The sequence below is a fragment of the Microbulbifer maximicatervae (SeqCode) genome, from assembly GCF_056231245.1.
Genome location: NZ_CP174334.1, coordinates 3,764,396 through 3,821,480, shown reverse-complemented (window position 1 = coordinate 3,821,480; position 57,085 = coordinate 3,764,396). Strand labels below are relative to the sequence as shown.

Genomic DNA, 57,085 nt, shown 5'->3' with positions numbered 1-57,085 from the left:
ATAGATTATGGTTGTAGGCGACTATAAATGCGATCCCACCAAGGACAACAAAGCTGGCAAAATATTTTAGAAATTTTATCAATGAGAATCTCCCTTATAATTATAACGCCCGACCACCGAGCAAATTTTGATAGCGATTTGTGTGTAATTTCGCTTAAAAAGTGACAGCTAAAATTTATCCCGTGCAGCCACCTGGTACGCCCAGCATGAGCGTGGATTAAGTGGGGTGAAAGTCCCATGTAGGAGGATCACCATTTAGTGGGTTCCATTAAATGCTAACTACTAGCGAATGGCAACTGCAACACCGCGAGGTCTTATGGGGAAGAGGTCACTAGCAAAACTACCAGCTGACAAATAGAAACATCCTAAAAGGCTTAGCTTGGAGGCGAGGTGGCCAAGGATACCGAAGCCGGGTGATCTAACAGGTAGAATTAATGATGCAGTTGTGGAGTGAAAGATCACGCTCCTATCTGGGGGGATCTGTTTCACTTGCTGCTGCGAAGCTGTCTGCCCAACCCGTTAGCTGACATCACGGGAATAGAGAATAAGTGGCGAACACAGCAGAGCCTCGGTCAGTAATGGCCAAAGTGATTAAACAGAGGTCAGCCGACGGCATAGTAGCTAAGTGCCTAGATTAATACCTTGGATACGGTCAAAGCCTCAATCCTAAATCCTCGCTCTAAAAGACAGGGCTAGCCTACCGATACGTTTTCAGTTGGATAAAGTTGAGGTACCGCACTGCCATGATACTCAACTCAATTGAAGAGCTGTTTGAGACTATCGTTCGCCCGTACAGATAGGGAGCCGCCCATTGCGGACCCGAACGATGGGTGGTGTGGGGGCCGGTAACTAGAAGCTACCGGATTTAGATCAATTAACCTTGATGAGCCCACCAAAACACCCCTTTGGCCCACCAACACCATAGGTATACTCGTATATTTCACCTGCTTTGACGGTTAGCTCAAAATCATTTTCATTGCCAGCGCACGACATAGTAATTGTATGTTTGCCTGGGCTGACTGCTACAGGGCCATTTTTTGTATTTGCAGGTAGGCCATCAATGGCAGTCAAAGAAACCGTTGAGCCGCCGCTTGTTATTGACCAAATATTGGTTGAGCCTGCCCTAATAAATGCTGATTTCTCTAGATCTTCCTTTGGGATAGAAGCTGCGCAACCAGCTAGAAAAAATACCAGTGACAATGCTATTAAAATGCATCTCATTTTTTTCTCCTTAGAATTTGCGCCCTGTTGCACTTTCGGGGGTTAGATTGCAGCTGCATGTTATGGCTGGAGCTTACCCTGTCGTTGAAGCCAGAGTGCCCGCTCCTGATGTTTTGATAATCTTGGCCTTGTAATTGTTATAACTATAAACATGTTCATTAGACCGATGAAAAAAGTAAATGGATTTCCTGTTACCAGTAGCAACAACGGTCCAAGTAGAAATATTAATCCAGCAGGAATAAGCCTAAGCTTAATACTATGGGCGCTAATTGCCAGCTTAACAAAACCTCCGAGGACTACTCCTGGAATAACCCATCCTAAAACAGAAACAAATAACTCCGGCGCAGCATAAAAGACTGCTAATGTTGGAAAAATTCCAATCAGTGTGGCTATCAACATGCCCCACAGGCTTTCTCGTTTATTCAAGTTTCGTAATATCTCTTTTTCTTCTTGATATTTTTCTATTGTCATCTCTTACTCGATTACCAACTTAACCATAGTGCGTCAATAACCCACAGCTGAAACGTAGCGAAGCGGATTGTAAGCTGTTGGCCGCTTAAAGTGCGAAGTTAACTGACTTAGTGCACCCAGCGTAGGCGTGAACTAATGGGGTGAAAGTCCTCTGTAGGAAGGTCACCGTTTAATGGGCGCCATTAAATGCTAACTACCAGCGATTGGCAACTGCAATACTGCGAGGTCTTGTGGGGAGGAAAAACTACGAGCTGTCTAACAACCTCCTGTAAGGCTTAGTCTGGAGGTGAGGTAGACAAGGAGCCGAAACTGGGTGATCTAACGGGTAGAATCAATGATGCAGTTGTGTAACGAAAGTCCGCGTTCCTATCTGGGAAGATCTGTTCAACTTGCCGCTATGAAGTTGTCAGCGTGGCCGGTGACTCAGAAGTAGCGCATTGCCATGATACTTAGCTCAAATGAAGAGCTGCTAGACACTATCGTTGGGTAGAGATTCATTATGAATAGGGAGCCACCCATTGAGGACCTGCACGATGGGTGGCGTGGGGACCGGTAGCTAGAAACTACCGGCTACCCGATTTATGCTGTTAACTATCTTACAGCAACTTTACATTGTTGGCGCACGGTCCTTTTTGCCCTTGCCCCACAACATATTCTACTTTTTGCCCTTCATCCAGAGATTTGAAACCACTCATTTGAATTTCAGAATGGTGAACAAATAGATCTTTGCTTCCATCATCTGGAGTAATAAAACCAAAACCTTTGTCACCATTGAACCACTTTACTGTACCTGTACTCATACTAAATATGACTCTTCTTGGGTGATTGCTATTACCTATTTTCGTTATCACCATCACAAAAAAGGTTTCTTAACCATATTTACACATACGCCCAGCACATGGGAGGCCGAAACAGAGCGAAGCGGCGTGTAGGCCGTCCTGCCCATTTTTTTGCTGGGCTTACGTGCTGCTGCTTGGTGCTCCCCGTATGGGTGGGAACTAACGGTGCCCATTAGATGCTAACTGCTATTGAATGGCAACTACAATACCGCGAGGCCTTGTGGGGAGGAAGCCGCTAGTAAAACTACGAGCTGACGAACAGAAACATCTTATAAGGCTTAGTCCGTAGGCGAGGTGGATAAGGATGCCGAAGCTGGGTGATCTAACGGGTAGAGTCAATGATGCAGTTGTGTAGTGAAAGCTTAAGTTCTTATCTGGGGAGATCTGTTTAGCTGGCTGCTGTGAAGCTGTCAGTATAGCTGCTGAGTCATAAGTAGGCCTAAGCCGCTAACCACCGTCGTGGGGATAGAAAAAAGTGGTGGGACATGGCGACGCCTCGGTCACTAATGGTCGAGGTGATTAAAAAGAAGTCAGCCGACGGCATAGTAACCTAATGCCAGGATTAATACCTTGGGCAGGGTGAAGGCTTAAATCTAAATCCATGAGTTAAATGGCAGAGCTAACCTACCGACATGTTTCCAGTCGAATAAAGTTGAGGTAGCGCACTTCAATGATACTCAACTGAAATGAAGAGCTGATCGAGACCATCGTTGGCTCGTACGGATAGGGAGTCGCCCTTTACAGGCTCGCACGATTGGTGGTGTGGGGCCGGTAGCTAGAAGCTACCGGCTATCCGATTTAAGTTTTGGCTAGTTTTGAACATAGAACCTCGACCACACCAGCTGCATTAAAGTTTAATTTATAGTGAATCCAATTTTCACCTTCCCAGGCTTCACCCAGCTTAAGATGTTCTTTTACCCACTCAGAATCATGTACGGTGTGACAAGAATCAAAGCGCTCAGACTCAGAAATCTCGTATTCTGCATTTTGAAATTTAAACCCTAGCGTATTCTCGCACTTGATAGTGATGTGGTTTTTTTGCCAATCATTAAATTCCAATAGGAGGTCAGTACCATCAAACTTGAAGGTGATATCTTCGGCGTCTGCAACAGAAAAACCTAGATCTATGATTTCAATACTCTGACTCATAACTTCTTTGGAAACTTAACGCCTTGCCAAGCGGCGGCCCCGTAGGGTCGTCGCGTTTGGGAAACTTTTTATGTATTGTATTATCTGCATTGTAGGCACAATTTCAATTTTTATTGAAATCAATGTTTACCCTTAATCTTGGTAACTATCTCATTAATTAATTCAGCAGGTAATAACGATTTAGATAAGTACTGCTGCCCCCCAGATTTAGCCACCAACATAAGCCCTAAATCGGTTTCAATAATACGCTCGATATCTGCCCACGACAGAGCTGTTATCGTATAAGGATTCTGTGTCTGGATTCCATCCTTATCTATGGTTAATTTCACTTCACTACCGGCACTTTTCCCAAGCATCTGTCGTGCTAACCACCAAGCTCGTCGATATCGAATGTGAATCAGTTCCAGCACACCTAATGCAATTAACGTACAACTTGCGATCTTAGGTTGCTCAGTAAATAACAGTAATCCCACACCAGAAGATAATAATAATGTAGGAAAAAGATAATTGGGCTTGACATTTTTCCCATAGTGTAGAGACTGATCATAGCATTCGGCAAGGTAATCTCTAGATAAGGTAAATTGAGTATTAAAAGGCTGCATAAAAACAACTTATTGTGTCTGGTAAATTTGTCGTAGCGCTACAGTGAGTGCCAGGGTGATTCTTTAAGCTAATGTCAATTACGCCACATCTATCAATAAGCTCTCGACTTAGCCCCACATAACACCTTTAGCAACGGCAAATTACGGAATCGAAGGCCTAGTAATTTGTCCGCTTTCTTAAATTTGGCACACCCAGCATGGGCGTGGACTAATGGAGTGAAAGTCCCGCGTAGGAAGATCACCATTTAATGGGCGCCATTAAATGCTAAGTAGTAGTGAATGGCAACTGCAATACCGCGAGGTCTTGTGAGGAGGAGGCCGCTAGCAAAGACGAACAGATATGTCTTATATGATTTGGCCTAGAGGCGAGGTGGTCAAGGGCATCGAAGTCGGGTGATCATCCGGATAGAGTCAATGGTGCAGTTGTGTAGTGAAAGTTCTCGTTCTTATCTGGGGAGATCTGTTTAGCATGCTACTGTGAAGCTGTCAGGGTGGCCGCTGACTCAGAAGTAGCATACTGCCATGACACTCAGCTCAAATGAAGAACTGCTCGACACTATCGTTGGATAGAGATTTATTACGGATAGGGAACCGCCCATTACGGACTCGTATGGAGTGTGATGTGGGGGCCGGTAGTTAGATACTACCGGCCCCCGGATTTAAATGTTTTACTGAATACAACCACTTTCCGCATTTATTGCATATTCGAGCAGTCTACTATTTTTAACTCTTGCATCCTTTATAAATTTTTTCACTATTTTGGGGGCATCTTTGTAGTAAAGCTCTAGATGACCCAATCCATGAAGACCACTTTCGATACATGCAAGGTTATCTAGCGATAAAGCATATTCCATGACCTCAGCAACAGCTGAATATAGAGCATCTGAATCAGGAAGTTCCTCACAATAGCTAAGGGGGGTTGTATCCCAAAGAATATAGCAAAAATTATTGAGTGGATTTCCTACCTCAGAAAGGTGTCCGAGAGAATCTCGGCACCGAAAATTTAAACACTTTGAATACAAGTGCTTTAACGAGTGTATAGCTTGTAGTCGCTTTTCTAAAGAAGATGGACCATCTCTTAAATAGAAAGATAGATCGGAGAAGGTATTGTTAAAAATGTACTCTAATCCTAACGCTAATTGCCAGTCGCTGTACTGTGCTAAATCACTGTCATAATTATCAAACATGCGAATAATATAAGAAACCAATGACTCTCCGGAGATGTCAGGTTCATCCAAATCAATATCCCATCTCCACTCACCAAGAGATTCATTCCTGTTGAATAGGAACTCTAAGAATTCATTGTAAGTCGACTCACTCATATCATTTAACGTTCGTATTTGCAGCGGGTGAAGCGTAGCGTAAGCTGTCCGACCGCGATAGCGGCGAACCAAATGTACCCAGCATGGGCGTGGACTATTGGGGTGAGAGTCCCCTGTAGGGAGATCACCTTTTAATGGGCTCCATTAAAAGCTAACTACTAGCGAATGGCAACTGCAATACCGTGAGGTTTTGTGGGAAGGAGTCCACTAGTAATGCTACGAGCTGACGGACAGATACATCCTATAAGGCTTAGCCTGGAGGTGAGATGGCGAAGGGCACCGAAGCCATGTGATCTAACGAGTAGAGTCAAGGATGCAGCTGTGTAGTGAAAGTTCACGTTCTTATCTGGGGGGATTTGTTTAGCTTGCTGCTGTGAAGCTGTCAGCGTGGTAGCTGACTTATAAATAGGCCCAACTCGTTAGACACCATCGCGGGAAAGAAAAAAGTGATGGAACACAGCAGCACCTCGATCAGCAATGATCTAGGTGATTAAACAGAAGTCAACCGATGGCATAGTAACCAAATTCCAAGGCAAATACCTTGGACAGGGTAAAGACCTGAACCTAAATCCACGAGTTAAAAGACAGGGCTAGCCTGCCGATAGGTTTCCAGTCGGACAAAGTTGAGGTTGCACGCTGCGACGACACTCAACTCAAATGAAGAACTGCTCGGCTCTATCGTTGGGTAGAGATTCATTGCGAATAGGGAAACGCCCATTGCGGACCCGCACGATGGGTGATGTGGGGGCCGGTAGTTAGAAACTACCGGCAACCCGATTTACACTTTTTATCACTTAAGCTAGTTAAGTTCATATATTGCGGTAATTCTTTGGCCCACTTTAATATATTCCGGTACCGCCATAACTAAGTCCATACCGTAAGAATCTGCGGCCATATCCAATGCATATTCTTGGGGGTTGTACTCTAAGGAAAATATAGCGTACGCCTGACCAAAGTTTTCCTCCGTAGTTATACCGTATACACTTTTCAAATTTCTAGATTGGGCTTGGGCAAGAGCATTAGCTTTTTTCCGAGCTTTTGCACTAAGCTCAGTTATCATTTTCTCCTTGTACTCTTCTTCTTTAGACGTCTCAAAGAATGCATCTATATTTTGAATACCATCTAGCCGGATCAGTTCATTCATAAGGCTGGGATATTTATCGAGGTTCGTTAATCTCAAATTGAATCCTTGCTGTACCTCATAACCCAAAATTTCCAAATTATAAGTTCCGTCTTTTCTAGCTCGCTTTGTGTTTTTGTCAATTTGGGTTGACTCTAAACTTGAAATGAGTATTCCATGCTTTTTAAGAGCCTCCAACATCAGCGCTGAGGATTTTGTTAATTGCTCCATAGCTCTATTAGAGGTTTGTTCATAAGCCAATATACTAAAGCGTACTTTTGCTACATCGGGCTTTACCTTTTGCTCAAGTTTCTCCGTGACAATAACGAACGGAAAGTTAGGTACTGGATTTGCAGTAACTGCAGGGCTGTCCCATATAAATCGGTGTAAAAACGAACAAAATAGACCTAGAATAGCTATCTTTTTTGATAAATAGAGTGTTTTTCAGACAAAATGGATAGCGTTAGCCTTTTACATCACTTTGACGACATGGAAGATCCTCGAGTTGATCGGCACAAGCTGCACGCCCTGCCCGATATTTTACTTATCATGTTTTGCGGTGTTATTTGTGGTGCTGAAAGCTGTAGAGATTTTGTCGATTTCGCAGAATCTAAAATAGATTACCTAAAACGATTCACCCCGCTAAATAGCGGAATACCCTCAAAAAACACTTTTAGCCGTGTTATTTCAAGCTTAGACCCCGAACAATTTAAGCGCTGCTTTCTGCAGTGGGTCCAAGGTATTCAGCAAGAACTCGGTAACGTGATTGCGATCGATGGCAAGACGCTAAGGCGCAGCTTCGATCAGGCCAGTAAACGATCTCCTATACATATGGTGAGTGCTTTTGCGTCCGAGGCGCGACTTGTCCTTGCTCAGCAAAAAGTAGAAGAAAAGTCGAATGAGATTACGGCCATACCGAAGTTACTGGAGGTTCTTGATCTTAATGGTGCGATTATTACGCTTGACGCCATGGGCTGCCAGAAAACGATCACCCAGAAAATTATCGAACGAGGCGGCGATTATGTGATTGCTGTGAAGGGCAATCAGGACAAACTGCACCAGCAAATTACCACGCATTTTAATAATTTGTTCGATATGCAGTACCACAAGCATGTCGATACTGATTGTGTGGAAGAGGTGAGCCGAGGCCGAATAGAATCCAGAAAATGTCTCTCTACTAACAGTATTGATTGGCTCGGAGGTGAAGAGCAATGGCACGGTCTAAGAAGTGTTATCGCAGTCCAGGCGAAGCGAACTGTAGATGGGCGAACTAGTTGCGAAACGCGCTACTATATCAGTAGTTTAGAGCCGTGCTCAGCAGAACTCAATCATATTATTCGCTCTCACTGGGGTGTTGAAAACTCGTTACACTGGATTTTAGATGTGGTTTTTCGTGAGGATGATAGTCGCTTCAGATCAGGAAATGCACCAGAAAACATGGCGATCTTGAGGCATTCGGCACTCAATCAGTTGCAAGCGGCAAAGCCCAGATTTAAAAAAGACATGAGCATTAAAAGGCTTCGAAAAAAGGCTGGCTGGGATAATGAAACCTTGGGCAAGATAATTACAGCCACCATTTAGACTGATTTATATGGGACAGCCCTGGCAGTAACTGCTAGTGACATAGTAAGTGATAAAGCCAAAACAATAAATTTCACGCACGATTCCTTTTTGAGTTTTAACGCCTCAATCACCCGCAGCTGAAACATAGCGAAGCGGAGTATAAGCTGTCGGGCGCCGAAGGCGCGCAGTTAATTGACCTGGTACGCCCAGTATGGGCGTGAACTAATGGGGTGAAAGTCCTCTGTAGGAAGATCACCGTTTAATGGGTTCCATTAAATGCTAACTACTAGTGAATGACAACTGCAATACAGCGAAATCTTTTGGGGAGGAAACTTCTAGCCAAACTACGAGCTGAAGAACTGAAACATCTTATAAGAATTAGTCTGTAGGTGAGGTGGCCAAGGACAGGAAGCCCTGTGATCAAGCGGGTAGAGTCAATGATGCAGTTGTGTAGTGAAAGTTCACGTTCTTATCTGGGGAGATCTGTTTAACTTGCTGCCATGACACTCAACTCAAATAAAGCGCTGCTCGACTCTAGCGTTGGGTAGAGATCCATTGCGGACCTGCACGATGGGGGGGCGGTAGCTAGAAACTGGCGGCTACCTGAGTCAGACATATTTTCCACGTATTTTGATGTTTCTAAGTGTTACTTCCGCCTTCTCAACCACAAACTTGCTTTTATCAGTAAGCATCTTTTTAATTGCATCTATTTCTTCATCCCCAACAAAATCCATAGCGATAAATGAACTTAGGACATTACACCTTACAAATTCATTCTCATCCTCTAACTTGCTAATTAGAATTTTGTTTATCCTAGGATCTGACGGAGATATTTTTGAAAGAGCCATTACGGCCGATTGACGAACCGCCAGGTAAGGGTGATTACAAAGCTCAATTATTCTCTCGGTCGCTTGATTGGATCTAGAGCATAATGCTCCTAAAGCTCCTATTACCCAAAACAGTATTTTTTCATTCTCTGTTTCTAGTGCTGAGGTTAGAGCAACTACGTCTACTTCAGAATCAGTGTTTAGACCGCCGAGAGCAAGCGTAGCTTCCTTCTTTTGCTTTTGGTTACCGCGTGTTAACCAATAAATCCACTGCTCTGTTTGATTCATAATAAATGCCTAATAACTGCCAGCACAGGCTGAAGCATGCAGGTCCAGCCCCTGTAGTTGGTGATGGTGCCTTGCCTTGCCTTGGTACGCCCGGTATGGGCGCTAGTGGGGTGAAAGTCCCCTGTAGGAAAATCACCGTTTAATGGGCGCCATTAAATGCTAACTACTAGCGAATGGCAACTGCAATACCGTGAGGTTTTGTGGGGAGGAAGCAGCTAGCAAAACTACGAGCTGACGAACAGGAATATTCTATAAGGCTTAGCCTGGAGGCGAGGTGGCCAAGGGCACCGAAGCCGGGTGATCTAGCGGGTAGAGTCAATGGTGCAGCTGTGTAGTGAAAGTTCACGTTCTTATCTAGGGAGATCTGTTTAGCTTGCTGCTATGAAGCTGTCAGCGTGGCCGCTGACTCATAAGTAGGCCCACCACTATCGTGGGGGAGACAAAATGGTGGGACACAGCAGCGCCCCGGTCAGCAATGATCCAGGTGATTAAACAGAAGTCAGCCGACGGCATAGTAGCCTAATGCCAAGATGAATACCTTGGACATGGTGAAGGCCTAGACTTGAATCCACGGGTTATAAGGCAGGGCTAGCCTGCCGATATGTTTCCATTCGGATAAAGTTGAGATAGCGCACTGCGATGACACTCAACTCAAGACCTGCTCGACACTATCGTTGGGTAGAGGTTCATTACGGATAGGGAGCTGCCCATTGCGGACTCGCACGAAGGGTGGTGTGGGGGCCGGTTGCTAGAAACTACCGGCTGCCCGATTCAGACATGTATTTGTAATTTACCAGCGCGTTTAGCTTCCCAATAGCCATCTCTTACCGATTTCTGTATATCCTTCCCAAGTGATGCATACCTGAGAATTAAGCCATCACAAACCCATACTCCGGCATATGGTATTAATGCAGTTTCAATTAAAATATAGTCTTCAACAATTTCTTCCAATGGTGAAGTAAGCGCATGGACTTGGTAATACATATTGTTTGAGGTACTTAGCATTACGTACCCCTTCTGATACCTTTTCAAATATACAAACTTATCAAATACGGCCTTCTCTATAGAGGCTATAAATTCATTCCCAACTAGTTTAGAAAATGAATTCTTGTTAAGGCGGAAATCAGAGTATATTTTCTCTCTGAGCTCAGCATACTCACTTGCTCCGTTCGCATTTTCTCCATTATTCAAAAACGCCATTATGGATTTATATTTTTCTAAGAAATCTTCAGCTATATACTTTTCTACAAACATCTCTTAATACTCAAAATGCCTAACGTCACCAACACGGGCCAAAATGAAGCAGCGATGCTGCGGGATGTAGGTCCAGCCAGCTTTGCTGCCGTTCGCGCTTGGCTTTGGTACGCCCAGCATGGGCATGAATTAATGGGGTGAAAGTCCCCTGTAGGAAGATCACTGTTTAATGGGTTCTATTAAATGCTAACTACTAGCGAATGGCAACTGCAATACCGCAAAGTCTTGTGGGGAGGAAGACGCTAGCAAAGCTACGAGCTGACGAACGGGAACATCCTATAAGGCTTAGCCTGGAAGCGAGGTGGCCAAGGACACCGAGCCAGGTGATCTAACGAGTAGAGTCAATGAGGTAGCTGTGTAGTGAAAGTTCATGATCTTATAGGGGAGATCTGTTTAGATTACTACTGTGAAGCTGTCAGCGTGGTCGCTGACTCATAAGTAGGCCTAACCTGCTAGTCACCAGCTTAGGGATAGATCAAAAAATGGTGGAATCCAGCAGCGTTCTCGGGTAGAAATTTATTGCGAATAGGTGGGCCAGCAGGATGGGTGGTATGGGGCCGGTAGCTAGAAACTACCGGCTACTCAATTTATGCCAAGTTATTTCTTGGTAGCCTTTACCCACGATTCGTCACTATTATGAATAAATAGCATACCATAAATTGAATTTTCTGATTTGATTTTGAACCATCCCCTTCCGCTAACCGGGTCATGCTCAGATGATCCCTCCCATGAAAAATCCACTTTAGTTGGGTGTTTTTCGTTGTCATAACGGCAGTCAATAAAACCATTTACTGTGCCAAACACAAACTGTCCTTGACCACCTTTCTCGAAATTGAAATAACCAGGTTCAACAAGATCAATATATTCTTGATCCCATTGTTCCATTTCAATAATCGCCCATTTACCAATAAAATTATTCATATTGGGGATCCTTTTTTTAACGCATAACGCCCCGCACAAGAGTAAACAAATAAGCGCAGCGTTTTGGCTGTCCTAGCGACCAAAGGGAGCGATTGCTGCGGTTTAGTACGCCCAGCGTGGGCGTGAACTAATGAGGTGAAAGTCCCCTGTAGGAAGATCATCGTTTAATGGGTTCCATTAAATGCTAACTATTAGCGAATGGCAACTACAACACAGCGAGGTCTTTTGGGGAGGAAGCCGCTAGCAAACGAGCTGACGAACAGAAACATCCTATAAGGCTTAGACTTGAGACTAGGTGTCCAAGGATACCGAAGCCATGTGATCTAACGGGCAGAGTCAATGATGCAGTTGTGTAGTAAAAGTTCACGTTCCTATCTGGGGGATCTGTTTAGCTTGCTGCTGTGAAGCTGTCAGTGTATCCGCTGACTCATAAGTTGGCCCAACCCGCTATCCACCATCACGGGGATAGAAAAAATGGTGGAACACAGCAGTGGCTCGGTCAGTAATGGCCGAGGTGATTAAGCAGAAGTCAGCCGACGGCATAGTAGTCTAATGAAGATCTGCTCGACACTATCGTTGGTGAGAGATTCATTATCGATAGGGAATCGTCCATTGCGGACCCGTACGATGGTGGTGGGGGCCGGTAGCTAGAAGCTACCGGCTATCCGGTTTAAGATATTTCTCTGACAATTTAAAGCTAGTAACCAGAATATAGTCTTTTAGGTAGACTGCCTGCCCATTTACTATGTGTGGGGCGAAAATACTCCCACTTACATTATATTTTGCCGCTTTAATGAAATCTTTGTTGGGACTGTAATCAACAACCCTGATGTTATTGGGTGCACCAGTTTCATCTATATCCACTTTAAGAATAACCCATCCTTCTTGACCTGCTTCAAGCATACTTTTGGGATATTTTCTCGGGGGGGCATTAACTGGGCTTCCTAATGTCACTTCATTTTTGAATGAAGGGAGATTTTTCACAGGTAGCACTTCGATAGTGGTGCATCCTGTAAAAAATAAGATAAGTATCGAAGTGATAATTCTGATCTTCATATGCTTATTAACGCTATGTTCAGCGACACGATGGTGAGTGACTTGAATGACGTTGCAATGTAATGAAAGCATAATTCAAAGCGTGCAGTATCGTGTCCGATCCCAACATTGTGGTACGCCCAGCATGGGCGTGAGCTAATGGGGTGAAAGTCCCATGTAGGAGGATCACCATTTAATGGGTTCCATTAAATGCTAACTACTAGCGAATGGCAACTGCAACACCGTGAGATCTTGTGGGGAGGATCAGAAGTCGCTAGCAAACTACGAACTGACGAACAGAAACATCCTACAAGGCTTAGCTTGGTGGCGAGGTGGCGAGGTGGCGAGGTGGCTAAGGGCACCTAAGCCGAGTGATCTAGCGGCTAGAGTCAATCATGTAGCTGGGCATGATTCATGGGTGTCCTATTTGTGGCACTACAAGCCAGAATAACTTTGGTAAACCTCATGATCTTTGTAGCCTCCTTGCTCGTTTAAGTTGATATATATTTGAATGGTGCAGTCATAGAGTAGCCAAAGAAATATAGATTCAAATTTACAGTCAGCCTCATTTTCTCGTACGATGGCTTGATACCTAAAATAATGCTTGTCATAAGAGTGCGCAATGTTGGTTGAAGCTAAGTATTCTTCAATTACTTGCTGACTGTCGCCTTGCGAAAGATTTGCAGAAATACTCTTCTGTATTTTTTCGACTGTATTGAGGCTATTACCCCAAGCAGGATTACCAATTATTGCTAGTACTAATATGATAGCTACCTTCATTGCTCTTCCTTGAACGCCGAGTGCCATTTTTACCCGGTAGGCAAAGCACAGCTTTGACTGCCGGAACGTGTGAAATGCCTTGTTATACCTTTTCTAGTTTTAGGTAATGCCGACGAAACCAAAATTTAGGCTCCCTCTGAAAAATGGCCTCCCAAGAGAAAGACCTGAAGCCAAGTTCGCAAATACGTAGCCGCCAGCGCTCATTACTATCAAAGATGCCGAACTCCAAGAGGTCTTCACCTTCGACTGTGAGCTCTTCAATAAATCCGAATCTATCTGGTGTTGAAACACGATCTATGATGCTGCCATTTTTACCAAGCAGGCTATACCAATAACTTACACCATCGTAATAATCATAATTAGAAATCAGCAGAGTAAGATCACCATATGAATATTCATGGCGCAGTTCATCTCCCGGCAACACTAATTTACGTGTACCATCGGAAACCACAATAGAGTATTCTCCATCGGGTTGTTCTTTCCCATTTGCAGGGCTGTAACTGTAAGATTTCTTCAAGACCCTACCTAGCATAACGCCCATAGCTATGAGCAGTTTGTAGTGAGGAACGATCGGATAACTGGCCCGCCAGCCTGCGCATGGTGCGCCCAGCATGGGCGTGAGCTAATGGGGTAAAATCCCCTGTAGGAAGATCACCACTTAATGACTGCATTAAATGCCAACTACCAGAGAATGGCAACTGCAACATCGTGAGGTTTGTGGGACGGTGTTAATCCTGGACACCCACCAAATAGAAAGTATAAACCGCCATCCCTATTGACAAAAGATTGAAATCCCACAAAATGCTGTATGTTTATACAGATAAATGCGCGTGCAGCCGATGACTCTACCGCGAAGCACCCAGATATCTCTTGATGCAACACCGTACTATCACTGTGTCTCCCGCTGTGTACGGCGTGCATTTCTCTGTGGCAGAGATACTGAATCCGGAAAAGATTACGAGCATCGGCGCGAATGGATTGAAAGCCGTATGCATAAGTTAGCCGAGGTGTTTGCGCTAGATATTGCCGCCTATGCAGTAATGAGTAATCACTACCATATAGTGCTCTATATCGACACAAAATCGGCTAACAAGTGGTCTCTTACAGAGGTAATTACTCGCTGGCAAAAGCTATTCAAGGCTTCCAGCTTATCTCAGCGCTATCTTCAGGGCGATACTCTCGATCACGCTGAGGAAGACAGGCTAAAAGAGGTCGTTTCCCTATGGCGGGAGCGTCTAATGGATATCAGCTGGTTTATGCGCTGTTTAAACGAATCTATCGCCCGCCAGGCCAATGCTGAAGACAACTGTACCGGCCGTTTTTGGGAAGGCCGGTTTAAGTCTCAGGCTTTACTGGATGAAAGAGCACTCGCCGCCTGTATGGCCTATGTAGACCTTAACCCCATCCGTGCCAATATTGCCAAGACACCTGAAGAGTCTGATTACACTTCGATTCAACAGCGTATTCGTGCGGCAGTCTCAGGTAAGCAGCCCAAAAATCTCCTTCCGTTTGTCGGCGGTGAGCGTTTGAATATGCCGAAAGGGCTACCTTTCCAGCTGGATCACTATTTGGAGCTAGTGGACTGGAGCGGCCGGCATTTAGACCCCAGAAAACGAGGTTGTATTGCCGAAAACACGCCGCCTATTCTGGAGCGGCTCGGTATTTCACCCAAGTACTGGCTCTATCTCAGCCGGAATTTTGAAAGCCGCCTTAAAGGCTTGGTGGGGTCTGCAGAGGCGGTACAACAAGCTTGTACGCAACTCAATAAACGCTGGGTACACGGTATAAGCGACTGTCGGCGCCTCCTCTCAGCTACACCCTGCTAATCTACCCCGTCCTCAAGTACTCAACAGCACGATTACCGCCCTTTGATCGAAAAACAGCGATCCCAATAGCCTGAAGACCAATTCCAAGTATTTAATCTCCTTTACCTGTAAACCAAAGAGAAAGAGCCGCCAGAGAGGGAGGTAGTTTTATTGCCGGCACCACCTCCCAGTCTTTGGCTGTCCTAGATCTTCTTTCTAACGTCGCCAACACAAACCGAAATGGAGCAGCGAAGCTGCGGAGTGTAGGTCCAGCCAGATTTTTCGGTGATCGTACTTGGCATGGTTATAACTTACCTGACACATACTTTGAACCTAGGTAAAAAAACACTGCACTAAATAATAATGGGACAAATAAACTTAACCAATAATACCCGCCCAACACTACAGACAGAATACCCTCCATTTGAACAGCACCCAGCCTGACGGTAATCAAAGCCAACAACGCTAATGCCGACACCAATGATACTTTAAGCTGAGAGGACGACAAATTTGCCAAGCCTATAAAGATACCAAACAACGCCCCTTTAATAGCAAAACTTGTAGAATCCATAGGCCAGCATCCATATTCTGATTGTTCGCAGGGATGATGAAACATCACATGCGAAGAGCCATAAATCATGTTTCCTACGAAAAAAGCTAACCAAGGAAACAAAATTACAAACAAGTACTTTATGTAGGTCACAGAGCCCTCATGAGTTATAAAGCTACCGAATGTAGGTCCAGCCAGCTTTGCTGGCTATCGTGCTTCGCCTTAGTACCCCCTGCATGAGCGTGGGCTAATGGAGTAAAGCCCCCTGTAGGAGGATCACCATTTAGCTTATTTGCCACAATTTAGAACAAAAAGTCGATGTACTTTCATTCGGCATGATCCATTTTCCGATTCTAATGAAAGATGACAAAAGTGCGATTTATATGTCTGACAGTCTTTTTTCTCCAAATAACAACTAGAAACCAATTCTGTTTCTGCTTGGATAATTTCGTCTTTATTTGCAATCCAAATATTTGTATCTCTAAGTACTGGCGATAAATTTTTACTAAATATGGGAGACCCTGATTCCATACTATCCGGAAAAAATCCGTGTTTTTCTTTATAAGTTAGAACCTGAGCCTTCAATTGAACCAGAGCTTCCATTTTCTGCTCTGATTCGACATTAGAGCACCGCATATCCTCAGTAGCACTCGTTTCAACTCCCAGCGCTAGAAGAATGGATAATAACAATACTTTGTTCATAGAGAAGCTAACGCCAAGTTTTACAGTCCAGCGGAGGCGTAGCTACAGCTAGTAACAACGCCTTGGTACGCCCAGCATGGGCGTGGACTAGTGGGGTGAAAGTCCCCTATAGGAAGACCACCGTTTAATGGGGTACATTAAATTCTAACTACTAGCGAATGGCAACTGCAATACCGTGAGGTCTTGGGGGAGGAAACGGCTAGTAAAGCTATGAGCTGACGGACCGAAACATCCTATAAGGTCAAGCCTTGAGGCGAGGTGGCAAAGGACACCGAGGCCGGGTGATCTAACGAGTAGAGTCAATGATGCAGCTGTGTAGTGAAAGTTCACATTCTTATCTGGGGAGATCTGTTTAGCTTACTGCTGTGAAGTTGTTGGCGTGGCCGCTGACTTAAAAGTAGGCCCAGCCCGCTAGCCACCATCGTAGGGTAGACAAAAATGGTGGGACACAGCAGAGTCTCGGTTAGTAATGGCCAAGAAGATTAAGCAGAAGTCAGCCGACGGCATAGTAGCCAAATGCCTAGATTAATACCTTGGATAGGGTGAAGGCCTGAACCCAAACTCGATGAGTTCAAAGACAGGGCTAGCTTACCGATATGTTTCCAGTTGGATAAAGTTGAGGTGGCGCACTGCCATGACACTCAACTCAAATGAAGAACTGCTCGGCTCTATCGTTGGGTGGAGATTCATTGCGGATAGGGAGCCGCCCATTGCGCACTCGCACGATGGGTTGTGTGGGGGCCGGTAGCTAGAAACTACCGGTTACCCGATTTATATGATTACTCGCAGTAACTTAAGAACTCATCAAGTTGTACTTCATCAAACTCTGGAGCCCCTTGCTTGACTTGCTCTGGAATCATGGAGCTCCACTGTTTCGCTTTTTGTGATACTCGCTCAATGAAGTCTTCATCTTCTTGTACAATCTCGTCTGCATTCTCTAAGGGTAAAGAAAATGCCACTTTTGTACCTTTTTCATCTAATGCGTAGTATTCGTAGCTACACTCATCGTAGCAATTACAACTAGCGTAGACTTCGATACCTTTACCTTGTTTTAGAAGAGCATTAGCAATGTAACTCCATTCACAGCAGGCCTGTCCATATGTTGCGATTAGATAGTCGCCTATTAACTCCGACTTATCGAATCTATAGCTCTCGCGCTTGTATGTTTTTGACTCTACACCAGAGTACGAAAAAAGCTCTTTTAGGACCTCTGTTAAGTCCTCCCCATTTAGCTCTACAAGCTTTACCAAAAGCTCCTTAGGTGCTTTTAATACAAACTTTCCGGCTTCTTCAGACAAAACAATTCCTATTATTAAAATTGATTAATTATAAACCTCAGCAAACATTTCGATACCTTTAAGCAAGCTACTAAACTCTGAATTTAGGTCATCTTCTGTTTGGCTATCCATTTCTGCTTTCACATTATTAAGAGCCCCGGCTAAGCTTTCATTATTAAGCCTTTCTGAGCTCATTTCGATGGTCTCACCATCAATTTTATAATGAAATCCATTTCTCATAAAAATGGAGCCTAGTTCTATTTGTTTTTTTAGAGTATTTTTTGCCTCTGCTAGCTTCTCTTTTAACTCCTCGTAGTTGCCATGAGAGCGATAATACTCAGCTCTTTCTTCAAAAGTCTTAACTGTTATGAATATTCTTAAGGTCGGGGTTGCAACCCTTAACTCCTGCTTTAGTACATCGCGTACTGAAATATCTTTTCCAACCTCTAAGAGTGCTTCACCCCAATCAGCAAGAATCTCCCTTACAAGTTGATCCTTTCTATCAATATCTTTCTTATCCATGATGATTCCTCGTATTCATATAACGCCCGCCAGCACAGGCCGGAGCTTTGAAGCAGCGGCGGTCCAGCCCAGAAGGGGCGATTGTGCCTGGCCTTGGTACGCCCAGCATGGGCGTGAACTAATGGGGTGAAAGTCCTCTGTAGGAAGATCACCATTTAATGGATTCTATTAAATGCTAACTACTGGCGAATGGCAACTTCAACACTGGGAGGTCTTGTGGGGAGGGGGCCGCTAGCAAAATACGAGCTGATGAACAGAAACACCCTAGAAGGCTTAGCTTGGAGGCGAGGTGGCCAAGGTCACCGAGGCTGGGTGATCTAACGGGTAGAGTCAATGATGCAGTTGTGTAGTGATAGTTCACGTTCTTATCTGGGGAGACCTATTTAGCTTGCTGCTGTGAGGCTGCCAGCATGGCCGTTGACTCATAAGTAGGCCCAGCCCGCTAGTCACCGTCGCGGGGATAGATAAAAAAGTGGTGGGACATAGCAGTGCCTCGGTCAGTAATGACGAGGGTGGTTAAACAGAAGTCAGCCGGTGGTGTAGAAGCCTAATACCAAGATTAATACCTTGGACATGGTGAAGGCCTGAAGCCAAAATCCACAAGTGAAACGACAGGGCTAGCTTACCGATATGTTTCCAATCGGATATAAAGTTGAGGTAGAGCACTGCTATGACATTAAACTCAAATGAAGAGCTGCTCGACACTATCGTTGGGTAGAAACTCATTACGGATAGGGAGCCGCCCATTTCGGACTTATACGATGGGTGATGTGGGGGGCGGTAGCTACTACCGGCTACGTGATTTACCGCTGGACAACTTTCCCAACATAACGATACTTTCCGCTAGCTCCTAATCTTTTCTCATTTATTTTAGCTTCCTCTCGGCTTTCAGTAACTGTAAATTTCAAACGGCAACATTCATTAAGGAATGAACACCTACCGACTTCTGTTTTTAAATTATAGCCCCTGTCTGCATAATCATTTGTTATTTTCGAATCGAAGAATAGATGCTTTGCCAATATTGATTGTTTTGATTCTATATCTTTGGAAAGAAAGATTTTTGGACATGATTCATCTGCCCGATGTACAATTTTTAGTGCGCTCTGTTTTGAGCGAGCATGCTGCATCAGTCTTTTCTTAAGGTTTTTAGCGATCCCCACCTTTAACAGAGTGCCTTTAGTTGTGTATATTTCATAATACCCCGGATCAGTTGGCACCTCTTCGTTAATTTGATCAAAGCGGATTTCCATTAATTCTCCGTTTAAGCTGGATAAATGTTCGCAACACACGCGGGTATAGCGCGAGGCGGAGGTTTTGACGTCGGGTGCCTTTACTTGCTACGCCCAGCATTGGCGTGGACTAATGGGATGAAAGCCCTCTGTAGGAAGATCACCATTTAATGGATTCCATTAAATGCTAACTACTGGCGAATGGCAACTGCAATACTGAGAGGTCTTGTGGGGGGGAGCGGCTAGCAAAACTACGCGCTGGAAAATAGAAACATCCTATAAGGCTTAGCCTGGAGGCGAGGTGGCCAGGGACAGCGAAGCCGGGTGGTCTAGCGGCTAGAGTCAATGATTCAGTTGTGTATTGAGAGTTCACGTTCTTATCTGGGGAGATCTGTTTAGCTTGCTGCTGTGAAGCTGTCAGCGTGGTCGCTGATTCAGAAGTAGCGCACTGCCATGACACTCAACTCAAGTGAAGCGCTGCTCGACACTATCGTTGGGCAGAGATTACGGATAGGAACCGCCCATTGCAGATCTGCACAATGGCGGGTGTGGGGGCCGGTGGCTAGAAACCACCGGCTACCCGATTTATATGACTGTAAGCGTCATTTGGTAAAATCTATCATCTTCGTTTTCTATGACAAACCCTAGGCGACCATAAAGTCTATATGCTGGACTACGTTTAAATACTCGTAGATCAATGAACCCTAGATTTTTTTGCCTTGCAAGCTCGGTTACTTTAGAGATAACTAAAGCGCCTAACCCTTTGTTTTGTTGATTAGATACAACTTGAATATCTCGTAGTTGACAGCGATTGTTTTCAAATGAGAGTCTAACAATCCCAAAAACTCCATCATCATTCACTACATCATAATTCTCAAGATTTTCAATTGCACTGCGTACATCTGATAAAGTCCAGTCTACGCCATACATGTCATAGTACTCCTGCATGTTGGCAAGAGTAAGTTTTGCAGATTTATCCAAGTCTTTGGTTTTAATAAATTGTATCATTGGTCAAGTCATAACGTCTCAAACACCGGGCGTCGCGACAGTGGCGTCCGAATGATTTGACTTGTTGGAAGTGAAGTGGTCAGCAATTTGAGCTTCCACTTCTTTTCTACAAATCTCAATTACTTTATCGCCCACCTCGTCATTGAATGAAGATTTAAATATGCATTGAATAAAAACGCCTTTTTCACCAGAACTAAAAGACACATTTTTGGAACGAAGACCTAAAAGATTACTTAAATCTTGATCTTGGAGCTCTACAACTTCTTTTTGAATTTGATGATGTAAATTGCCATTCCAGACAAGGTTTGCTATGACAGGGGCGGCCTTGAGGTTCTCCTCATGATTCTGGCCTCCCTCAACTTGAATAGTATAATTCTTTGAAGTGGATACTTCGCAAGCACCAAGAAAAAGAATGGTTATTAATAAAATGGCCCTCATTTGAAACTCCTTACCTCTAACGCCTAAAGCACCTGTGGCAAAACCAGAGCGAAGCAGCGGTTTTGACATCGGGTGCCTTTACTTGATGAGCCCAACATGGGCGTGAACTAATGGGGTGAAAGTTTCCTGTAGGAAGATCACCATTTAATGGGCTTCATTAAATGCTAACTATTAGCGAATAGCAACTGCAATACCACGAGGCTTTTTGGGGAGAAAGCAGCTAGTAAAGCTATGAGCTGACGGACAGAAACATAATATAAGGCTTAGACTGGAAGCGAGATGTCTAAGGACATCGAAGCCGGGTGGTCTAACGGGTAGAGTCAATGATGCAGTTGTGTAGTGAAAGTTCATGTTCTTATCTGGGGAGATCTGTTTAGCTTGCTGCTGCGAAGCTGTCAGCGTGGCCGCTGACTCATAAGTAGGCCCAGACCACTAGCCACCATCGCAGGGATAGAAAAAAGTGGTGGGGCACGGCAGCGCCCCGGCCAGTAATGACCAAGGTGATTAAACAGAAGTCAGCTGACGGCATAGTAGCCTAATGCCAAGACTAATACCTTGGACAGGGTGAAGGCCTGAACCTAAATCCACGAGTTAAAAGACAGGGCTAGCGTACCGATATGTTTCCAGTCGGATAAAGTTGAGGTGGCGCACTGCCATGACACTCAACTCAAATGAAGAGCTGTTCGACCCTATTGCTAGGGAGAGATTCATAGCGGAAAGGGAACCGCCTATTGCGGACCCACATGATGGGTGATGTGGGGGCCGGTAGCTAGAAACTACCGGCTACCCGATTTATACGCATGTATCATTTTGCTAATACCAAAATTAAGACTACAAAACCTAAACCAACTACCATGACAGCTGCTAAGCCTGAATCTATGGACTTTGCAGTTTCTATTAGTTTGATGACTTGCTCTATCATTTGTCACCTACCACTTTTAATTTTGGCTTACCGCGCATAGTTGGCCTAGTTTTATCCTCTTTTCTACGCTTATCACGTTGAGTGATCATGTCTTTTGAATAGGGCAGTAATACCTCTATGAGAGGTGACAACCGGTATATATTGGTTTTGCTGCCAGTTTTACTTTCCCGCCGCTCAATCCGCTCGATAAACTCCGCTTTTTCCATTTCTTGGATACGCTTCTGTATTGTTCTTGGCGTAACGCCTATACAGTCAGCGATCGTTTGTTTTGCTGGGAACGGGTGATTTCCAGGCTCCCACCAATAGCGAGCTATTTGCAGGATGATATTCAAATCCATTGGAGTGAGTCCCAATGTGGATTGATGTACTAGCAATGCATTTGGGATCAGCGTCCACCCCGCATCTATATTTTCTTTGCCCCACTTTTGCTCGTTAGCTTTAAGCGTTGGCGGTTTTTCTTTTGTGCCCATAAAAAGTCCTCCTATTCAGCATGCCTCTAGTATCTATAGATTCATGGCAATGGCCAAGTATAAGGGGGAGAAATTTTGTTCTAGGGGGCTATTTGTAATATTGGTGTGTGTTACTGTGAGTATGTGTTAATGGTTGTACTTATTTGGGAGAAGCTTGTATCTCCCACCTGGGAGAAAAACATATCTACCGGAGGGAGATTGAAATTTCTCCCGGTCTAGATACTTGGATAGCCTAAACGGCTTTAGTACGCGCCCAATGCCGGAGCCTGGATTTGTGCGATTGTCTTTTCTTCACGAGCTCCAGCGGAGTGTGTTGGAACGCTGCGGCAAAACTACGCCGAGCATGGGTGTGGACTAATGGGGTGAATGTCCCCCCTTTAGCAAGATCACCGCTGAATGGATTCTAACTATTAGCGAATGGCAACTGCAGGACCGCGAGGTCTTGTGGGGAGGAAGCCGCTGGCAAAACTACGAGCTGGCGAACAGAAACATCCTATAAGGCTTAGTCTGGAGGCGAGGTGGCCAAGGACACCGAAGCTGGATGATCTAGCGGGTAGAGTCAATGATGCAGTTGTGTGGTGAAAGTTCACGCTCTTAACTGGGGAGATCTGTTTAGCTTGCTGCTGTGAAGTTGTCGGTGTGGCCGCTGACTCATAAGTTGGCTCAAGCCGTTAGCCACTATCGCGAGGATAAAAAAAGTGGCGGAACACAGCAGCGCCTCGGTCAGCAATGGCCGAGGTGATTAAACCGAAGTCAGCCGATGGCATAGTAGCCTAATGCCAAGATTAATGCCTTGGATACGATGAAGGCCTGAACCTAAATCCACGAGCTAAACGACAGAGCTAGCCTACCGATATGTTTCCAGTCGGATAAAACTGAGGTAGCGCACTGCCATGACATTCACCTCAAATGAATAGCTACTCGACACTATAGTGGGTTATAGATTCATTACGAATAGGGAGCCGCTCATTGCGGACTTGCACTATGGGTGGTGTGGGGGCCGGTAGCTAGAAGCTACCGCCACACGATTTAGGTGGATTCATTGCTTTGTTGCCCGGTATGCGGGAAGGTCGCTGTACTACCATCTGCAAATTTCAGTAACCCGTTCCAGCTTAACCCAATAAAAACAGGCTTTCCTTTTTTTCGCGATATAACGATGGCGCCTGGGTGGTATAGGTGCTTTAAGCCATCCTCTGAAAAATGTGGTAAAAGACCTGGAATAGCACCCTGTTCTAGCCTTTGGGCTAAATCATCATGGAACGATGCAAATAACGGCATCCCATGAACGCTTACATATGCCCCGGCCAATATTACTTCATGGGGGGTAGGTAAGTGGATAGGGATACAACTTACGCCGCCAGATGGCCGATGATTTGGATCTATGCCATCTACACTGTACAGGCCGTAACCGTTTGGAATATCGCGCATACCAAATATTGCCTCTACTATTTCAGGTGATGGAAGCCATTTTTCAGAGCCAGCCCAGCCCGCAGCCGCCATGTTAATTACAGTTTTCAATAGCCACCGCTCTAGTAGCTCACCTTCTATATAAAGGTTTTCCTCAAATTCTTTTTCATTTGATTGTGCTTGAAATGAAGCAATCTTCCCGGCAACGTTGTCAAGTGGACTCAAGATTGAATTGTGGTGACGGCACAAGATATTTGATTTTTCTGCACCATAAGTCGGAGCGCCGCCCCGAATTCTCTTAACTCCATCAACGATAATTGGGCAAGAACAACCTGCTTTAAAAATGGCATTACTGAAAATATGCTCGCCAGACATAGTGTCACAATCACCGAGGGAATTAGCCCAACATCTACTCATATGTTTCTCAATTTCAGAGTTTTTACGCGACCTAAATAAGGTGTACCACCTAACGCCCGTATTAAGGCTGGCTTGGAGCATAGCGGAAATTCAGTCCGTCAACATGCGCTTGGTACGCCCAGCATAGGCGTGGACTAGTAGGGTGAAAGTCCAATGTAGGAGGATCACCATTTAATGGATACCATTAAATGCTAACTATTGGCGAATGGCAACTGCAACACTGCGAAGTCTTGTGGGGAGGAAGTCGCTTGCAAAACTACGAGCTGACAAATAGAAACATCCTATAAGGCTTAGCCTGGAGGCGAGGTAGCCAAGGACAGCGAAGCCGAGTGATCTAATGGGTAGAGTCAATGATACAGCTGTGTAGCGAAAGTTCACGTTCTTATCTGGGGAGATCTGTCTAGCTAGCTGCTGTGAAGCTGTCAGTGTGGCTGCTGACTCATAAGTAGGCCTAACCTACTAGCCATCATTGCGGGGATAGATAAAAGTGGTGGAACACAGTTGTGTTTTGGTCAGTAATGATCAAGATGATTAAGCAGAACTCAGCCGACGGCATAGTAGCCTAATGCCTAGGTTAATACCTTGGACATGGTGGAGGCCTGAACCTAAATCCATGACTTAAGAGACAGGACTAGCTTACCGATATGTTCCCAGTCGGATATAAAATTGAGGTGGCGCACTGCCATGACACTCAGCTCAAATGAAAAGCTGCTCAACACTATTGTTGGGTAGAGATTCATTACGGATAGGGAACCGCTCATTGCGGACTTGCACTATGGGGGGGGCGGTAGTTAGAAACTACCGCTAGGCACTTACGTCAATTGTGATTTTTCCTTTATTGAATTTTGTCGAACTCAAAGATATTTTACTTTCATTCGTATTAACAACATCCCTGGCTTTATCAATTTCTGAACCTTTCATATTCCAACCAAGAAAAACTCTTGAAATACATGTGACCGGTATATTCATAGTGTAAATTGTGTGATTTTCGAACTTCGATGAGCTACAACTAGCTAAAGGAAGTACTACACGAACTTCTTTTTCATACGACCAATCGCTAAATTTGTAAAAAAAGAGTGCTTCATGTGATCTTGGATCAAAGGTGACGCCATAAAATTCACGCTCGTACTTAACGTCTACGAGTTGATTTAGTATGCCGGTATCATCGCCAGTAAAAATACTATCTAAATTTTTAAATTCAACAACTAAGCCGTTCGCATTATTAGCATAGTGTGCCCACATGGGTAATGAATCAAACCGCTTGGAAACACAAAATATGCCAACTTTACTAGATATTTCGTTCGTTGTATTTTCTAGTAATGTTTCAAGCAGATCGACACGCTCGTAAAACGACGAACGTATCAGTTGTGTCGCTTGTTCTTTTGTTTTTGGCGTTGGAACGGCTTGCGACCCCGGTGACAACTTACTCAACAAGACTCCTTGCTGTTGCAAGCAATGAAGATCCTCATCAGAGTAGCCTCTCTCACGCAAACGATCGAGAGACGCCATAACATCCTCTCTTATTATGTTAGAGGTAAGCTCTGAAGGATCATTTAGCTCACTAATTGGTGTAAACTTTATTGATCCCTTGAGTAAATAGGGCAAAGCACGCCAATCAGAAATGTATTTATAGTACTTCATTAAAACGAACTCTTTGCCAAACGTCAAAAGTAAGCACATTCATGCGTCGCATTGCCTTTTTTGGTTTTGTTTTTAGTTGTACTCCGATATATAAATAGTATGCAGAGATTAGCTTCCATCTCTCTTCCACTTTCTCGGAGAATTGCTCTCTCCAATCAGGGCAAAGGCTTGTGGCATTCAGTCACAAACGAACACCGCAGAAGGCAAGTCCCTCTCAGCCGCCATTGTTATGCATTATTCTATCCGTTTGTATGTTTTTCCCTGAATAATATTTCTTATTTGCTCACTACTTTTACCGTTAATAATTTTTTTAATTTCTTCGATGGACCGTCCATCTAGTGCGGCCTCTCGAATTACACCAACCTGTTCGACAGTTAATCTACCAGCTCTTCCGCAAATAACTTTTGCAGCATAATCTGGATTATTCCAGTGTTCTGAAATAGCGAGATTAGGCAACCCTTTCCGAGGGTTTTCTCTTAGATATTTACTGATTATGTTATCTTTTTCAGCATCGGTTAGTATGGATTTGTTTTTCGATAGCAAATTATGCTTATGTAGGTAAGCGATACCCTCTCTTCCTCCGGGTATCATGTTTAGCCCATTGTTATGTGAAAAACTATATTTATTAACAAGATATTCCTCTGTTTCAAGAGCTTTCTCTTCTGAAAGCCCTGCCCCACACACAACATGATGATTACCTACCAGTATTTTTTCTACGAACTCTTTAGATTGGCCACGGGTACTTGATTCCCCATACAATTGAGTTAACCTACCTAGAATCCCTTCTCTCAGAGTTCTATGGAATAGCAAATTAGATTCGTTTTTTAATGAGCTAGACATATGCTCATTAAACCTTTTCATCCAGCCTCTTTTTGTAATTCCGTAATATACATAATTTACCCCATCCTCCATTTTCAGCACATGGAGGTAAACCATATGTGTTCCTTCAAGTTTAGGAAGACCTTTTAACACAAACCTTAAAGGGATTTCTACACGCTGAGGAATATCAAGAGAGAGGCTATTTAAATTGATGTGTAATGAAGGAGCTTTATCTAATATGTTGTTCTCTTTTACCACCGGAGCCATAACAAAAGGCCCTTTTTCCGGAGAGTGCATTTTATTTAGATTGACGATTATTTGGGGACCAACCTCTACGAAGGACTTGCTAAATCCATGCTTCTGATTGTGCGACACAATTCTAGAAGGAAGTTTGTTTATCTTATCTAACCCTACTAACGAATTATCTAAAACAGCCAAATCTCTTTTGTCTAGGGTAAGCCCCTGACATAGGTAACGAAACTTCCTTTCATCTAGGAATTTATATCTTTTCACGGAGCTTTCTTCTTAGGGTATAACGTCCAGCTCAACGGTGTAGCAAGCTGGCGGGATTTTTGTAACAAAAGCGTGACAAGTTGCGGAGTCAGATTGCAGCTGCTTGTTATGCACGCCGTTTCTCTGATGCGATTTTGATCATTTTTTGAATTGATATATTTAATTCTGAAATCTCTGAATTCCTAAACTCGCTAGAACCAGACCAATGACAAGCCTTACCCAAGCATCTCTAGTATAAGTCATGATCAAAGCTTCGAACGGCCTTTGCAGCAGAATTCCATGCAGCTGATAATTCATGCTCACTTTCAATGTTAGCGAAAGTCATATCTTGTTCTAGCTTTCCAAGATATTGCTGAGTAAGACTTAATGCATCCAAGAAAAGATCCATAGCTTCTTGCTCTCTCGTAGAAGAGTGCAGCATCCAACTCTCTAACCTCTCAAAAACCCACTCCAAACTTGGTAAATACATAAATATTGCCCTTTAAATTGCCTTACTTAAATCTATAGAAAAGCCTGCTTGGGCCAATTCCTTTGAAACATCCATTTTCCAAGCTCCTCTGTCGTCAAGATCTATATAAACTACGCCACTAATATCATTTGGAGTTTCTATATGACCTTTTACTAAAGCGGCCACCTTTGAGCGACCGAGCTTACCTATAAAATAGCCATGTTCGAAAACTACATTTTGCCTTGCTCTCGGTGCCGGGTCATTACCTTCTTTCGCGCCGGTATCGCATGGCGTATATAAAACAATAGCGTAACCGACATCACTATGAGACTCGATTTTTTCAATGATAGTTTGGCTTGAACTCGCCTGTTCATGCAAAATAATAGGCTCTAGCCCTACTTGATCCAGAAATCTTGCAAGTGTGACTTTTGCTAAGTCATCATGACCGTGTACGATAAAAACTTTGTTATTCAAGGTACTTCCTTTTATTTCTGAGACATCACCTACGATAGACTTTTGTGCTCTTTTCACTTCCATTTGATAGCCGGCTTTTATACTGCCTATCCCTTCATGAAAGCCCGGATCAACAACTTCATATTCTTCAGTTCCACCGTTGGACATCTTACGGAGAATTTGGTCTGAAGCTTCAATCAATATATCTGAACGTTGAATAATTATTTTATTCTTCTGAACGCTGCCTTTAACATTCTCGAACGTATCTCCATTAACTTTCATAATGGTCAAATTGTCATTTAGCATATTAGAAAGTGCCATTCATTCCCCTTGATGATTCGATGAAATAAGTGCATGACAGTGTATTCAAAAGCAATCGCATTATATCACCAGTCAATATATCCCAGGTGCAGAAAACTCCTCTCGCCAGAAAAAATATACAAGCCATTATATAAGCCTGCACCGGTGGAAGACTACTCTAGTAGATATATTGCGCCTGCATTATATCCTGATATTTTGCTGCTTTTGATCACAGACGTAAACCATTGAAAATCAATAAGTTAACTTTCTTCTTGCTGTGGATATGTGCAACTGCTCTTGATTTTCGAAATGGAGAACACAGAAAAGCAACAGACTGTATATAAAAGCAGCAAAGTGAAGCCTTTAGGGATGATCTATTGTTTCCGGACTCCAAAGTGAGTTGCGGGGAAGAGTATCAGTCTTAACGGCCATTTTTATACGCAACCGAAATTTTCAAAGCGTGAGTAATCAAAAATATAGGCACAGAAATAATCTTATTGGATTTTATTCAGTTTGTTTTAGTGTCAAAGCTGCGTAAAATCGGTGAATATTTATCGGTATTTGGGTCGTCATTGAACAGCCTTCTGAAGGCCGATGACCAAAGAGATTCGAGAGAATCAAGAATTTTCTAAAAACCATTCCCTCAAAGGAGAACGGTAGCGTGACGTAAGAGTAAGTAAAAGGCGCTGACCCAAGGTGGTGGAACACCATGGGCCAGCTAACCAAATTGATAAGCACAGTATCAAAATGGCTATATGGATCATACGCTAGAAACCCGCTCGTCTTCAATAAAGTGGAGTCCATTCAGCAGTTTGGGGCATGTTCCCTGGCTCTGGAAGCGTTGCGTCTGCCTTTTCTACTTCTATGCCTACCGTTCTCGCGCCCCACCTGATGCTTCCTTAAGAGTTACTTTCATATCCTTCCATTAAGGGAGGTCTACGTATGGTTTGAGTATTCATAGGAAGCAAATATGTTGATCTTAAAGCGCCGAACGGGTGAAAACTTACGGATTGGATCGAACGTCTCAGTTACGGTATTGGAAGTTAAGGGTAATCAGGTAAAGATAGGCATACGTGCTCCCAAATCTCTACCCGTTCACCGTGAGGAAATCTATAGACGTTTACAAAAGGAGAGGGTGTTGGGGGATGGAGTTGGTTGAGATTACGAAGCGCCCTAAGCAAGGGCGCGCGTTGGCGAGTCCAGTCCGCTGGGCGATCTAATAACTGGCAGATGGAGCGTATCGTAAGCTGCCCGACGCGTGTCTTTCACGCGTGAAGTTTATTAGCTTGTTATAAGCTACCATGTACCTCTCTCTTATTTTCAAGATCTTCACCACAAAATGGGCAGTATCTTATAAGGAGGTGATGAGAGCACATCTGTGAGCCAACTTCCCCTTCATAACCATCCTCAATATCAAATTCAGTTGCAGATTGCCACTGCGAAAGAACCCAACCCCATTCCACCCGATTAATTTTTTGATAGAAAATTTCAGCATCTTCGTACTGATTTTGTCTACAACGATGCTTTAATTTTTCTTTACTCATATGGATTTATAACGCCTTTGTAATGGGCAGCCTTGTGGCGAAGACACGCTTAAGGTCGGCCAGTCCGAAGGACGATCGTCGACAAACTTGTTATAAATCGTTGCTAAGTACAAGTGAATGAAAACGTTAACCGACAATCTATGTGTTTTAGCAATTGGTTCACAATATTTGGGGCTTCCCATATTTCAGTATCACTGCCAGTAGATATCGAAAGAAATATATCACACGACTCTGCGGCAATTTGGTATTTACTAAAGAAAGCCACTATTTCTGCCATGGTATCTTCATTCAGAGGAATACGTCCCACAAAGCAAGGATTCTTGAAATGTGCCCGATACTTTGACAGCTTAACCTCATGGACGAGATTGCCAGCTTGCTCCTCTGTTAACTCCAGAAACCGAAAGCTAACATAGTCTTTAAAATGATAATCTCGATGATTTGACATATTTTAGGTTTATAAAGTTTATATAGTAATCATTCTGACTATTATTATCATGATTACCATCCTGGGATCAATCTTACGAAGAAGTGCGTAAAAATTTCGAGGAATTAATAAATCACATACAAGTCCGAATTCTTGCTCCAGATGCGTAAATGATCACTTTGCCCACTATCCCCAATAAATAGACTTTCTTTAACTCATTTCCTTAAAAGTTACTTTCAAATCCTTCCATTAAGGGAGGTCTACGCATGGTTTGAGTATTTATAGGAAGCAATTATGTTGATCTTAAAGCGCCGGACGGGTGAAAACTTACGAATTGGAGCAAGCGTCTCAATTACGGTATTGGAAGTTAAGGGTAATCAGGTAAAGATAGGCATACGTGCCCCCAAATCTCTACCCGTTCACCGTGAGGAAATCTATAGACGTTTGCAAAAGGAGGGGGTGTTGGGGGATGGAGTTGGTTGAGATTACGGAGCGCCCTAAGCAAGGGCGTCCCTCTGGCAGGTCTTCTTAACTCTCTATGATGCCTTGCTTAATTAGTGTTTTTTTCGCAAACCCTACGAAGAAATAGATAGCGACGGCATGAATAGCTCCGATAATCGCAACTGAGAACAAAAGAACTGAACCACTTACTTCATGACCGGATTCGGAAAGTGCGATAGCTCCGAAAATAGCTTGAATAACTACGTTAATAGTGATGAGGACAATTACTACCCTGGTTTTTTCACTTTTATTGAAATAGCGACGATTCTTATTCGCAAAAGAAGAACATACCCAAAATATCGTGCCTAATAATATTCCGATATTTACGCCGCTACTACTGCTAAGGCCAAAATAGTTAAGTGTAAATCCTACGATGAAAATCAGTGTTATATAAGTTAAAGCGAACCGGGTTAATACTCCTCGAATGCTCATTACTTCTCCTTGTGTAGTTAATGCCAGGTTCAGCGGAACGTACTGCAACCATTTGTTATGATTTGCTATGGAAAAATACAGTTACAACTTTCCTTTTGTATAGAATTTACTTCCATGTGATCGTGTAACTCATTATATAGGTTTACGCCTTTGTCTATTTCTTCCTGGGTAATGTTCATATTGAGATACTCTCGACAATACTCAACATGTTCCAATGGGTCTTGACCGGAGAGTTGGATAAACGCAAGCTGTTCGTACATTTGCGGCCCTAAATCTTCAGTATGCTCAGTTCCTAAATCATCCATAGCCCCCCAGCAACCACCTTTGGCTGCGTAAAAAACTAGCTCTCTGGCTTTCGTCTGTAAATCCTTGTACGGTTTTCCGTCTTCCTTGAGTTTTCTAGCTTCATCTCCTAGCATTCGACCGTACAAGTGCATTCCCTTTACAGAGCCAAGTTCAGAAGCACGTTTTGCTACCTTTTTCACCTCACCCGGATATAGTCGGTCTAATACTTCTTCGAATTCATCTTCATCATCATACTCACATGCATCAAGTTCCCAACCGAGACTTTGTAACTTTGACTCAATCTCTTTTAGGTCTGTGATTTGCTCATAACTCATAGTTTCTGACTCCCCTTTATTTGAAACATGGCATTTATATAGTAATCATTCTGGCCACTATTATGATGATTACTATTCTGGAATCAATCTAACGAAGAAGTGCGTAAGAACCTTGAGGGATCAATAAATCACATACAAGCCGGAACTCTTGTTCCAAGTTCAAAAATAATTACTTTGGTCACTATCCCCAATGAATAGTTTTTCTCTAATTCACTGTTAGACCTAAGCTTTCAATCAATCTGAATTTCTTAAAAAATAACAGCCAAACCGATTGAAAATCATGTTGATTTCTTATCAGGTACTTAGGAGAGTTGAAAAATGGAGCAGTATTGGAAGTGTTTTAGCACGCTTTAGGTCGTATACCACTTGGGTAAAGCTGTTTTTAGAGCTGACAAACCCATAAGCGATGCAGGTAAGTTGAGAACAGACTCGGGTTCTGAAGTTGATAGAAAATAGAAGGGCACTAGGGCAAGAAGGGGTAGTTTGATTTATATCAAAAAAAGAAAAGGGGGCAGAGCCCCCTTCTTTAAATCAGATCTGCTCTTTATCGGAGCAGATTACCAGAACCCTTACAGGTTGCTGATTTCCTCAAGTTGCTGTTGCAGACGCTCGTGAGCACCTTTCATTTCCGCGAGCTTGTCCTTCTCCTTGGCAACAACGGCTTCGGGGGCTTTGTCTACAAACTTGGGATTGTTGAGCTTGCCTTCAACTCGTGCGAGTTCTTTGGAAAGTTTATCAATCTCTTTTTGTAGACGGGCACTTTCGGCTTTAACGTCGATTAGGCCGGCCATGGGTACCAGCAATTCCATATCGCCTACCAGGGCGGTGGCGGAGGCTGGTGCAGCTTCTCCACTTTCCAGCCAGGTGATTTCTTCGAGGCTGGCCAGTTTGATCAGCAGGCTGCGGGCTTGCTCCAGCAGTTCTTTGTCACGGTTGGAACCGCCGCGCAGGATCAGTGGGATTTTCTTCGCTGGGGAAATATTCATTTCACCGCGAATATTACGCACGCCTTCAATAACCTGCTTCAACCAGGCAACAGCCGCTTCCGCTTCCTCGTCGATCTTGCTGTTATCTGCTTCCGGGTACTGCTGCAGCATAATGGTGTCACCGTTGAAACCGGCGAGGGTTTTTACACGCTGCCAGATTTCTTCAGTGATAAATGGCATCAGTGGGTGAGCCAGACGCAAAATGGTTTCCAGTACGCGGATCAGGGTGCGGCGGGTGCCTTTCTTCACTGCGTCGGAGGCGTTGTCGTCCCACAGTACCGGCTTGGACAGTTCCAGGTACCAGCTGCAGTACTCGCTCCAGATAAAGTCGTACAGGGCTTGGGAGGCGAGGTCGAAGCGGTAGGTGTCCATGGCTTCGCGCACAGTGATTTCGGTGCGCTGCAGCTGGGAAATAATCCAGCGGTCGGCGATGGTCAGTTCAAAATCTGTGCTGCCATCTTGTCCACAATCGTACTCTTCGCAGTTTTGCAGTACGTAGCGGGAGGCATTCCAGATCTTGTTACAGAAGTTGCGGAAGCCTTCAATACGGCCCACATCAAACTTGATGTCGCGGCCGGTGGAAGCCAGTGAGTAGTAGGTGTAGCGCAGGGCATCGGTACCAAAAGCAGAGAAACCTTCGGGGAAGTCCTTGCGGGTTTGCTTTTCGATCTTCTCGCGCAGGTGCGGTTGCATCAGACCAGAGGTGCGCTTCTCTACCAGGGTCTCCAGGTCGATACCGTCGATCAGGTCGATGGGGTCGATCACGTTGCCCTTGGATTTGGACATCTTCTGGCCGTGGTTGTCACGCACCAGGCCGTGCACGTACACGGTGTTAAACGGTACTTCCTTCTTGAAGTAGAGGGTCAGCATCATCATGCGCGCGACCCAGAAGAAAATAATATCGAAGCCGGTGACCAGTACGGAGCTGGGGTGGAAGGCTTTCAGTTCTTCGGTATCTTCTGGCCAGCCCAGGGTGCCGAAGGTCCACAGGCCGGAGGAGAACCAGGTGTCGAGTACGTCGTCGTCCTGGCGCAGGCTGATATCGGCGCTCAGGTTGTGCTTCTCGCGCACTTCCTCTTCGCTGCGGCCAACGTAGACTTTGCCTTCGTTGTCGTACCAGGCGGGGATGCGGTGACCCCACCACAGCTGGCGGGAAATACACCAGTCCTGGATATCGCGCATCCAGGAGAAGTACATGTTTTCGTAGTTTTTCGGTACGAACTCAACGCGGCCATCTTCAACGGCGGCGATGGCTTCATCGGCCAGGGGCTGGGTTTTCACATACCACTGATCGGTGAGCCAGGGCTCGATCACCGCACCGGAGCGGTCTCCGTGAGGTACCTTGAGGGTGTGGGGCTCTACTTTTTCCAGCAGGCCGAGGGCGTCCAGGTCGTCGACAATCTGGGTGCGCGCGGCAAAGCGCTCCATGCCTCGGTATTTTTCCGGCACTGCGTCATTCAGGTGGGCGTCGGCATCGAGGATGTTAATCATCTCGAGGTTGTGGCGCTGGCCCATTTCGTAGTCGTTGAAGTCGTGAGCTGGGGTGATTTTTACACAGCCGGTGCCGAATTCTCGATCGACGTATTCGTCGGCAATAATCGGGATTTCGCGATCCGCCAGGGGCAACTTGATGGTCTTGCCGATCAGGTGCTGGTAGCGCTCGTCTTCCGGGTGTACGGCTACGGCGGTATCGCCGAGCATGGTTTCCGGGCGGGTAGTGGCAACTACCAAGTGGCCGGAGCCGTCGGAGAGCGGGTAGCGGAAGTGCCACAGGTGGCCCTGCTTCTCTTCGTTTAATACTTCCAGGTCGGAGATCGCGGTGTGGAATTTCGGGTCCCAGTTCACCAGGCGCTTGCCGCGATAAATCAGGCCGTCTTCATACAGTTTGATAAAGACTTCCTGCACCGCTTTGTAGAAGCCGTCGTCCATGGTGAAGCGTTCGCGGGACCAGTCGGGGCTGGCACCCAGGCGGCGCAGCTGGCGGGTAATGGTGCCGCCGGACTCTTCCTTCCACTCCCAGACCTTCTCAATAAACTTGTCGCGGCCCAGGTCGTGGCGGGATACGCCTTCGGCGCCCAGCAGGCGCTCTACCACCATCTGGGTGGCGATACCGGCATGGTCGGTGCCCACTTGCCAGAGGGTGTTGTCTCCCTGCATGCGGTGGTAGCGAATCAGGGCGTCCATGATGGACTCCTGGAAACCGTGGCCCATATGCAGGCTGCCGGTGACGTTCGGCGGCGGGATCATAATGCTGTAGGGCTTGGCCTCAGTATCCCCGGAAGGCTTGAAGTAGCCGTTCTCCTCCCAGGTTTTGTACCACTGCTGTTCGATGGCGTTGGGCTGGTATGTTTTGTCCATGCGGGCGGGAAACCTTGTGTTTAACTGACTGCGTGCACAGCGTTTTGGCTCAGGATAGTCTGGTGCTTGCTCGGGCTGCGCGGAAAAGGCGGCAATTATACCGCCGGGGTCTGGTGGGAAAAAGGCGGTATTTGAGCTTAGGGAGTTATTCAGAGGCTCCCTTAGACCGTCTCTTAATCCCAAACGCCGAGCTCGTCGACCACGTGTTCTATTTGGGCGCGCAGGCGGCGCTCCAGTTTGGGCAGCTGTTGGGCGACGAGTTGTTCGATCAATTCCTGGCGCTGGCGCTCTTTGGCGGAGGGCTCAGGGTCTGCGGCTGGATCTTCTTCGGCGGCTTGGGCCTCAGTGCTTGGAAGTTCAGCTTCTTCCTTTACTTCAGGGGCCGGGGCCACTGTTGCTGGGGCTTCTGTTTCCGAGGGCACTGTTGCTTCGGTTACTTGGGTATTTTCTTCAACTGGCAGGGGCCGTCCACCGGTGAGGCGGGAGCGAATATGATTTGGCAGGAACGGGTTTTCCGCCCGGGGCTCCGGCTGCGGTTCGGGCTGCCCCTTCGGTTCGGCCTCTGGGGAATCTTCAGCGTTGGTTTCCCGGGAAATCTGCTCTAACGGTGTTTCAACCGGTTTATCTTCAACGGGCTCTTCGCCGAATTGTCCGGTTTCTGCGGAAGCCTGCGGTTCCTCATCCTCTACAGCCAGCTCTTGAAGCGGGCGCAAAAGAGCCAGGTCAGACTCTGCCAGCGACAGGGATTGCTGGGCCAGCATCTCTTCTTCAACCGGTGAAAATAAAATCGGCAGGTCGATATCTTCCAGTGAGGTATCGATATCTTCGAACTCACTGGTAGCTGGTGTCCCACTGGGTTTTGGTATGTCGGCAATAGTGGGAAGTGTGGGGGGCTCAGGGGTTACAGGATTACCCTGCTTGGCCACTTGGCTGAGCACGGGGATTTCTTCATTGTTCTCGTCGGTGACAAGCAAGTTGTGCAGTGAATTAAGTTCATCCAGAAATTCACTGGGCTGCTTGCGCTGCTGTCCGCGGTGCTTGTGTTTGTTTTTTTTGCCGGACATGACTCTCGGACGTAGTTAGAGGCTCTAATTAATCTTATGGGATTGTAACGGATATCCGCGATCGCGGAAGTGACCAAATCGCAATCGGGACCGTTTTAATGGTTCCGGTTGTTGGATCACAACTTCTGCCAAGCGTTCAAAGCGGCTAAACCACTTGGGTACTTTGGAGCAGAGATTGATCAGTAAGCCGTGGTGATCTGCGGGGTCTTCTCCGCTGTTAATTTCTATTTGCGCCTGTTGGTTTTCAGTTTGAGGGGCGTGGGGCAGAAAACTGTCCTCGCGAAATGTCCACAGCAGTTGATCCATCTGCTCCGCCCGTTGCGGGTCGTCCACCGCGATTAATACCCGCATACCCGCGCGGAAGGCTTTCTCAGCCAGGCGGCAGGCAAAAACATCGGCGTGTTCCGGTTGGTCGGAGGAGAGAATATAGAAATCAATGCGAGTCATTACAGATACTGGTCAAATAATCCCGGCCATATTGATACGCCGCCAAAAACAAAAGCGGCCCATTAATTAATGGACCGCCCGGCGGCCGGGCACCGATGGTGCCGGCGGCTATTGTGCGCTTTGGCTACTTATTTGCCCAGTAGATATTCAACCAGTAGAGGAACCGGACGGCCGGTTGCACCTTTCTGTGCGCCGGACTTCCAAGCACTACCGGCAATATCCATATGTGCCCATTTGTAGTCTTTGGCAAAACGCGCCAGGAAGCAGGCAGCGGTTACTGAACCGGCTTCGCGTCCACCGATATTTTGGATATCGGCAAAATTGGAATCCAGGGAGGACTGGTACTCGTCCCACAGCGGCATTTGCCATGCGCGGTCGCCAGTAGTTTCGCCAGCCTGGAGAAGGCTCTTGGCCAGTTCTTCGTTATTGGCGTAGAGACCGGTGGCGTGATGGCCCAGGGCGATAACACAGGCACCGGTGAGGGTGGCGATATCAATCACTGCGCTGGGCTTGAACTTGGCTGCGTAGGTGATCGTATCGCACAGAACCAGGCGGCCTTCGGCATCGGTGTTGAGGATTTCGATGGTTTTGCCGGACATGGAAGTCACAACATCACCGGGCTTGCTGGCGCGGCCGCTGGGCATATTTTCAGCAGCGGCAACCAGGCCTACTACGTTGATAGAAGGCTGCAGTTCAACCAGGGCGTTCATCACGCCGAAGACACTGGCGGCACCGCCCATGTCGTATTTCATTTCGTCCATGGCCTGGCCCGGCTTGATGCTGATGCCGCCGCTATCGAAGGTGATGCCTTTACCGACCAATACCACAGGTTTTTCGCTGGTCTTGCCACCTTTGTAGTTCATGGCAATCAGCGCGGGGGGCTCGTCGCTGCCTTTGGAGACGCTGAGGAAAGCACCCATGCCCAGGGCTTTCATTTTCTTTTCATCCAGCACACTGGTGGTGAGCTTTGCATGTTTTTTAGCCAGCGCCTTCGCCTGGGCAACCAGGTAGTTGGGGGTACAGATATTGCCTGGGAGATCCCCCAAATCACGGGCGACATTGCTGCCCAGTGCTTGAGCGGCACCCACTTCCATGCCGCCTTGAATAGCTTTCAGCTGCTTTTTCTCTGGGGCGTGGATGGTGAATTTCGCCAGGGGCAGGGGCTTTGCATCGGTGCGGGACAGGGTGTAGCGATAGCTTGCCAGACCGGCGGCCATGGCGATTTGCTGTGCTTTCCAGCGGTTATCCGCACCTTCAACCTCTACTTCGCAGAGGTAGCTCGCGGCTTCTTTAAAGTTCTTTACTCCATTGGCGCTGCTGGCTGCCAGCTTGCGGAATTCCGCCTGGCTGATGGTGCCTTTACCGGTGCGTACGACCAGAACGCGCTCGCTGGGAACGTCGATAAGATTGATCAGCTGGGTGCTGCCGGATTTGGCCCCCAAGTCCCCGCGCTTGAGGATTTTTGCAATCATTCCCCCGGTCAATTTATCCAGGCTTTTTCCACTTTCGCTGAGGTTATTTTTGGCATCTGCTGAAATAATAGAGCAGGCACTGCGTTGTTTACTGATATCTGCAACCTTGGCGGAGAACTGCATTTTTCGCTTTCCTTAAAATCTGACAATAGATTGCATGTCTCTAGGCCGAGACATAGCAAGAATTTTTAGTGATAATGCGTCGCACAAGTTTAACCCGCCTGCCTGTGGATTGCTGTACCTAGAGGGAAACTTGCTCGTTTTTGATTCAGACACCATCACACCGCTGTCACCAAGGAATTTGTTCGCCCTGTGATTATTTTTCGCTATCTCTGCCGCGAGCTGCTGTTTGCCACGCTAGCGGTTAGCGCAATTTTGCTGTTAATTGTGATGAGCGGCCGATTCGTGAAATACCTGGCGGAAGCTGCCGCCGGTGATATTTCGGCGAATATCCTGTTCTCCCTGATGGGATTCCGTTTGCCGGGATTCCTGGAACTGGTATTACCGCTGGGCCTGTTTGTGGGGATTCTCCTCTCCTATGGCCGCCTTTATATAGAAAGTGAAATGACGGTTCTGCACGCCTGTGGCTTTAGCGATTGGCGTTTGCTGGGCTATACCATGATTCCAGCACTGATGCTGGCGCTGGTGGTGGCGTCCATGAGCCTGTATTTCTCTCCGGCGGGTATGGAGCGTTCCACCAGCCTGTTAAATGCAGAAAAGGCGCGCAACGAATTTGATCACCTGGTACCAAAAAGATTTGTGTCCTCCCAGGGCGGCCGCGCGGTTTATTACGCCGATGCGCTGAGCGAAGATAAGTCCACCATGTTGGGGGTGTTCCTGGCTGAGTTGGGTGGTGCGGAAGAGGAAACTGAGGCAGACCAGCAGATTGTCATCCGTGCTCGTGAAGGTGTACAGGAGATAGATCCTGAGACAGGCCTGCGCTATTTGGTACTGCGCGACGGTTTTCGCTATGAGGGTGTTCCCGGCGAGCGGGAATACCGCCAGATGAAATTTGACAGTTACTCGGTGATTCTAGAGGTGCCTCGCGAGCGCAGCCGCTTGCAGGACCAGATGGAATCGGCTTCAACCCTGGATCTTCTTAAAGGCGATGATCCACAACAGAGGGCCTACCTCTACTGGCGCTTCAGCCTTCCGATATTGGTATTGGTGGTTGCAGTACTAGCAGTTCCATTATCCCGTACCAACCCTCGGCAGGGGCGTTTTGCGAAGATGATCCCGGCCATTCTGCTGTATATCACCTACCTGGTAATCCTGCAGGGTGTCAGGGGGGCGATTGAGGACGGCAAGATTTCCAATCCGGCAATGATCTGGCTGGTTCACCCGCCATTCTTACTGCTCGGCTTGCTGTTGTTAGCGGGAAGAAATTGGCGCAAGGCGCCGCCCAAGCGTTTGCCCGAGGATGTGAAGGAGTCGCCAGGTGAGTAAGCTCGATTTATATATCGCCCGCACCGTTATTGTTGCTGTGGGTGGCGCGCTGATGATTATTCTTGGCCTCACTGTGGTCTTTGCATTAGTGGACCAGTTGGGGGAGCTGAAGAAGGATTACGGCTTTGTCGATGCCCTGAAGTATGTGGGTTGGACATTGCCAGCGCGTATCTATGAACAGCTGGGCTTTTCCGCCCTGGTTGGATGTCTGGTGGGGCTGGGTTCATTGGCAGGTACCAGTGAGCTGACCGTTATGCGGTCTGCCGGCGTCTCAATCGGTCGGATTACCTGGGCGGTGATGAAGCCCATTATGCTGCTGATTTTACTGGGTTTGGGCCTGGCGGAATTTGTTATTCCCAAGACCAATGTAATTGCCGAGAGTGACAAAGCCCGGGCATTGGGTGAGCTGGAGGCGAGCGGCCTGGAAAGTGGCCTGTGGCTGAAAGACAGCGGCGAGTTTGTTCACTTCAACGCGGCACTGCCGGATGGTGAACTTTACGGTGTTACCCGCTACCACTTCGGTGCTGATCGAGAGCTGGAGCAGGTGGAGTTTGCTGAGCGCGGCCATTTTGATGGCAAGCGCTGGGAGTTGGAGAATAGCCGCACGACCATCTTCACCGGTGAGCATACCGAGAGTGAGGCGCTGCCTACGACCGAGTGGAAGGCGGAGATTTCGCCAGAGTTATTCGCCTTGGTGGTGCCTTTGCCAGCGGATCTGTCACCGCGCAATCTGTGGGCTTACGGCAAATTCCTCGATCGCAAAGGTGAAGACTCCAGTCGCTACTGGTTGCAGTTCTGGAAAAAAGTATTGCAGCCTCTCACTATCGCCAGTCTGGTGATGGTGGCGATCTCCTTTATTTTTGGCCCTCTGCGTGAAGTAACCACCGGACTGCGTGTGTTTACCGGATTGGTGGTTGGCCTGGTGTTCCAATTTGTCCAGGATATGCTGGGGCCATCTTCTCTGGTATTTGGCTTCCCGCCTTTCCTCGCGGTGTTACTACCAATATTGCTGTGCTTTGGCGCGGGATGGTATCTACTGCAGCGGGCCCGTTAGGGCCCCTGGCCTTCTACTTTTTCGACTTCTTTGGAAGTACGCGCACCTCGGATTCGGAGATAAGGTCATGCCATGTGGCCTTGTCGGATCTGGCCCAGGCAGAGAAGTAACCGAGTCCCAAACAAGCAATAGACAGCGGCGCTACGATGGCGCGAAGGATGCACTGGCGCCAAGTGAGCTGGGCTCCGTTTGGGCTCGCCAGCAGCAGACGCCAGGCGCGCATCCCCACAGTTTGACCCGCAGCCCTCCAGGACCAGAAGTAATACCCTACGATAACCGCTAGAGCGCCCAGCTGGAAGAATGGTCCGCTGACACAGGGGTTGTAGTCATTTGCCTCGGGCTGGCAGTTGAGGCCCACCACGGTAGAGGCAACCATCAGCGCGATAAAGCCGTAAACCACCAGTAGGCCCATCAGTATCAGCAGGTCGTAGAGCAGTGCAGCCAGGCGTGGACCCACCCCGGCAACAGGGAGTTCAGGAAAGGATTTGGGGGTGTTCGAGCTACTCACGGTTATCTCCGCCGGTTTTAAGTGGCGGAGATTCTAACAAACCTGTAAACGGGGAAGGAGAGGTAGCGCGCCTGAGTTCAGGGGCTCCCTAAAACTCCAGCTCAAAAGAGAACTTGAATTTGTCGTCGGACAGAGAGATGCCGTAGTCCACCGAGCTGCCAATCTTGCCCTCGTTGTTGGTGTACCTGAGCAAGCCTGTACGTGCGGCGCGGGAGTTCTGTGTCTTGTACGTTTCTAGACCCATTCGCAGGATTTTGGATAATGCCTTGCCACCTTTCAGGGGCTTAAACTTATCTGGATTGGTGTGCATCTGCAGCCACTGGTAATTCAGGCGTCGCTGTACGTTGCTCATACTATTGGTGCGCAAGTACTCGGCGGCCTGGACCAGTGCTTCGTTATCCATAGCAAATGCACTGTCGGAGAAAAACAGACTGCCGGATTCCATATTCAGGGTTTCATGGGAATCCGGGATAAATAACTCATCGGCAGAACAGACGCAGCACGCGGGCAGAAGAAATAGGCCAACGGTTTTTGGCACTAGTTGATTGGCGCTGAATCGGAAACTGCAGAGTAGCATTCTGTTTACCCCTGGGTGTCAACTTCTCATTTCGATGGCCGCAAGCGGTCGTTGAATTTATTATGGGTCACCCTTAACAAAGCATTTTTTCGAATTAATTAGGCGGCTGATGCAACTCCACTTACTGGACAGTCCGAAAAAGTCATCTCTTTCCTTGGAGGCCGCATGAAATGGATACTTTTTCATTTTTGTCTAAGTGGTCGCGAGCGTGAGCAGGAGCCCGCCAATGTTTTTTTATTATTGTTTTGGTATTTCTGTGCCAATGCTGATGAAAAAATTGTCTTGAATAGCTCCTCTTTCCACCGGATCGGGGCTTAGGTGCCAGGAAAGAGTTCCAAAATGCGCTACCGCAAAATTCTCCCACAAATAATCAGTGAGGATGGGGTAGGTTGGCTATCGGCTCTGGGTTCGTGAATCGCTTCTATGGCAAAGCTGTTGTCACGAAATAGCTGGACCCAACTTTCCAGGGTGCGGAAATACCAGGGAGCGGCCTCTTCAAAATCTCCCTCAATACCTTCCCAAGATCCCGGGCGCCATCCATCTCGATAGGGCTCATTACCGCAGGCTTGATGGGGGTGAAGAGTTTGGATGACAAAATACCCACCGGGCAGCATTAACTCGCGTGCATGACTGAATAGTTGCTCGACAGATTCCTTTCCGATGAGGGAGAAATTGCACACGATAAGTTCAAACTGCTGTTCCAGTTTTTCGGAGCAAATTTCTTCGTACTGCAATCGCCGGTAGGACTCATTGGCGCCTGCTCGAGCGCTGGCAATATCCACTAAATCTTTAACGCCATCGACACCACAGACTCGAATACCTTGCTCTGCCAGTTTTCTGCTGAGCCAGCCTTCACCGCAACCGATATCTAAAATGCTCGCAGGTTGGTACGCCATGATTGTGCTGACAATGGCGGCATCAGTGACCAGTCGGCGGCTGGGAATGGCGGCATTGTCTACTACTTTAGTCCACTCATGAGCATTCTTATGCCAGCAGGTGAGTACCTGATCATCACTGAATTCGGAATTGGGCATGCTTGGGTGACCTCCAGCCTGTCATTATTCACAGCTTGAGTGTACCGTCAGTGGACCATCCAGCTACAAAGGTGCTGAGGTCCCATGTCCACTCAAATGATTTTTGATTATGTGATCGTAGGTGCCGGCTCCGCCGGTTGTGTTTTAGCAAATCGGCTCAGTGCCGAAGAGCAGAATCGAGTTTGTCTTCTGGAGGCGGGTCCTAAAGACCGGAGCCCCTTGATCTCCATTCCTGTGGGTATTGGCGAGTTGCTACCGGGAACTCGCTATAACCTACACCACCATACCACGCCACAAAAGCACCTGAATGACAGGAAACTGTTTTGGCCGAGGGGCAGGACCCTTGGGGGTAGTAGCTCTATAAATGCCATGGTTTATATCCGTGGAAACAGCGATGACTACGATGCCTGGGAAGCAGAGGGTAATCCCGGTTGGGGTTGGAAGGGTTTGTTGCCTTACTTCTTAATGTCGGAAGGCAATGAGCGGGGTACTGATGCGCACCACAGTGGCTACGGCCCTCTGTCGGTCTCGGATTTAAAGTGGAAAACCCGATCGGGCCATGCTTTTTTACGCGCAGCTGAGTCCCTGGGACACCGGCCGAATAATGATTTCAATGGCAGCCAGCAAAATGGCGTGGGTTTTTACCAAGTAACCCAACGGCGCGGCCGCCGCTGCTCTGCGGCTACAGCTTATCTGCACCCAGTTTCCAGCCGCTCTAACCTACATGTTCGTACCAACAGTCAGGTGGCGAGGATTATTCTCAGGGGAGAGAAAGCGACCGGCGTCGAATTGCTTGATGGCACTAAAATCCTGGCGAACAAGGAAGTGATTTTAAGTGCGGGTGCTATCCAGTCGCCACAGCTATTAATGCTGTCTGGTATTGGGGATCAGGACCAACTGCGTAAATCTGGAGTGACTTCGCAAGCGCACCTTCCCGGTGTTGGAAAAAACCTGCAGGACCACCTGGATATCATACAAGTAGTGGAAGCCTCTGAAGCAGTTAGCTTTTCCGAGGCACTATGGCCGAAGCTCCTCACCGCAATGCGCCTGCCAGAACTGATCTTTTTAAATAAAGGGCCCTTAACCAGCAATGTGGCCGAGGCGGGGGGCTTTGCCAGTTCCAGTCTGGCGGGGGGCAACCCGGATATTCAGTTCCACATGACGGCAGTTCCGACTTTCCAACACGGGTTTAATAAGCGCACCTGCTACGGTTACTCCCTTCACGCCTGTGCCCTGAGGCCTAAGAGTCGCGGTGAGATCACTCTGGACTCCACCGATCCACGCAAACTGCCCAGAATTGAACCCAACTACCTGAGTGAGCCCGAGGATCTGCAGGTATTGGTGGAGGCATTTGAAATGGCACAGGATATCCTCGCCCAGGAGGAACTGAGTCGCTACAAGAAAAAGTCCTTGCGTCCAGAGCAGAAGTTGAGTGATAGAGAGTCAATCATCCACTATATTCGCCAGCATGCAGAATCCATCTACCATCCGATAGGTACCTGTCGAATGGGGAGTGATGAATTGGCTGTAGTGGACAGCGAGCTAAAAGTACACGGTGTGGATGGACTGAGGGTTGTGGACGCCTCCATAATGCCCACCCTGATCAGTGGCAATACCAATGCGCCTGTGATCGCTATTGCGGAGAAGGCGGCAGATTTGATTATGCAGCAGTCTTCGCGCTCGTTTGTAAAAGAGAATAGACACACTCAGGAAGTTGAATGATTTGGCAATGCCCGCTTTGTGCTGCCCCCTTAACTTTAGGAAAAGATACTTGGCACTGTACCAATCGACATAGTTTTGATCGCGCGCGTGAGGGCTACGTCAATTTGTTGCCCGTTTACCGCAAGCGCCGCAAAGATCCCGGTGACTCTTCGGAGATGCTTCACGCACGGCGGCGCTTTCTTCACGCCGGTTACTATCGGCCCCTGGTTGATAGTATTTCGGCGCTTCTACCCTACAAGCCCGGCCGCCGTTTGTTGGATATTGGTTGCGGAGAGGGGTATTACCTGCGGGAGCTTGAGTCCGCTGGCTGGCATGGCCACGGCCTTTCCGGTATCGACATTTCAAAATCCGGCGTGCGCATGGCGGCCAAGCGCGACAGTGGCGCCCAGTTTGTGGTTGCTAGCAATGTGAATTTGCCGGTGGTCTCGGAGTCGGTGGATAACCTGCTGAAGATCTTTGCCCCAGCCCCCGATCATGAAATGGAGCGGGTAATCAAAACCGGTGGCCATTTGGTAGACGTATCCCCTGGCCCCGATCACTTGTGGTCACTAAAGAAGTACCTCTATAAAGAGCCGCGTAAACATCCCGCACCCAAAGTGATTGAGAAGTTGACCCCGGAAGTCGATATGCGCTGCTCTTTCCCGTTTGTATTGAAGGGCAAGCAGGCCATTTCAGATTTCCTTGCTATGACGCCTTTTGCCTGGAAGGGCAACCGTGAAGAACGGCAGAAACTCGAAGAGCGCGGCAGCCTGGAGCTGGAAGCGGACTTTGTTATTCGTCGTTTTATTAAACATAAATAACAGGCATTTGCTAGGTAGAGGTAATAGAGCAGCGTTATGGCGACTCCCAGAGACTTTGGATTTATGCGGCGAGCCCTGGAGCTTGCACAACTCGCTGCTGAGCGCGGTGAAGTGCCGGTGGGTGCGGTTTTGGTCCAGGATGGAAAAATCATAGGGGAGGGCAGTAATCGCCCGATTGGGAATTGTGATCCCAGTGCCCATGCGGAAATCGTAGCCCTGCGGCAAGCGGCAGATAAACAACAAAACTACCGCCTGCCAAACACCACTTTATATGTGACGATTGAGCCCTGTACTATGTGCTTTGGCGCAATGGTACATGCGCGGGTAGGGCGGCTGGTATACGGCGCTACCGAACCCCGGGCCGGTGTTGTTGAGAGCCAGCTGGAATTGGCACAAGCCAACTTTTTCAATCATAAGATTACGGTGGAGTCGGGAGTCATGGCGGAAGAGGCAAGCAATTTAGTGCGCGAGTTCTTTCATGATCGACGCTGATCTGGCATTTGCTTTTGTGGTGAATTCAATAGTTGTCGCCACCGTCGTCCTGATTCACCACGAAGTATTGAGTGCCCTTGCCCGGATTGGCCGCTGGATTCCGATCAAGCATAACCTGGCGATTGTCCTGGGGGTGTTTGGCGCTTTGATCGCCCACGTGGCTGAAATATGGCTGTTTGCCTACTGCTACTACTTTATGGTGAATTCGCCTTATTTTGGTACTTTGGTGGGCAATTTTAATGGCAGCCTGTTGGACTGCGCCTATTTCTCATTCACCACTTATACCTCTCTGGGTTTCGGTGATATTGAGCCCCTGGGGCATCTGCGTTTTACCGCTGGCCTTGAAGCCCTTACGGGACTGGTGATGATTACCTGGACCGCTTCTTTTATGTTTTTAAAAATGCAGCGTTATTGGGAAAATTGATGGCAGGGTTCTTAAGATTTAATTCGCGCCGTACGCCCTGTGCGTTGTGTGGGTTTTTCTGCTGGATAGAACTCTTTTGAGTGGAGCCTTAAATAAAAGTGCCTGCCCACACTGCGCCAGAGTTTTCCGAAAGGGTGCAGCCAATAGAGCCACCGGGCGACTTTCGTGCGGTGGATATTGGATTTAACAATATTGGAGATGTGCTCGTTTTCCCACAGAAGGTGGGGCTCAACGCCATACAGTTTTAGGTCAAATTGCCAGAAGTGATCGAATACCTTGTCGATGGGTTCGAAAATACGGCTGGCATATTTTAAGACTTTCTCCATGCCGCGCCGGTTAATCAAATATCCCTGTGCTCCACACCACCCCCGCTCTGGTCGCACTAACTGATGAACACCATCATTCAAGGTTTGCACGACTTTTCGCTTGCGGACCTTAAGTCCCATCAGTCGAATCATCTCGATATTTTCAGGGAGTTGCTCTAACTCCGCTAGGACGCGGCCAAATGAGGGTTCTAGCTGTACATCATCTTCAAGAATACAGACCCGGTCCAAGCCGGAGCGGTATGCCCGACGAATTGCTCTCAAGTGGGCGAGATAGCATCCAATTTCGGAGCTTTTGAGTTCGCACAAGTGGCGCCACCGGGTGACGTTACTCGCGATATGCTCATTGTCTTCCAGTTCCGGAATGCCTGAGCGCCCATCAATCCCCTCAATCGTGTTGATATGCAGTCGCTGCATTTTCCCGGCGCTGAGTAATAGGTCAACGTCATCACTGTTTGGTTGCAGAGTGATAATCCAACAGGGGGTATTGGCGATATAGGGTCGCTGACGGCGGCCGCGCGGGGTAATTGGGCGTCTGGAGCTTAAAGGGAGGCGGCGACGTTGTCTTGTTGATGGGGAAAGCGGGTGCCGCTTGGGCTTGTGGCTGGTAGCAGCCAGCAGGCCAGGTAAGAATTCCTGAGCTACCACAGTTGCTAGAATGACAGGGCTTTTCCACCAAGAGGCGCTGGAGAAGAGTCGGGCACCACAGGAGCCCCCTGGACGCTTGGAGGTCAGGGTTGGAAAACCTTTAGTTATACCGTCTGCAGACGGTATAGAAGCGTCATGGGCCATTAACTCCCCTGATCTTATGGTCCTAAGATAAGTTGCTACGATTGAAGGTTAAGGTTTGACCTGCCAGTCCGAAAAGGATGAGGGAACTTACTACTGGGGTGGAAGGAAAGAATACACCGCACTCGAGACATGCTGTGAATACATCCCTGTAAGCTCCTAATCGGCATCCATACCTCATAGTGTCGCAAGCGCGGTGTATTCTTTCCTTCTCCCTCTTTAGTAATTGTGAGAGGTGTCTTGTAGAGGTGCCAAGGTGGAGTTGGTTCAATAGGGACTGTGGATGAACTCAGGCTTTATAAAAATGGCGTTGATCCTGGGGCTTTTGAGCTCTGTTGGTCCTATGGCCATTGATATGTATCTGCCTGCATTACCTGCGATGACAAAGGCCCTCGACACCTCAACCCAGGTCGCGTCCTATACGTTGATGGCTTATTTTATTGCGTTCGGGGTGTGTCAGATTTTTTATGGCCCCGCTTCCGATATGTTTGGCCGCAAACCGCCGCTCTATTTTGGTTTGCTGGTTTTTACTTTCGCATCTATTTGTTGTGCCCTGGCAACCACTATCGAGTGGTTAATTGCCTTCCGTTTCTTACAAGGAGTGGGTGCCGCCTCGGTAATGTCGATTCCCCGTGCAATAATTCGAGATTCTTATACGGGTACTCAAGCAACTCGCCTTCTTACGACAGCAATTCTTGTCCTTTCAATTTCTCCTATGTTGGCGCCATTAATTGGTAGTCTGCTATTAATTTCGTTTGGTTGGCGCAGCATATTTTGGGGGATATCCATTGCTACTTTTTTAAGTTTGATACTTGCTATTACAAGCCTTCACGAAACCTTACCAGTGAATAAGCGCATACCATTTAAAATAGGTGCGCTGCTTGAGTCTTATTCGATATTGCTACGTGACCCCATCTATATAGGGCTTACTTGTATAGGAGGGTTTGGCTTCGCCAGTGTACTTGCTTTTTTTGCGGCAGCTTCATTCTTATATACGAATTACTACGGATTGACCCCAACCGAATTTAGTCTTGCTTTTGCTCTAAATGCGCTTAGTTTCTTCTTGTCGAGTCAATTTTCGGCAAATTTCGGTGCCCGTTTAGGGATGGTGAAGCTGGTGAAGTGGGGTGTGACTGGATTTGTAATAAGCTCGGTGACCATGTGTTTAGTGATAGAGGCCGGTTTTGATCATCTCGTACTACTGATATGTATGCTTATCGTATGTAATATGTTTCTTGGTTTGGTTCTTCCGACGGCATTTATTCTTTCCATGGAAAGACATGGCCCTATAGCGGGAACGGCTTCTGCCCTGGCTGGTACTATGCAGTTGTCAATCGGGGCTGTAGCTATCCTGATAACCAGTTTGGTTTTTAATGGAACACCAGGGTCGCTTGCTGGGGTAATTGCGGTGTGTGGAATTTTGGCCTTTGTGGTTTCCTGGTTAGTTTTGCGTAATGTAGTCAGCATCACAGCAGACCAGAGCGATTGAGTAATACCAAAATAAATTAGGGAGCCTCTGAATAACTCTGTGCTGGCATTTCACTCAGCATCGTTCGAGTGATGCTGAGTGAATTCTGGAGTGCTTAAGATCAGTAGGCACCAGCACTGTAGATCAGCTCATAGCTGTGGCTGTAAATTTCCAGAATGTTGCCAAAAGGATCTTCCATATAAATCATGCGATAAGGCTTTTCACCGGGGTAGTAATAACGGGGCTCCGGCATACGTTTTTTACCACCGGCCGCTACAATCTTATCCGCCAGTTCTTCCAGGTTGGGGTCTTGCACACAGAAGTGAAAGATCCCGGTTTTCCAGTATTCAAAGTTATCTTCTGGGTTTTCCTGATTGCTAAACTGGAATAGTTCTACGCCAATCCGGTCCCCTGTCGATAAGTGAGCAATGCGGAAACTACCCCAGTTTGGGCCAAATACGTCGGTGCACATTTCACCGATAGCGCTTTTGTCCTCTGTGATATCTGTGGGCTTCATAATCAGGTACCAACCAAGTACCTCGGTGTAAAACTTCACAGCTTCTTCAAGGTTTGGCACTGAAATACCGATATGAGAAAAGGTTCTCGGGTATGCGTTACTCATAGCTGTCTCCTTTGTTGAATGCGGTTAAGTTACAGCTTCTGATTCATTACGTATAATTATCATTTGTAATATTTTTAAGTAGAATTCGTAATGATAAATCCAGTGTGGTTAAGAAGCTTCTGTACCTTAGCTGAAGAGGGGCACTTCACTCGTACGGCGGATCGCTTGCATATGACTCAGTCTGGGGTCAGTCAGCATATACGCAAGTTAGAGGAGCACTTAGGTGTCGCTCTGTTAGTTAGACAGGGTAAACACTTCACTCTCACGGATGCTGGTGATCGGCTCTATCGGGAAGGGCAGGGGATTATTCAGAAGCTTGCCAGTCTGGGACAAATTGTTGGTGAAGACCCTCCCCACCATGGGGATGTACGAGTAATGTGCCCCGGGAGTGTGGGGCTGAAGCTCTATCCCAAGTTGTTGTCCCTGCAGAAGATCCACCAGGGGTTATCGATTAGCTGTCGTTTCGCACCCAACCTGGATGTAGAGAAGGCCATTGCGGGAAACGGCGCTGATATTGGATTAATGACCAGCCCGCCACAAGCAGAGGAGATTGACAGTCGGCCGATCGCCAGTGAAAGGTTATTGCTAGTGACGCCGGCTGAAGTGAAAACCCCAGATTGGGAGTCGCTTTTAGCGCTGGGGTACATAGGCCATCCTGACGGTATACACCATGCGAGTCTATTATTGGGAGCGAACTTCCCACAATTTAGAAGTCTTGAAGCTTTTCAACAAAAAGGGTTTTCCAACCAGATCAGCTTAATCCTGGAGCCCGTTAGTATGGGATTGGGTTTCACAGTTTTACCCGCCTATGCGGTAAGTGCATTTCGAAAGCCGAAATTGATTAAGGCACATAGCCTTGAAAATCCCGTTAGTGAGACACTGTATTTGGCGCTTAGGCGCACTCAACTTGTACCCGCCAGAGTCAGGTTTATTATTGGTGAAATGGAGAAATGGCTTTAATCGGGCTCCTAAGTATCAAAAAGCTGAACATTTTTGGTAAAAATACCGGGTTGTTTCGCTCCCTGTTATTTTTGGCTCTATCACAACTTTCTCTTGTGGGAATAGCTAAAGCTGAGAGTGTTAAGGATGAGCAGGATAAGATACTGATGTTGTTGGCTTATTCTATAGTATTCCAGGATTGGGTCAGGCCTACTGATAAAAATAAAAGAGGCCATAATATTGGTGCGGTTTTATTTGATAATGATGCCAAGAAAATAGTCGGGGCCCAACTAAATTCAGTTTTGCGTTGCGATGACAAAACTCAACACGCTGAAGTGCGTTTAATGCAGCAGTGTCTATCAGAGAAATGTCTCGGAGAAAAAAGTCAATATTTGACCAAAGCCAATGTTACGATCTACACATCTTTAGAGCCCTGTATGATGTGTAGCGGAATGATGATTTTTTTGGGCGTTTCAGGTGTTGTATACGGGCAAACTGATCCAGACTATGGTCAAAGTATTGAACGACTTAAGCAAAGTTTTGACAAAAATTGTGGCTATGAGCATTCTCAGTGTATCGTAGATAAACCGGGAAATTATTACACTCGCCGTATAACTTCAGAACCATCGAAGCTTTTACAGAAAGAGAAGCTGGATGGGGCTTACTTTAATTATGAATTACTACATGGAGACTATATTGTTAGCTTCCTATTGAGTGGCGATGCTAAAGAAATTTATCAGGAAGCTTTTCGGAACTTCAAGAATCTGGATATTAGGCATAAGGAAAATCGGTATATATATCGCCAAGCACTTTCAACCCTAAAACAGCTGGAAAATGGTGAACTGCAGTTGGGTTACTGTCCATCCTGGCAGTCGCACCATCACTAACTATTCGACTATTGGTTTAGAGCTTTTCGAGCATGCTCTGTGAGGTTGATAGTGATCTCTTTAATCAATTTCGATTTTAAGTTCCAAACATGCCAGTAAAGAGGAATTTTCAAATACTGGTCTTCAGCGAGTTTCACCAACTTTCCACTTTTTAGCAGGCTGGCGATCTGAATATCTGGTGCCATTCCCCAACCCAGCCCCAGAGTTAAGAAACTGAGGAAGCTCTTTGAAGAGGGGATTTCATGAGATGGGTACTGACCGGTCTCCACGCCCCAAAACTGTTTAAGGTAACGACTCTGCAATTGATCCTTATAGTTGAACTCCACTGTGGGAGCGTAGTGGAGCTCTTCAACCTTAATCGGGTCTGAAAAAAACTTCTTCTTAAAGGCCTTGGTGCATACAGGGTAATAGGCCATATGACCGAGTAGTACCGATTGGCAGCCCTGGAGGTTACTGGTTGTTGAACTGATACAGCCAATGACTTCACCATTCTTCAGCAATTCATGGGTAGCGTCCTGATCGTCGACCTTTAGATCCACGAGCAACTGCTGGGATCGAATCAATGGTGTGATGGCAGCCAGAAACCAGGTATCCAAGCTATCTGCATTCAGTGCGATACGAACCTTATTCTGGTTGCTATAGCGGGTCTTGCCTCCCTCTGGATCGATATCAGTGAGAAGCTCTTGCTGTAACAAGTGCATTTGCTGGTAGTACCCCAACACTTTGAGGCCGGCTTCAGTGGGTCGCAAAGGGTTGGAGCGTATCAATAGGGCTTGGCCAACCTGGCTTTCTAAGGCTTTGATTCGTTGGGAAATCGCAGACTGGCTGACATGGAGTAGGGCGGCAGCCTTGTCAAAACTGCGCTCCTCTACGACAAAGGCAAAGGCTTGGAGTTGCTTTAGGTCTAGCATAAGAATTTCTTATGAGGGATCAGTATAATTAAGTTTACTTATTCTAGTTTGACTCTTAATCTCGCGCCACTATTCAGGCCCGCAGCCCTGCGGGCACTTCCAAATTAGAGAATGAAGCACAGGAGGCATCGTGTTTTCAGGGTTGTTGCTGGCGCCGCTCGCAAAAGGTTTTTTGACTACCATCAGTTTGATTATGGCGATCGGAGCGCAGAATGCGTTTCTGCTGACGCAGAGTATCCGTCGACAATATCACTTTAGTATCGCGGCTTTATGCGTACTGATGGATATTGCATTGATTACAGGTGGTGTGTTCCTGGTTGCAAATCTCGCACAAGCGGGTGGCGACTGGATGATCTGGCTGACCTGGCTCGGTGCTGCTTTCCTGTTCTCCTACGGTGCCATGGCTTTCCGTTCGGCCTTCACTAATAAAGGTCTTGGAGAGCAAAAAGAGTGGATGAAATCCCGCCGCTCTGCATTGATTACCGCGGTAGCCTTAACCCTGCTTAATCCACACGCGTATGTGGACACGGTTGTACTGATTGGCTCAGTAGGGGCGCAGTATGCTGGCAATGGAACCTGGTTTTTTGTGCTAGGGGCATGTAGTGCATCCCTGCTATGGTTCACCCTTCTTTCAGTGGGTGGCAGTATGATGCAGCCGCTATTTAAGAACCCCAGAACCTGGCAGGTACTCGATGTACTGGTGGGCATTATGATGTGGACCATTGCTATCAGCTTGTTGTGGGCGCAGTAGACACTCAATAATGGCTGCTAAAAATAGCCGTAGACTAATAAGTCTACGGCTATTTTTTTGCTTGCAGGCCCCTAACTTATTCCGATAGTTCTCCACACTAACTTCCCCTTAACATTTCCCCTGACTTGTTTAACCCGCTATTTCGATCACTCAAATAGCGCCCAAATTGCATACAAGGCCTCTCCACCAACCAATAAATGGCTGCCGCTAAAGCGAAGCTAAGTAGTGTTACTGCCACGAGCAACGTGGATAGAGACATACTTGTAAGCCCTTGTCCCCAAGGTTGGCTTATGGCCCAGCTGACGACAAAGACAACGATTAAATGAAACAGGTAAATGGAATAACTGATAGTCCCCAGAGCGGCTAAATGTCGTATTGGCTTTGGTGGAAGTAATACAAAAACGAGGAAGATAGCTAAAGCGATGAAATGAGATGATACAAAGCGGAGGGGAGTTTCGCTGATCGACTTACCTAGTAGGTGCATGGCCATAACGAGTAGTGGTATCGAGAAAGTCGAAACCAGGCCCCAAAGCATATAACGATAACCGCGCCTTGTTTCGTAGCAATACCTGAGTAGGGTTCCGCAGAACATAACTGCGATAGCAAAGGGGAGGTAAGTAGTGGTGGCGGGAAGCTGGGAAATTGGAGTGGATGATTGCCCTAAAAGTTGCATGCTGACAAATACCGATAGTGCCCCCCAGCACACTAAGAATAGATATCTGGGATTCCCTAGTAGTTGAAGGGTGAACATCAGTGCGCAGAGACAGTAAAAAAGCAGCTCTGCAGTGAGAGTCCAATATAGAATCTGAACACTTTCAAACCCCATAAGGCCTTGCAGCATTGTGGTATTGGCAAGAATGGTAGATGCAGAGAATGTTCGGCCAGCGAGCAACCATGTAAGTCCGATAATTGCAGTCAAAGATAACCAGTAAGCAGGATACAAGCGGAAGAAGCGGCGGATAGCAAAGCTCTTAAGAGTATGATTAGATGCAAGAAGACTGTGGGGAATGACAAAGCCGGATATTAGGAAAAAGCAAAGTACACCTATCCGGCCAAAATCCAGTTGACTGATAAATTCAGCCAGTGCCGAGCCGTGCTGGGCGATGGATGGGTTGCGGATAAATACTTCACTACTGTGTTGCCAGACAACCAAAGTTGCAGCTAGCCCCCGTAGCACATCGAGATTAAGAAGGCGTGTGTTCATTACCGATGGACCATACCCTTGGTCAGTGTACTTTCATTCCGCCCAGAATATGATAACTATGCCTCTTGCAAAAGCCTGAGAGCTGAGAATTGTCAAGAAGAAAGGTAATAGTTGTCTGTATTTGCTGTGTACTAGTCTAGACCCAAGCATCTTAGTGATGATTGATTAACGGTAGCGCTATCCATTTTTTTTGAGCCTCTCGACGACTTGATCAATCTCGGCTTTATTCTCCCTGATAAGTCTGTCTGATAAAACTTTTAGCTTATTACTTGCCTTGTAGTCAAACGGGTCAACATATGGATTTACAAGTTCAACATTGAAATAGTTATAATTAATCCGTCCCTCAGGAGTGAGAGATTTCGCAATTTCCAGTGTATATAACTGTTGATTATCCATAGACCTTTGTACGTTTGAAATTAGGTCTTGGATCCAGTTAATTTGCCCCCAGTTTTTTAGGCTTCTATAGTCAGTTTCCGTGGTAGCTAGTGGTTGCGTGCCAGCCCCAAGGACTAGTACATAATAGTTTTTTCCGGGGAACTCCCTGATAATATCACGTAATACAATACTGGTGGGATTGTTAGCGTCTACGCCAGCATCGGCATAATACTGATGATGTATGTCTTGTCCGGTAGTCATAAAATCGACGGGGGGGAATACTGTTTCCGCGCTAGCTGCGGCTGTAACTAATTGGTAGAGTGTATTGGTGGGTAGCTTAGTAATTGCCTCGCCACGATTCTTGAATAATTGAAGCTGGCCCATGTGAATATTGAGGGAGGGGATGATGACGTAGTTTTTCAGGCTCGTAAATTTTAATTTGTCAGTGAAATTTTTTTCCATGGTTTCGCTTAAGCGATCACCGCTAAAGCGGGGGGAGATAAAACCATTAAAGGTTAGTAATTTGTGATACCAAGGTACGGAGAATACGTATCTGCTATCTTTTTTATAAATATTAATGATTTTATCACTTTGAGATTTTAGGTTTTCAGTTCCTGGGTGATCATCTTCAAATGATTCTTGGGTCACATTGAGACCAGTAGCGATGATGGCACCAGTGGATACTCCACTAAAGACATCAAACAATTCATCAATAGGTTTGCCGGTCTGTTCTTCGATATGTTGAATAACATAGAGTGGTATCAAACCACGTATTCCACCGCCATCTATGATAAGGATGTTGATAGTATCTTTGTCTTTAAGGGAAGCATTACTTTTGATGAACTCTTTTGTAACAGGGTGGGCATCAAACCGAATACTTTGGGTCAGTCGGTAATTGTAGACGTACACCAAGCCTAAAAACGCTATGATAATTAGTATGGTGAAGGCTGACGCTAGCCGAAGTTTCATTGATCTGCCTATACTCTAAACCTTAATACAGAGAGTGTGGCAAAGTAGATAAGTTTTATTTCTTTGCGTTATTTAAAAGATACTAAAGGCTGTTTTATTGTCTTGTTTTTGGGTTGTGGCAAGGGATCAAGCAGTATGAGCGGTTTTTATCTGTAAGAGGGGGGCGTAATTTCTATTCTCTGAGGCTCTTACGGGAAATTTCACTATCTTTACAGCGAAAAGCACATAAAGTAATCTGATGACTGAAAGCCCAGGTAGTGAACAGTAATTTAATGGAACTCTCCCAAGTCGGTGGCTGAAGCCTGCACATTTCCCTAGGATTTCAATTTACTGGCTTGATATAAGTATTGGTGGAGCGCTAAATATTATAAGCTGGTCGGCAATCAGGAAACCATTTAGTCTACTGGATGCTGTCTCTGAGTGTGGCTGATACACAAAGTATCCGCAAGGTTGAATGGTTATAAGTTATCAATTAGCTAGTGAATGAAAACCCGCGAGCCTAGCCAAAATTGATTAGAGTGAAAGGGGCCCACCCCGAAGGGTGGGAAATAACTTAATGGGCTTGATGTTCCAATGCGTTTAGGAAAGTTGCAATATCATCTACTTGTTGTGTGCTTAATTTCTGTCCCAATTGGTACCAAGCCATATCGTAAATTGCCTGCTCGATGGTTTCTACACGCCCGTCGTGGAAGTAAGGAGCGCTTCTGCTTACGTCGCGTAACATTGGAACTTTAAACATCATTTTATCGTTTTCAAGGCCTGTAACTTTATAACGACCTAAATCTTCCTGGTATGGATATTGGTTGACCAGCCCCATCTTCTGGTACATGTTTCCACCCAAGGTTGCACCATTGTGGCATGCTGAACAACCAGTGTTGATAAAGGTTTGCAGGCCCTTTAACTCACTTTTTGTCATAGCCTGATCATCACCATTCATAAAATCATCAAAACGATCATTTGTAATCAGTGTGCGCTCAAACGCAGCTATAGCCTCAGCAATATTGTCGTAAGAGATAGCATTCTCTTTACCAAAGGCCTGTTTGAAACTTTCTTGATATTCGGCAATTTTTGAAATCTTTGCCTCAACAGCCTCTTCTGAAGGCATTCCCATCTCTACAGGGTTTAGAATTGGACCTTTGGCCTGTTCCTTCAGGTCCTCTGCGCGACCATCCCAAAATTGAGCCACTTGAAATCCGGAATTCCAGACCGTTGGAGAGTTTCGATCACCCTTGGTACCAGGTAAAGCTCCCGGTGATGTCGCTTCATTGTCGACACCCGAGCCGTTGTAGTTCCCTACTTGATGGCAGCTGTTACAGGACTGGCTATCATTGACTGAAAGCCGTTCGTCCATGAACAGTGTTCTTCCAAGCTCAACCATCGCTGGGGTGTCATTCTCACTGCCTGGCATAGTTTCTGAGAGAGTGCCGAACATAATTTTTGATTGTTGACGTAATTGATTTATATCAACTTCGGCCGTTGCCGATACAGTTGTTGATAGTAAGCTTGCTACCGCTATCAAGCCGCCAATGATTGGAAGCTTGAGATCTCTTTTCGAAAAAATTTTCTTAATCACTTTGGTATCTCTCCCACATCTCAAAAAACAATGACAACTAACCTATTTTTAATCAA

Annotated in this window: 58 protein-coding genes (1 of these 58 only partly in view); 15 read left to right on the top strand and 43 right to left on the bottom strand. The window is 46.5% G+C overall.

Features of this window, described 5'->3' with window-relative positions:
• From ACJJIS_RS16810 to ACJJIS_RS16775, 8 genes are all read right to left on the bottom strand, one after another.
• Nucleotides 1-82, bottom strand: the beginning of a protein-coding gene (locus ACJJIS_RS16810) for an amidohydrolase family protein (RefSeq protein ID WP_475708613.1). It extends 1,184 nt beyond the left edge of the window; the window shows 82 of its 1,266 coding nt (coding positions 1-82); its start codon is at nucleotides 80-82; the stop codon falls past the left edge of the window.
• A gap of 788 nt (nucleotides 83-870) precedes the next feature.
• Nucleotides 871-1,221 (bottom strand): hypothetical protein, encoded by a 351-nt coding sequence (locus tag ACJJIS_RS16805; RefSeq protein ID WP_445360292.1) that lies wholly within the window; start codon nucleotides 1,219-1,221, stop codon nucleotides 871-873.
• A gap of 60 nt (nucleotides 1,222-1,281) precedes the next feature.
• Entirely contained in the window at nucleotides 1,282-1,692 is a 411-nt protein-coding gene (locus tag ACJJIS_RS16800) for a hypothetical protein (RefSeq protein ID WP_475708612.1), read from the bottom strand.
• Nucleotides 1,693-2,288: 596 nt separating this feature from the next.
• The gene (locus ACJJIS_RS16795) at nucleotides 2,289-2,492 is read right to left on the bottom strand and encodes a cold-shock protein (protein ID WP_444919221.1); all 204 of its coding nucleotides are present in this window, start codon (nucleotides 2,490-2,492) and stop codon (nucleotides 2,289-2,291) included.
• 837 nt (nucleotides 2,493-3,329) lie between these two features.
• On the bottom strand, nucleotides 3,330-3,680 hold the full coding sequence (locus tag ACJJIS_RS16790) for a hypothetical protein (RefSeq protein WP_475708611.1): 351 nt from the start codon (nucleotides 3,678-3,680) through the stop codon (nucleotides 3,330-3,332).
• A 119-nt stretch (nucleotides 3,681-3,799) separates the two neighbouring features.
• Nucleotides 3,800-4,282, bottom strand: coding sequence for a YcxB family protein (locus ACJJIS_RS16785; RefSeq protein ID WP_475708610.1), 483 nt, complete (start codon nucleotides 4,280-4,282; stop codon nucleotides 3,800-3,802).
• A gap of 668 nt (nucleotides 4,283-4,950) precedes the next feature.
• Nucleotides 4,951-5,520: a hypothetical protein gene (locus tag ACJJIS_RS16780; protein ID WP_475708609.1), complete on the bottom strand. Its 570-nt coding sequence runs from the start codon at nucleotides 5,518-5,520 to the stop codon at nucleotides 4,951-4,953.
• An 883-nt stretch (nucleotides 5,521-6,403) separates the two neighbouring features.
• Entirely contained in the window at nucleotides 6,404-7,048 is a 645-nt protein-coding gene (locus tag ACJJIS_RS16775) for an SIMPL domain-containing protein (protein ID WP_475710365.1), read from the bottom strand.
• A gap of 129 nt (nucleotides 7,049-7,177) precedes the next feature.
• Between ACJJIS_RS16775 and ACJJIS_RS16770 the strand changes: the two genes are divergently transcribed.
• Entirely contained in the window at nucleotides 7,178-8,305 is a 1,128-nt protein-coding gene (locus tag ACJJIS_RS16770; protein WP_475708608.1) for an ISAs1 family transposase, read from the top strand.
• 590 nt (nucleotides 8,306-8,895) lie between these two features.
• On the opposite strand, the gene ACJJIS_RS16765 is transcribed toward ACJJIS_RS16770, so the two are convergent.
• From ACJJIS_RS16765 to ACJJIS_RS16740, 6 genes are all read right to left on the bottom strand, one after another.
• Nucleotides 8,896-9,402 (bottom strand): HEAT repeat domain-containing protein, encoded by a 507-nt coding sequence (locus tag ACJJIS_RS16765; protein WP_475102757.1) that lies wholly within the window; start codon nucleotides 9,400-9,402, stop codon nucleotides 8,896-8,898.
• 771 nt (nucleotides 9,403-10,173) lie between these two features.
• Complete coding sequence (locus tag ACJJIS_RS16760; RefSeq protein ID WP_475708607.1) at nucleotides 10,174-10,656, bottom strand: hypothetical protein; 483 nt, start codon at nucleotides 10,654-10,656, stop codon at nucleotides 10,174-10,176.
• A 597-nt stretch (nucleotides 10,657-11,253) separates the two neighbouring features.
• The gene (locus ACJJIS_RS16755; protein WP_475708606.1) at nucleotides 11,254-11,577 is read right to left on the bottom strand and encodes a hypothetical protein; all 324 of its coding nucleotides are present in this window, start codon (nucleotides 11,575-11,577) and stop codon (nucleotides 11,254-11,256) included.
• 654 nt (nucleotides 11,578-12,231) lie between these two features.
• Nucleotides 12,232-12,633, bottom strand: coding sequence for an energy transducer TonB (locus ACJJIS_RS16750; RefSeq protein ID WP_444935085.1), 402 nt, complete (start codon nucleotides 12,631-12,633; stop codon nucleotides 12,232-12,234).
• A 414-nt stretch (nucleotides 12,634-13,047) separates the two neighbouring features.
• Complete coding sequence (locus ACJJIS_RS16745) at nucleotides 13,048-13,392, bottom strand: hypothetical protein (RefSeq protein ID WP_444902079.1); 345 nt, start codon at nucleotides 13,390-13,392, stop codon at nucleotides 13,048-13,050.
• Nucleotides 13,393-13,474: 82 nt separating this feature from the next.
• Nucleotides 13,475-13,909: a hypothetical protein gene (locus ACJJIS_RS16740; protein ID WP_475708605.1), complete on the bottom strand. Its 435-nt coding sequence runs from the start codon at nucleotides 13,907-13,909 to the stop codon at nucleotides 13,475-13,477.
• Nucleotides 13,910-14,231: 322 nt separating this feature from the next.
• Here ACJJIS_RS16740 and ACJJIS_RS16735 point away from each other — a divergent pair, with 322 nt between their 5' ends.
• Nucleotides 14,232-15,218 (top strand): transposase, encoded by a 987-nt coding sequence (locus ACJJIS_RS16735; RefSeq protein ID WP_475708604.1) that lies wholly within the window; start codon nucleotides 14,232-14,234, stop codon nucleotides 15,216-15,218.
• Nucleotides 15,219-15,501: 283 nt separating this feature from the next.
• On the opposite strand, the gene ACJJIS_RS16730 is transcribed toward ACJJIS_RS16735, so the two are convergent.
• The 13 genes from ACJJIS_RS16730 to ACJJIS_RS16670 form a co-directional block, all read right to left on the bottom strand.
• On the bottom strand, nucleotides 15,502-15,900 hold the full coding sequence (locus ACJJIS_RS16730) for a hypothetical protein (RefSeq protein WP_475708603.1): 399 nt from the start codon (nucleotides 15,898-15,900) through the stop codon (nucleotides 15,502-15,504).
• Nucleotides 15,901-16,035: 135 nt separating this feature from the next.
• Entirely contained in the window at nucleotides 16,036-16,449 is a 414-nt protein-coding gene (locus tag ACJJIS_RS16725; RefSeq protein WP_475708602.1) for a hypothetical protein, read from the bottom strand.
• Nucleotides 16,450-17,228: 779 nt separating this feature from the next.
• Nucleotides 17,229-17,747, bottom strand: a complete 519-nt coding sequence (locus ACJJIS_RS16720; protein WP_444914533.1) for a hypothetical protein — start codon at nucleotides 17,745-17,747, stop codon at nucleotides 17,229-17,231.
• Between the two features lie 24 nt (nucleotides 17,748-17,771).
• Nucleotides 17,772-18,248, bottom strand: coding sequence for a hypothetical protein (locus ACJJIS_RS16715; RefSeq protein WP_444914532.1), 477 nt, complete (start codon nucleotides 18,246-18,248; stop codon nucleotides 17,772-17,774).
• 803 nt (nucleotides 18,249-19,051) lie between these two features.
• Nucleotides 19,052-19,498, bottom strand: a complete 447-nt coding sequence (locus ACJJIS_RS16710) for a GIY-YIG nuclease family protein (protein ID WP_475708601.1) — start codon at nucleotides 19,496-19,498, stop codon at nucleotides 19,052-19,054.
• 564 nt (nucleotides 19,499-20,062) lie between these two features.
• Nucleotides 20,063-20,485 carry a GNAT family N-acetyltransferase gene (locus tag ACJJIS_RS16705; protein WP_444914530.1) on the bottom strand — a complete coding sequence of 141 codons (423 nt, stop codon included), beginning with the start codon at nucleotides 20,483-20,485 and terminating at the stop codon, nucleotides 20,063-20,065.
• An 18-nt stretch (nucleotides 20,486-20,503) separates the two neighbouring features.
• On the bottom strand, nucleotides 20,504-20,992 hold the full coding sequence (locus ACJJIS_RS16700; protein WP_444956904.1) for a hypothetical protein: 489 nt from the start codon (nucleotides 20,990-20,992) through the stop codon (nucleotides 20,504-20,506).
• A gap of 849 nt (nucleotides 20,993-21,841) precedes the next feature.
• A complete protein-coding gene (locus tag ACJJIS_RS16695) occupies nucleotides 21,842-22,315 on the bottom strand; it encodes a helix-turn-helix domain-containing protein (RefSeq protein ID WP_444914527.1) in 474 nt (157 codons plus the stop codon).
• A gap of 1,029 nt (nucleotides 22,316-23,344) precedes the next feature.
• Nucleotides 23,345-24,097: a hypothetical protein gene (locus ACJJIS_RS16690; RefSeq protein WP_444914526.1), complete on the bottom strand. Its 753-nt coding sequence runs from the start codon at nucleotides 24,095-24,097 to the stop codon at nucleotides 23,345-23,347.
• Nucleotides 24,098-24,943: 846 nt separating this feature from the next.
• On the bottom strand, nucleotides 24,944-25,780 hold the full coding sequence (locus ACJJIS_RS16685) for a DUF2971 domain-containing protein (protein ID WP_444914525.1): 837 nt from the start codon (nucleotides 25,778-25,780) through the stop codon (nucleotides 24,944-24,946).
• 234 nt (nucleotides 25,781-26,014) lie between these two features.
• Nucleotides 26,015-27,112 (bottom strand): hypothetical protein, encoded by a 1,098-nt coding sequence (locus ACJJIS_RS16680; RefSeq protein WP_444914524.1) that lies wholly within the window; start codon nucleotides 27,110-27,112, stop codon nucleotides 26,015-26,017.
• Nucleotides 27,113-27,341: 229 nt separating this feature from the next.
• Entirely contained in the window at nucleotides 27,342-27,581 is a 240-nt protein-coding gene (locus tag ACJJIS_RS16675) for a hypothetical protein (protein ID WP_475708600.1), read from the bottom strand.
• 12 nt (nucleotides 27,582-27,593) lie between these two features.
• Complete coding sequence (locus tag ACJJIS_RS16670; RefSeq protein WP_444914522.1) at nucleotides 27,594-28,334, bottom strand: TIR domain-containing protein; 741 nt, start codon at nucleotides 28,332-28,334, stop codon at nucleotides 27,594-27,596.
• A gap of 949 nt (nucleotides 28,335-29,283) precedes the next feature.
• Here ACJJIS_RS16670 and csrA (ACJJIS_RS16665) point away from each other — a divergent pair.
• A complete protein-coding gene (gene csrA / locus ACJJIS_RS16665; protein WP_475708599.1) occupies nucleotides 29,284-29,472 on the top strand; it encodes a carbon storage regulator CsrA in 189 nt (62 codons plus the stop codon).
• A 130-nt stretch (nucleotides 29,473-29,602) separates the two neighbouring features.
• Here csrA (ACJJIS_RS16665) and ACJJIS_RS16660 read toward each other — a convergent pair whose 3' ends face one another.
• On the bottom strand, nucleotides 29,603-29,857 hold the full coding sequence (locus ACJJIS_RS16660) for a hypothetical protein (protein ID WP_444914520.1): 255 nt from the start codon (nucleotides 29,855-29,857) through the stop codon (nucleotides 29,603-29,605).
• A gap of 718 nt (nucleotides 29,858-30,575) precedes the next feature.
• Here ACJJIS_RS16660 and csrA (ACJJIS_RS16655) point away from each other — a divergent pair.
• Complete coding sequence (gene csrA, locus ACJJIS_RS16655) at nucleotides 30,576-30,764, top strand: carbon storage regulator CsrA (RefSeq protein WP_444932055.1); 189 nt, start codon at nucleotides 30,576-30,578, stop codon at nucleotides 30,762-30,764.
• 45 nt (nucleotides 30,765-30,809) lie between these two features.
• On the opposite strand, the gene ACJJIS_RS16650 is transcribed toward csrA (ACJJIS_RS16655), so the two are convergent.
• From ACJJIS_RS16650 to ACJJIS_RS16625, 6 genes are all read right to left on the bottom strand, one after another.
• The gene (locus tag ACJJIS_RS16650; protein ID WP_475708598.1) at nucleotides 30,810-31,214 is read right to left on the bottom strand and encodes an ABZJ_00895 family protein; all 405 of its coding nucleotides are present in this window, start codon (nucleotides 31,212-31,214) and stop codon (nucleotides 30,810-30,812) included.
• Nucleotides 31,215-31,279: 65 nt separating this feature from the next.
• Nucleotides 31,280-31,834 carry a hypothetical protein gene (locus ACJJIS_RS16645; RefSeq protein WP_413664643.1) on the bottom strand — a complete coding sequence of 185 codons (555 nt, stop codon included), beginning with the start codon at nucleotides 31,832-31,834 and terminating at the stop codon, nucleotides 31,280-31,282.
• Between the two features lie 569 nt (nucleotides 31,835-32,403).
• Entirely contained in the window at nucleotides 32,404-35,178 is a 2,775-nt protein-coding gene (locus ACJJIS_RS16640) for a valine--tRNA ligase (RefSeq protein ID WP_475708597.1), read from the bottom strand.
• Nucleotides 35,179-35,351: 173 nt separating this feature from the next.
• Nucleotides 35,352-36,242, bottom strand: a complete 891-nt coding sequence (locus tag ACJJIS_RS16635) for a hypothetical protein (protein WP_444926899.1) — start codon at nucleotides 36,240-36,242, stop codon at nucleotides 35,352-35,354.
• 24 nt (nucleotides 36,243-36,266) lie between these two features.
• Nucleotides 36,267-36,689, bottom strand: a complete 423-nt coding sequence (locus ACJJIS_RS16630) for a DNA polymerase III subunit chi (RefSeq protein WP_282933987.1) — start codon at nucleotides 36,687-36,689, stop codon at nucleotides 36,267-36,269.
• A gap of 128 nt (nucleotides 36,690-36,817) precedes the next feature.
• Nucleotides 36,818-38,284: a leucyl aminopeptidase gene (locus ACJJIS_RS16625; RefSeq protein WP_475708596.1), complete on the bottom strand. Its 1,467-nt coding sequence runs from the start codon at nucleotides 38,282-38,284 to the stop codon at nucleotides 36,818-36,820.
• Nucleotides 38,285-38,473: 189 nt separating this feature from the next.
• On the opposite strand from ACJJIS_RS16625, the gene lptF reads away from it, so the two are divergent.
• Together lptF and lptG are read left to right on the top strand one after the other, a co-directional pair.
• On the top strand, nucleotides 38,474-39,607 hold the full coding sequence (gene lptF, locus ACJJIS_RS16620) for an LPS export ABC transporter permease LptF (RefSeq protein WP_475708595.1): 1,134 nt from the start codon (nucleotides 38,474-38,476) through the stop codon (nucleotides 39,605-39,607).
• On the top strand, nucleotides 39,600-40,661 hold the full coding sequence (lptG, locus tag ACJJIS_RS16615) for an LPS export ABC transporter permease LptG (RefSeq protein ID WP_444906182.1): 1,062 nt from the start codon (nucleotides 39,600-39,602) through the stop codon (nucleotides 40,659-40,661). The genes lptF and lptG overlap by 8 nt, the downstream gene beginning before the upstream one ends.
• Nucleotides 40,662-40,674: 13 nt before the next feature.
• Here lptG and ACJJIS_RS16610 read toward each other — a convergent pair whose 3' ends face one another.
• Entirely contained in the window at nucleotides 40,675-41,169 is a 495-nt protein-coding gene (locus ACJJIS_RS16610) for an RDD family protein (protein WP_444906181.1), read from the bottom strand.
• 88 nt (nucleotides 41,170-41,257) lie between these two features.
• The gene (locus ACJJIS_RS16605) at nucleotides 41,258-41,746 is read right to left on the bottom strand and encodes a hypothetical protein (protein WP_413664649.1); all 489 of its coding nucleotides are present in this window, start codon (nucleotides 41,744-41,746) and stop codon (nucleotides 41,258-41,260) included.
• Nucleotides 41,747-41,911: 165 nt separating this feature from the next.
• On the opposite strand from ACJJIS_RS16605, the gene ACJJIS_RS16600 reads away from it, so the two are divergent.
• The gene (locus ACJJIS_RS16600; protein ID WP_413664650.1) at nucleotides 41,912-42,064 is read left to right on the top strand and encodes a hypothetical protein; all 153 of its coding nucleotides are present in this window, start codon (nucleotides 41,912-41,914) and stop codon (nucleotides 42,062-42,064) included.
• A gap of 26 nt (nucleotides 42,065-42,090) precedes the next feature.
• On the opposite strand, the gene ACJJIS_RS16595 is transcribed toward ACJJIS_RS16600, so the two are convergent.
• Nucleotides 42,091-42,780 carry a class I SAM-dependent methyltransferase gene (locus ACJJIS_RS16595; RefSeq protein ID WP_445354956.1) on the bottom strand — a complete coding sequence of 230 codons (690 nt, stop codon included), beginning with the start codon at nucleotides 42,778-42,780 and terminating at the stop codon, nucleotides 42,091-42,093.
• Between the two features lie 84 nt (nucleotides 42,781-42,864).
• Between ACJJIS_RS16595 and ACJJIS_RS16590 the strand changes: the two genes are divergently transcribed.
• Genes ACJJIS_RS16590 through ACJJIS_RS16575 form a run of 4 tightly spaced genes read left to right on the top strand, consistent with a single transcriptional unit; the run spans nucleotide 42,865 to nucleotide 46,218 of the window.
• Nucleotides 42,865-44,502 carry a GMC family oxidoreductase gene (locus ACJJIS_RS16590; RefSeq protein ID WP_475708594.1) on the top strand — a complete coding sequence of 546 codons (1,638 nt, stop codon included), beginning with the start codon at nucleotides 42,865-42,867 and terminating at the stop codon, nucleotides 44,500-44,502.
• Entirely contained in the window at nucleotides 44,499-45,302 is an 804-nt protein-coding gene (locus tag ACJJIS_RS16585) for a putative RNA methyltransferase (RefSeq protein ID WP_475708593.1), read from the top strand. Before ACJJIS_RS16590 ends, ACJJIS_RS16585 begins: the two co-directional genes overlap by 4 nt.
• Before the next feature lie 36 nt (nucleotides 45,303-45,338).
• The gene (gene tadA, locus ACJJIS_RS16580; RefSeq protein ID WP_413664653.1) at nucleotides 45,339-45,794 is read left to right on the top strand and encodes a tRNA adenosine(34) deaminase TadA; all 456 of its coding nucleotides are present in this window, start codon (nucleotides 45,339-45,341) and stop codon (nucleotides 45,792-45,794) included.
• A complete protein-coding gene (locus tag ACJJIS_RS16575) occupies nucleotides 45,781-46,218 on the top strand; it encodes an ion channel (protein WP_192879377.1) in 438 nt (145 codons plus the stop codon). The genes tadA and ACJJIS_RS16575 overlap by 14 nt, the downstream gene beginning before the upstream one ends.
• A gap of 11 nt (nucleotides 46,219-46,229) precedes the next feature.
• Here ACJJIS_RS16575 and ACJJIS_RS16570 read toward each other — a convergent pair whose 3' ends face one another.
• Nucleotides 46,230-47,333: a glycosyltransferase family 25 protein gene (locus tag ACJJIS_RS16570; protein WP_475708592.1), complete on the bottom strand. Its 1,104-nt coding sequence runs from the start codon at nucleotides 47,331-47,333 to the stop codon at nucleotides 46,230-46,232.
• 280 nt (nucleotides 47,334-47,613) lie between these two features.
• On the opposite strand from ACJJIS_RS16570, the gene ACJJIS_RS16565 reads away from it, so the two are divergent.
• Complete coding sequence (locus tag ACJJIS_RS16565; RefSeq protein ID WP_475708591.1) at nucleotides 47,614-48,819, top strand: multidrug effflux MFS transporter; 1,206 nt, start codon at nucleotides 47,614-47,616, stop codon at nucleotides 48,817-48,819.
• Nucleotides 48,820-48,919: 100 nt separating this feature from the next.
• Here the strand turns inward: ACJJIS_RS16565 and ACJJIS_RS16560 are convergent, their stop codons facing one another.
• Nucleotides 48,920-49,420: a lactoylglutathione lyase family protein gene (locus ACJJIS_RS16560; RefSeq protein ID WP_282933974.1), complete on the bottom strand. Its 501-nt coding sequence runs from the start codon at nucleotides 49,418-49,420 to the stop codon at nucleotides 48,920-48,922.
• A gap of 90 nt (nucleotides 49,421-49,510) precedes the next feature.
• Between ACJJIS_RS16560 and ACJJIS_RS16555 the strand changes: the two genes are divergently transcribed.
• Together ACJJIS_RS16555 and ACJJIS_RS16550 are read left to right on the top strand one after the other, a co-directional pair.
• Nucleotides 49,511-50,380 carry a LysR family transcriptional regulator gene (locus ACJJIS_RS16555; RefSeq protein WP_475708590.1) on the top strand — a complete coding sequence of 290 codons (870 nt, stop codon included), beginning with the start codon at nucleotides 49,511-49,513 and terminating at the stop codon, nucleotides 50,378-50,380.
• Nucleotides 50,371-51,246: a nucleoside deaminase gene (locus ACJJIS_RS16550; RefSeq protein ID WP_475708589.1), complete on the top strand. Its 876-nt coding sequence runs from the start codon at nucleotides 50,371-50,373 to the stop codon at nucleotides 51,244-51,246. The genes ACJJIS_RS16555 and ACJJIS_RS16550 overlap by 10 nt, the downstream gene beginning before the upstream one ends.
• An 8-nt stretch (nucleotides 51,247-51,254) precedes the next feature.
• On the opposite strand, the gene ACJJIS_RS16545 is transcribed toward ACJJIS_RS16550, so the two are convergent.
• Nucleotides 51,255-52,157, bottom strand: coding sequence for a LysR family transcriptional regulator ArgP (locus ACJJIS_RS16545; RefSeq protein ID WP_444892969.1), 903 nt, complete (start codon nucleotides 52,155-52,157; stop codon nucleotides 51,255-51,257).
• Nucleotides 52,158-52,287: 130 nt separating this feature from the next.
• Between ACJJIS_RS16545 and ACJJIS_RS16540 the strand changes: the two genes are divergently transcribed.
• Complete coding sequence (locus ACJJIS_RS16540) at nucleotides 52,288-52,908, top strand: LysE/ArgO family amino acid transporter (RefSeq protein ID WP_282933969.1); 621 nt, start codon at nucleotides 52,288-52,290, stop codon at nucleotides 52,906-52,908.
• Nucleotides 52,909-53,005: 97 nt separating this feature from the next.
• On the opposite strand, the gene ACJJIS_RS16535 is transcribed toward ACJJIS_RS16540, so the two are convergent.
• From ACJJIS_RS16535 to ACJJIS_RS16525, 3 genes are all read right to left on the bottom strand, one after another.
• Complete coding sequence (locus tag ACJJIS_RS16535) at nucleotides 53,006-54,112, bottom strand: acyltransferase family protein (protein WP_475708588.1); 1,107 nt, start codon at nucleotides 54,110-54,112, stop codon at nucleotides 53,006-53,008.
• 177 nt (nucleotides 54,113-54,289) lie between these two features.
• Nucleotides 54,290-55,456 (bottom strand): patatin-like phospholipase family protein, encoded by a 1,167-nt coding sequence (locus ACJJIS_RS16530; RefSeq protein WP_444935106.1) that lies wholly within the window; start codon nucleotides 55,454-55,456, stop codon nucleotides 54,290-54,292.
• A gap of 553 nt (nucleotides 55,457-56,009) precedes the next feature.
• Nucleotides 56,010-57,029: a cytochrome-c peroxidase gene (locus ACJJIS_RS16525; protein WP_475708587.1), complete on the bottom strand. Its 1,020-nt coding sequence runs from the start codon at nucleotides 57,027-57,029 to the stop codon at nucleotides 56,010-56,012.
• Between the last annotated feature and the right edge of the window lie 56 nt (nucleotides 57,030-57,085).

Bases quoted from the DNA above. Each gene is read 5' to 3' on its own strand.
- ACJJIS_RS16675 (WP_475708600.1), bottom strand. From the start codon at position 27,581: ATGTATTTACCAAGTTTGGAGTGGGTTTTTGAGAGGTTAGAGAGTTGG.
- ACJJIS_RS16750 (WP_444935085.1), bottom strand. From the start codon at position 12,633: ATGAAGATCAGAATTATCACTTCGATACTTATCTTATTTTTTACAGGA.
- ACJJIS_RS16555 (WP_475708590.1), top strand. From the start codon at position 49,511: ATGATAAATCCAGTGTGGTTAAGAAGCTTCTGTACCTTAGCTGAAGAG.
- ACJJIS_RS16590 (WP_475708594.1), top strand. From the start codon at position 42,865: ATGTCCACTCAAATGATTTTTGATTATGTGATCGTAGGTGCCGGCTCC.
- ACJJIS_RS16640 (WP_475708597.1), bottom strand. From the start codon at position 35,178: ATGGACAAAACATACCAGCCCAACGCCATCGAACAGCAGTGGTACAAA.
- ACJJIS_RS16625 (WP_475708596.1), bottom strand. From the start codon at position 38,284: ATGCAGTTCTCCGCCAAGGTTGCAGATATCAGTAAACAACGCAGTGCC.
- ACJJIS_RS16585 (WP_475708593.1), top strand. From the start codon at position 44,499: ATGATTTGGCAATGCCCGCTTTGTGCTGCCCCCTTAACTTTAGGAAAA.
- ACJJIS_RS16795 (WP_444919221.1), bottom strand. From the start codon at position 2,492: ATGAGTACAGGTACAGTAAAGTGGTTCAATGGTGACAAAGGTTTTGGT.
- ACJJIS_RS16600 (WP_413664650.1), top strand. From the start codon at position 41,912: ATGAAATGGATACTTTTTCATTTTTGTCTAAGTGGTCGCGAGCGTGAG.
- ACJJIS_RS16790 (WP_475708611.1), bottom strand. From the start codon at position 3,680: ATGAGTCAGAGTATTGAAATCATAGATCTAGGTTTTTCTGTTGCAGAC.
- ACJJIS_RS16705 (WP_444914530.1), bottom strand. From the start codon at position 20,485: ATGATACAATTTATTAAAACCAAAGACTTGGATAAATCTGCAAAACTT.
- ACJJIS_RS16805 (WP_445360292.1), bottom strand. From the start codon at position 1,221: ATGAGATGCATTTTAATAGCATTGTCACTGGTATTTTTTCTAGCTGGT.
- ACJJIS_RS16535 (WP_475708588.1), bottom strand. From the start codon at position 54,112: ATGAACACACGCCTTCTTAATCTCGATGTGCTACGGGGGCTAGCTGCA.
- ACJJIS_RS16715 (WP_444914532.1), bottom strand. From the start codon at position 18,248: ATGGATAAGAAAGATATTGATAGAAAGGATCAACTTGTAAGGGAGATT.
- ACJJIS_RS16550 (WP_475708589.1), top strand. From the start codon at position 50,371: ATGGCTTTAATCGGGCTCCTAAGTATCAAAAAGCTGAACATTTTTGGT.
- ACJJIS_RS16635 (WP_444926899.1), bottom strand. From the start codon at position 36,242: ATGTCCGGCAAAAAAAACAAACACAAGCACCGCGGACAGCAGCGCAAG.
- ACJJIS_RS16735 (WP_475708604.1), top strand. From the start codon at position 14,232: ATGACTCTACCGCGAAGCACCCAGATATCTCTTGATGCAACACCGTAC.
- ACJJIS_RS16785 (WP_475708610.1), bottom strand. From the start codon at position 4,282: ATGCAGCCTTTTAATACTCAATTTACCTTATCTAGAGATTACCTTGCC.
- csrA (WP_475708599.1), top strand. From the start codon at position 29,284: ATGTTGATCTTAAAGCGCCGAACGGGTGAAAACTTACGGATTGGATCG.
- ACJJIS_RS16760 (WP_475708607.1), bottom strand. From the start codon at position 10,656: ATGTTTGTAGAAAAGTATATAGCTGAAGATTTCTTAGAAAAATATAAA.
- ACJJIS_RS16595 (WP_445354956.1), bottom strand. From the start codon at position 42,780: ATGCCCAATTCCGAATTCAGTGATGATCAGGTACTCACCTGCTGGCAT.
- ACJJIS_RS16745 (WP_444902079.1), bottom strand. From the start codon at position 13,392: ATGAAGGTAGCTATCATATTAGTACTAGCAATAATTGGTAATCCTGCT.
- tadA (WP_413664653.1), top strand. From the start codon at position 45,339: ATGGCGACTCCCAGAGACTTTGGATTTATGCGGCGAGCCCTGGAGCTT.
- ACJJIS_RS16565 (WP_475708591.1), top strand. From the start codon at position 47,614: ATGAACTCAGGCTTTATAAAAATGGCGTTGATCCTGGGGCTTTTGAGC.
- ACJJIS_RS16670 (WP_444914522.1), bottom strand. From the start codon at position 28,334: ATGGCACTTTCTAATATGCTAAATGACAATTTGACCATTATGAAAGTT.
- ACJJIS_RS16660 (WP_444914520.1), bottom strand. From the start codon at position 29,857: ATGAGTAAAGAAAAATTAAAGCATCGTTGTAGACAAAATCAGTACGAA.
- ACJJIS_RS16765 (WP_475102757.1), bottom strand. From the start codon at position 9,402: ATGAATCAAACAGAGCAGTGGATTTATTGGTTAACACGCGGTAACCAA.
- ACJJIS_RS16710 (WP_475708601.1), bottom strand. From the start codon at position 19,498: ATGGAAATCCGCTTTGATCAAATTAACGAAGAGGTGCCAACTGATCCG.
- ACJJIS_RS16725 (WP_475708602.1), bottom strand. From the start codon at position 16,449: ATGAACAAAGTATTGTTATTATCCATTCTTCTAGCGCTGGGAGTTGAA.
- ACJJIS_RS16685 (WP_444914525.1), bottom strand. From the start codon at position 25,780: ATGAAGTACTATAAATACATTTCTGATTGGCGTGCTTTGCCCTATTTA.
- ACJJIS_RS16545 (WP_444892969.1), bottom strand. From the start codon at position 52,157: ATGCTAGACCTAAAGCAACTCCAAGCCTTTGCCTTTGTCGTAGAGGAG.
- ACJJIS_RS16800 (WP_475708612.1), bottom strand. From the start codon at position 1,692: ATGACAATAGAAAAATATCAAGAAGAAAAAGAGATATTACGAAACTTG.
- ACJJIS_RS16575 (WP_192879377.1), top strand. From the start codon at position 45,781: ATGATCGACGCTGATCTGGCATTTGCTTTTGTGGTGAATTCAATAGTT.
- ACJJIS_RS16700 (WP_444956904.1), bottom strand. From the start codon at position 20,992: ATGTCAAAACCGCTGCTTCGCTCTGGTTTTGCCACAGGTGCTTTAGGC.
- ACJJIS_RS16755 (WP_475708606.1), bottom strand. From the start codon at position 11,577: ATGAATAATTTTATTGGTAAATGGGCGATTATTGAAATGGAACAATGG.
- ACJJIS_RS16650 (WP_475708598.1), bottom strand. From the start codon at position 31,214: ATGAGCATTCGAGGAGTATTAACCCGGTTCGCTTTAACTTATATAACA.
- ACJJIS_RS16630 (WP_282933987.1), bottom strand. From the start codon at position 36,689: ATGACTCGCATTGATTTCTATATTCTCTCCTCCGACCAACCGGAACAC.
- ACJJIS_RS16770 (WP_475708608.1), top strand. From the start codon at position 7,178: ATGGATAGCGTTAGCCTTTTACATCACTTTGACGACATGGAAGATCCT.
- ACJJIS_RS16695 (WP_444914527.1), bottom strand. From the start codon at position 22,315: ATGGGCACAAAAGAAAAACCGCCAACGCTTAAAGCTAACGAGCAAAAG.
- csrA (WP_444932055.1), top strand. From the start codon at position 30,576: ATGTTGATCTTAAAGCGCCGGACGGGTGAAAACTTACGAATTGGAGCA.
- ACJJIS_RS16605 (WP_413664649.1), bottom strand. From the start codon at position 41,746: ATGCTACTCTGCAGTTTCCGATTCAGCGCCAATCAACTAGTGCCAAAA.
- ACJJIS_RS16530 (WP_444935106.1), bottom strand. From the start codon at position 55,456: ATGAAACTTCGGCTAGCGTCAGCCTTCACCATACTAATTATCATAGCG.
- ACJJIS_RS16570 (WP_475708592.1), bottom strand. From the start codon at position 47,333: ATGGCCCATGACGCTTCTATACCGTCTGCAGACGGTATAACTAAAGGT.
- ACJJIS_RS16645 (WP_413664643.1), bottom strand. From the start codon at position 31,834: ATGAGTTATGAGCAAATCACAGACCTAAAAGAGATTGAGTCAAAGTTA.
- ACJJIS_RS16690 (WP_444914526.1), bottom strand. From the start codon at position 24,097: ATGTCTGGCGAGCATATTTTCAGTAATGCCATTTTTAAAGCAGGTTGT.
- ACJJIS_RS16560 (WP_282933974.1), bottom strand. From the start codon at position 49,420: ATGAGTAACGCATACCCGAGAACCTTTTCTCATATCGGTATTTCAGTG.